The following is a 57,671-nucleotide window of genomic DNA, read 5'->3' on the forward strand; positions in this document are numbered from 1 at the left end:
GTGTTTGGGCCAGCACATTCTCGGCTGGCAAGGCTTCGCCTCCTTTGGCAATATTGCAGACAAAGCCTCCCTTGGGGGCTACCTTGACGAAACTTCCGGTGACACCCCAATCCCCGGAAATTCCCCGCTGTACCGTAACGCGCAAGTCTACTGGTCGTCCTTCATATTCCACCAATGGAATACGTTCCTGTATCAGGTATGGTACACGCCCAAGTCTTCTTTTGGCCCATCCTGGCAATTCCCCTTTTCTTAGTCTAACAGTGATCCAGTCCCGGGAACTCCCCTTGGAGGGATAGGTTAAGGACCAGCCTGAGTCCTCCCGACATTGCAAACGCATGATGCCATGACCTACCGAGCCGCGAATCGGCTTCAGGATCAGGTCAGGGCAGCGGGACATCATCGTAGATAAAGTCTTGGAGGTTAAGGGCATGGCCGCAGGAAGGTAATGGCGCAAATGCGGAGCGCTCCAGAGCAGCCGGTGGATGGTATCCTTGCCATACCGGTTATTCACGTTAAATACGGTGATACCCGCAGCCATCAGCTTACGAATCTTCTGCACTGCTTCGGCTTTGGGATATAGCGCACGATTATGAATAACTTGCGGCAATGGCAACTCCTGTTTGCTGTAATCAATTCCATTATATACATAGGCTATACAGCCTTCATCTGATAAATCGATATCGGCAAGACGCAGGTAGCAGGGCGTCAGCCCGTACTCCCGTGCAGCTTCTTCATATAATGAGAGCGATTCCTGACCGGTTCGGCATGTGGGAATCCCCCGATACATTCCCGTATTGAGCAATATTCCGACGTAAGTCTGACTCAAGAGACTTCCTCCTTCCTTGCTTCTTCCTCCAATCTATGATTGCCCGGGTAAAAAGCGTGGACGACTGTTCCGCGTCAGCCGCCTGTTTTACAGACGATTGTCTTGGCCCTTTCTGCACATTATTCCTCTGCCTGAAGACGGTTGTACGTTTGCCGTTGCAACACCTCCCTCAGCACATACACTGTGGTATATGCTCCGGTATATCACGATTTGGGAGGAAAGCGATGTGGTCAAAACACGCAAGCTGCACAGCCGGACGCCCCGTAAGCCACTCCGGCGAAAGTCTCCGCTTCCGCGTTTGGTCAATCACGATAACCCTGTAGTCTCCATTATCATCCCCGCGATGAATGAACGGGCCACGCTGGGACGGGTGCTGCACGAAGCTGGTAAGGTGCATCCTCGCAGTGAAACGATTGTGGTGGCGAACGGCTCCACGGACGGCACGCCTGAATTGGCGGAGAAATGCGGCGCCCGCCTGATTCGTGTACCGGATCCGCTGGGACATGATGTGGGCAGGCGAGTAGGTGCGGAAGCCGCCGCTGGCCAGGTCCTGTTGTTCATGGATGCGGACATGGTGATACCAGCTAAAGAGCTAAGACCCTTCGTACAAGCGGTATTGTCAGGGATCGATGTAGCCCTGAATGGCTACTCCGGACCGATACGCCGGCGAGAGGTTCACCCGGTCGTATTGGCCAAATATGTACTTAATGGTTTGCTGTTGCGCGCTGATTTGAAGGGGGCCTCGTTGACGGCGGTCCCGCATGCTTTAAGCCGCAAGGCGTTGGAATGGATACGGCCGGAGGCGCTGGAGGTCCCCCCGCTGGCCTTGACCAAGGCCATCCTGCTGGACCTGAAGGTACAGATTGTCCACACGGTAGAAGTTGGTCGTTTGAATCCGGTGCGAGCCAGGCAAGAGGAGCGAGGCAAGCGCGTTGATCCGTTGACCCGGCTTGTAGCCGGTGACCATCTGGAGGCGGTCGAATGGCTGATCAGGCAGCAGGGAGCACGCGGCGGATATAGCGATCTGGGCCGACAGCGCGACCGGGTGAGGTGAGATATATGAGGATAAAGTCAACCACAAATCGTCAAAGGCATAAGAAGCGTTCCAGGAAGCGTCCAGCCCATCTGCGGCCAAGAGCAGCGGGACGTATGTCCAGCAGAATACGGGGAGACTGGAGCAAGCTGCCTGCCCGGAGGAAGACCATGCGTTCAACAGCCGGGAATCAGCGAGCGACCCGCCTGGTGCTGAAAGCCGGGGAAGCTGGCGTCCTTGCAGGAAAAGCTGATCAGGAGAACCGCGGAGGCGAAGAGCTTTCTTTCCAGATGCAACAAGGATTTCGGGAGTGGTATGCCCGGCACGTTCCGGCTGCTCTACCCATAAAGATGCTCTTGCCCGTAGCCTTGGCTTATCGCCGGGGTTATGCTTCGGCTTGCGGCGCAGAGGACTTATGGATTCCCCTGCCTTTGCAGGGTACAGTGTCAGCCATTGTGACTGCCAGTAATGAAGAGAAAACCTTGCCCGCCGTATTGACGGAGCTGCGCAAGCTGCCTTTGCAGGAAATCATTATCGTACTGAATGGCTGTGAAGACAGAAGCTTTGACGTTGTAGGTCAGGACTCGCGAATGACGAGGATTAGCTTCCCGCAGCGACTGGGTCATGATGTAGGGCGCGCTGTCGGGGCATCGGTCTCATCGGGGGATATTCTGTTGTTCACCGATGGCGATATTTGCGTCGCGGCGGAGGAACTGGCCGCTTTTATCCTGTCGGTTGACCAGGGCGAGGACTTGGTGCTCAATGATCTGACCCCCTATCTTCCGGCGTTTGCAGGTCAAGATGAGGTGACGCGCTGCAAAATGTTCCTGAACCATGCACTCGGACGTCCGGATTTGCGGGCCAATTCACTGACAGCAGTGCCGCATGCGATGTCCCGACGGGCCGTACAAACGGTGGGTACCGCCGCACTGCTCGTGCCACCCAAGGCGCAAGCAATCGCGCTTGCCCGCGGCCTTGCCGCAAGCGCGCCAATCTCCGTCGACGTCATCCGCAGCAATCGGGTCCGCACCGGTAACAGCGGAACGGGCAATGCCGTAGCGCAGATGATTATCGGGGACCATGTGGAGGCGCTGGGTGAAGTGATGAAGACGGACGGCATACGTCTAAGCTTTGCTACGCTTCCGCGCAGCGAGCTGGCGAAAGTGAGGAACGCTTGATGAATGAAGCCGGATTGACCAGTATCATTATTCCTACGTATAACGGACTTCATCTGCTCTCTCCTTGCGTTGAGGCCATTCGTCGCCATACCAAGGCTCCTTATGAAATTATCGTGGTGGATAACGGCTCTGATGACGAGACGGTCTCGTATTGTTTGCGAGAGCAGCTTATTTTGGCCGCTTTGCCACGTAACGAAGGCTTTCCCATCGCTGTGAACCGGGGGCTGTCGATCGCTTCGGGCGATCAGTTGCTCTTGCTGAACAATGATGTGACCGTCTCGCCGCACTGGTTATCCAATATGCTGCGAGCGCTAAAGAGCGCGCCCGATATCGGAATGGTAGGCCCGGTCACCAATTATGCCAGCGGGCGGCAGCAGGTGGATGTTCCATGGACGGAAGGCGAGGCTTTCATTCAGGTTGCAGAGCGCTACAATCGCTCCGATGCTTCCCGCTGGCAGGAGGTTCAGCGTTTGATCGGGATGTGTCTGCTTATGAAGCGGGAAGTGCTGGCACAGGTGGGACTGCTGGATGAAGCTTTTTCACCGGGGCATTACGAAGACGATGATTACTGCTACCGGGTACGTCAGGCGGGATATCGCTTGCTCATCTGCGGGGATACTCTTGTGCATCACGCTGGAAGCGCCAGCTTCAAGGCGCAGCATCCTGAGGGGTGGAGTGGATTGATTGAGCGGAACCGGCAGCGTTTTATGGATAAATGGGGCTTAGACCCCTGGCAGTTTATATAGCATTTATTAACTGGGGGGAGAGTTCATGAAAGGTGTGATTTTGGCGGGAGGCACCGGTACGCGTCTATACCCGCTGACCCGATTGATCAATAAACATCTGCTTCCCGTCGGGAGCTATCCGATGGTGTGCTACGGCATAGAACGGCTGCGTCAAGCTGGAATTACCGATATTCTGATCGTTATCGGCAAGCAGTCTGCCGGGCTTTATGCCGATTTTCTTGGCAGCGGCGGCAATTTTGGCGTTAACCTCACCTATCGGATACAGGATTCGCCAGGCGGCATCGCGGAGGCGCTTGAGCTGGCATCCGGCTTCATCCCGTCCGGCGAACGGTTTGTGGTTCTGCTGGGCGATAATCTGTTCCTGGATGATCTGACACCTTTTGTAGAGAAATTCAGACAGCAGCCGCCAGGGAGTGCCCGGGTGCTGCTTAAGCCTGTAGATGATCCACGTCGCTACGGGGTTCCTGTATTTGATGCCGACAATCCAGACTTGATTGCATACATTGAAGAGAAGCCCAAAAAGCCGAAATCGCAGTTTTCAGTGACAGGCATCTATATGTATGATGACGCTGTATTTGAATTCATTCGGGGCATTAGTCGCTCGGATCGCGGGGAATTGGAAATTACGGATGTGAATAATCGTTACGCCAAAGCAGGCAAGTTGGAATATGATGTGCTGCAGCTATGGTGGGGGGATGCCGGTACGCTGGAGTCGTTGCGAGAGGCCGGGGTTTATATGAAGGGCGTACTCCCGTGACTGCTTGAGACTTGACTTGATGAAGAAAGGAGGGCGGCCATGACGATGCGTAGTTCATCGGGTAAAGCCATCCGCAAGGCACGGCGCCAACCAGGAGGGAAAGGGGCGGCGTCGGCATCCCGTCGAACTCTGAACAGCATTCGCAGCAAGGCAGCCAGCAGGAGGGGCGGGGGGAGAATGCTCCCCCGCCGCTTGCGTTCCCGGCGGGCGGCCAATCGCCGAAAGCGGGATTTGCGGCGGAGCATACGTATGTCGTCAGGCACGGCTGCTGCGCCAGCAGTGCCCTTGCCGATACTGCCCCCGGTGGAGGATGCGGCGTTGCTTCCGGCGACAGACGACCGCTCTCCTGCTTCACCCGAGAATACAGAGGCACTGGAGTTGATTCGTGCCGAAGCCTACGCTCATGGATACCGGGAGGGTTTGTTCGAAGGCGGGGAAGCCAAGCTGGGCCGCTTGATTCCCCACCATACTATGTTGCCTGAAATCACCGTGGATGAGGTTATTGCCCTAGGGTTTCGTTCTGTTGCCGAAGCGCTGCACCCGCTGCTCTCCGCACCCGCTGTATTTCAAGCAGCCGTCATCGCGCTTCAGGAGGGACGACCGCTGTCGGTCGTTCGCTTGGGCGACGGCGAGTTGCTCACGCTGGCGCATGGGACAGTGATCCCCACGGAGGAAGCCATTCGTTGGGGAAGCTTCTTGCCTTATGCAGGCGTGCAATTGCCGGATGCTGGAGCACGGGAAGCGTTGGCGCAGGCGGTTCGCCTGGCAGACATCGTAGGTGTACCGCAGTCCCGGCATCCCTCGTATCAAGGCTTGCTGTTCCCCGTACTGCGTCATTATGGTATGGATTACCACGCGATGCAGCTCGCTACCTCAACGGTCAATTACGAGTTGAATGCCGGAGGGTACCTGGCACGGCTGTTGGAAGGACGGCGTGTGCTGCTGATCGGCAATCAATCGCCAGAGCTGGCGGGTTTGTTAAGCCGACAGGGAATAGTCATCACGGGCTGGGTGGCTCCGGTTCAGGGCGTCGCTGATGTCGAGCATGTTCTGGCAAAAGCCCGCGAGCAGCCCGATTTCGAGTTGGCTTTGGTAGCGGCAGGTATAGCGGCGGTAATGATATGCACACGCTTGGCGGCAGAGCAAGGCAAGCTGGCGCTGGACCTGGGCCATTTAGCCGACAAGCTGATCCGTGGAGAGATGCTTCTAACACGATTGTGAGGGAAGGAGATGAAAGGGTGAAGCAGGAGCAAGGCAAATATGCAAGCGGCTATGCAGCAGGGTATGCCCAAGGGATGGAGGAAGGTATTCGTTCCTTTGGCTCCGGTCTGGATGGCACCAGCATCATTATTCCGACATATAATCGTAGGGATCTGCTGCTCCAGTGTCTGGACAGCATTGAGGCGCATACTCATTTGCCCTATGAAATCATTGTCGTCGACAACGGCTCTGAGGATGGGACGGCGGATGCGATCAGACGTCGCCGCAGACCGGTCCGGATGACGGTGCATGAGCAGAACCTGGGATTTGCCCGGGCGATCAACACAGGTTTAATGATGGCCAAGGGCCGATACATTGTTCTGTTGAACAACGACGTACTGGTGACGGAACGCTGGCTCGATCAATTGCTGTATTGCCTGAGTCAGCGTCCGGATGCTGCGGCGGTGGGGCCGGTTACGAATTATATTAGCGGCGATCAGCAAATTGCCGTACCGTATGGGGAAGATATCGCCGCAATGCAGGCTTATGCTGCTGCACATAACGTTACTGATCCGGCTAAATGGCGGGAAACGGAACGATTGATTGGTTTCTGTCTGGCGTTTCCGCGCAGCACCTTTGAGCAAATCGGATACTTCGACGAGGGCTATGCCATCGGCAACTACGAGGATGATGATTGGGTGGCTCGGCTGCGGCTGCAAGGGAAGAAGCAAATCATCGCCGGAGATGCCTTCATTCATCACTATGGAAGCATGACGATGAAGGGGCTTGGGGAGCAGGGATTTGCCGAGATCAATGCGAGGAATCATGATTTTTTTGCCGAGAAATGGGGCGATTTGCAGTCCTTGTATTTGCGTATGCCAGGATGGCGCTCATCAGGTGTGCTTCGGTCTGCTGATTTTTTCCCGAGCAGCGTATGTGTCAAGGGGTGGAATTCTACGGTGTATTGGCTGGAGCATGGTGTGCGCTATCCCCTGGAGGGAAATGGACTGGAAGCGGCAGGCTCCCCGCCGACAAGGCTATCTGTAACGGACCTGCAGCATCTTCCTCGCGGAGACGGGCGTTTGCTGCATGATGTGTTAGCCCATAGAGCAAGTCTGGCAGCACAGCCAGGACGGGAAGGAAGCGTTACTCGCGCCGGAGACGGGCGCTTGTATCAACTTGATCGGGGGCAGCGTCGGGAGGTTGTATCCGATTATGCCTGCCGGGCATGGGGCCTTTCGGTGTCAGGAGAAGTCGCGGGAACGCAGTGGTTGGAGCAGTACCCGGAGGGGCTGCCAGTCCTCCCTCCTCCCAGGTTGTTAAACGATGATTTATAGAGGTAGCACTTTAAGTGCGAGTTCAAAAAGTCGGGATAGCAGGACCAAGACATATGCTTCCGATGTGCGTTTTTCCAAAACGCTTCAGGTTGGATGAAGTCAGGGACGTAAGTAGCGGAGGTACACGTTTTCGCAGAAAACGACTTTTTGAACAACCTCTTATAGAGGGATTTCCCAGGAACGCACCGGTTTGCAGCGGCATATGCTAATGCAGGGTACCAAGCTGGGCAGTCCGTCCATAGAGGAGGAATCAGGGTGGAGCAGAAGATTACGGAGATTATTGTTCATATGGCCCACTCCCACCAGCACATGGCGCGAATGATCGATGCCGAACGACAGGTTGCGGTACGTATGGCGCAGATTGTTCACGCTATTCCGGATGCCGGTCCGGCCTTTGCCGGAATGTCCGGTGTACTGGAGAATTCAGGTCGCGTCAATAAGAGCGTAATCTCTTATTTGAATGCGATTGCCGATCTGGAGGAAGCCATGGCCGAGAACCTGGGTTATGTAATGAAGGAATTGAAAACCCATGACGAAGAGTGATGTCAAGAAGCGGGGTATGATGCCATGAGCAGGGAACAGGCCTATCTGCACATGTTGGATGCAGCCGCCAAAATACAATGGAATATTGCGATGATTTTGGAGGCGAAGGCGGTCGAAGCGGAGAAGGTGCGCAACTGGGTGCTCAATCATGTAGTAGAGGCCAATTATGACGAACATGAGAAGCAGTTGTCCGATCCGCTGGACGTTCATGAGCAGCTTGTGGAAATGGTTGAAGGGTTGACCAAATTGCAAAATGGGCTTTACAGCAATCTGAAAACGGTGCTGGCCACCGAGGAGGAAGATACGGGCGGTGATGGCGACCTGGGAGGCGGATTTGGCGATTTATTTGGCGGGGGATTTGATCTGGAGGATTCGAGCAAATGAGGTTGCCGCTTGAACTTCACGAAGAAGCCAAACTTCGGCTGATTGATTCGATCAGCCGGAGTCAGGTCGCCATGGCTCGCATTCTCGGCAGTATGGCCGAGGTAGCGGAAGGGTCGCCGGAAACCGCCAGGCACCTTGCCGCCAACATCGAGATTTTGACGAAGCATCAGGAAGCGATGGCCCGTACCGTCTGCGGGTTGACTCTCCATCGCATCAATTATGGAACTCCTTCATCGCCGTGGATTACGGACACTTGCTATGCAGCTCACAATATTGCCCGAGGAGAATAGGAGGAACAGGTAATGGCCAAAACAAAATCCCGGCGGACCCGCCGGGTGAAGCCGCGTGTGATGAAGAAAGGACGCCCGGGAAAGAAGCGGAGATTGGCTTTAAAGCGGGGGAGAAAGATCGGCGTCGCCCGCCGCAAGCGCAGCAAGCTGCGCCCGACACTCCGTTCACGCCGCCGAAAAGGTAAGCTGAGACGCCGTCGCAGAGGGCTGGCTCGCCAATTGCCGGTGAAGGAGCCGGTTGTCGAACCTGACCCCAATGAGGGGATAGTTCATGATCAAGCCGCTTACGATCAAGCCTATAACGACGCGTATCAGGAGGGCTTTAACGGAGGTTTTGCCCAGGGCTTTGAGGACGGGCACAAGCTGGCGTACAAGGAGCAAATCTAACCCAAGCTGCTGTAACAAAAATGTAAATCATCAGAACTCAGGGCTGCCAACCGTTTATGGTTTGGTAGCCTTAGCTATGTATGATCGTTTAATATTTATTTTAAGGTGAATTTGGACTCGCTAGTGCATCGTACAAGGAACTGCTGGTAAATGAATGGAGGTGGCATTATGTTAACTTTTTTTAGGCTTAATGGGTTAAGTGCATTGTATGCCCTCATATTGTTCGTTCAAACGGAACTGATGGTAAATGTTTACCGCATTGAAAGAATCACCGGAATCATAAACGTAAATATATATATTAATTTATTGATCGTAATTATTTTTATTGCGGCTTCTTTTTTATGTTACTTTCTTACAAAGCGTCAGTTTGGAAAAAGTAAAATAAAGTATTTCACTACAGTACTTTGGATTCCTTATTTCTTAATTTTCCTTTTGTCTTTTGCATCTCTTTATCCAATTACCAATCCGCAAGAAAAACCCCTCGGAGGGGTTGGACTTGTAATATTAATTACTTCGATTGTATTTCCAATTTATATAGCCATAATTAACTTTGCTACTTCTTTACGAAGTAATGACGGTAACATTAATTCTGGTGTTATCAAATGAAATACAGGTGATGAAAATTAATCACTTTCGTTAAAGTTATTGTAGTTGGTCTATTGTTCTAAATAGCAATAAATCACAACTTAGTTGGTATGATAAACGAGCTAAAGAACTATTTCGATACCTACCGCTATGACACAGAACTTCCTGAAGATTGGGTGGAAATAAGAGTACTGCTTAAGAAGATATGCGATAAATTATCTTTAGGTTCTTCAGATAGCATGACTTTGTATAATATTACAAGCTCTCCTGAGAACTTTATCATCCAATCTGATTATGCGACACTAATGTCATCTTTAAACGAGGAAATATCCGAGGTTATAAATATTATTCATGAATAGAAAGCAGAAAAGGCCAGAGTTGGGCTTTAGCTATATTGTTTCTCTATAATATGAAGATTCATTCTCACTTCTGTACGAATTTAAGAGTTTTTGCGTGTAGATTATGGGCTCAATCTAAAAATTAGCAGTTGATCGTTAGCAAGACTTATGAGGCGAATTGCACGTATCCCAAGAATTCGCTGAGTACCGCTGGTTCCCAGGTTCTATTCGGGTATTCCTCTTCTTATTATAGAGGTTGTTCAAAAAGTCGTCTTCCCCGAACGAAGTTGTTCAAGGAGTGGGTTCGACATCGAATCTTGAATTCAGCCGGGCCTAGCCTATGCTTCCGTAGTATGTTTCCTTCAGAAACATTTGAGTTGCTCACGTACCCATGCTTCCGAAGTCGTTTTCTGCGAAAACGTGTAGCTCCGCTACTCAGTCCCTGGCTTCATCCAACCTTTCGGTCCTGAAAATTCGACTTTTTGAACACGCACTTATAGGGGAAAACTCCCGTTAAATGGCTCAAATCGCCAGAAATCGGGGATTTATATGGATTTCCTCCTGCTAATCATGATGAAATGGTCGATTTTTGGGAAAAAGCCCAAATTAACATGAGGATTTCCCGTTATATATGATATTTGGTGAAATATAGGCGAATTAACATGAGGATTTCCCGTTAGAGGTATATTCGTTTTTGATTTGCTCCCGAATGGATCATGTCAACCTCTGGTTTTGGTTTTGATTCAGATTATGAAACCTAAAGTTTTGTTGAGGTCCTTACTTCACATACCAAATTGCCTAGCTTCCGTGTTAGCGGAGGCTTTTTGCCATGCATGGAAAAGTTGGTTAAATAATGTGCCATTCTTTCATTAATTCGAACTAAGAGGGCATTCGCCAATTTATCAGGCGGGCGGGTAGTCGTCCATGATGCACGTGCCCCCTCAGCATATATTTATTAAGACCCAGGAAAAACGCATAGTTTGAATCCACAAGGATAGGATGAAGAACTTTGATGAAGGATGAGGAAAATCACACCGGTGATGCTTATTCTGCCGGGTACGGCGAGGGGTATCGTTATGGTGGCTGTCAGGCCGTGCTGCAGCGGGTCTCTCCTGCTGTTCGGCCCAGGATGAACTTGCGGGTGCTGTACGTTCCGCAAGGATTTGAAGCTATTGACGAAGGAGTTAAGGAAGCATTAACAGAGTTGACGGAGCAGTGCATTGTAGCTTCTCCGGAAATGATGGTGCAGGAAGCAGAGCGCTATCGCCCTGATCTGGTGCTGGTCATGAATTCGCTGCATGTCTTCCCAGCGGATCATCCCCAGCAGATGGAACGAATACGCAGCATGGGTATTCGCACGGCCGTCTGGTTCGTGGACGATCCCTATTTTACCGACGACACGGTGGCTTTGGCTCTTTGCTACGATGTCATCTTCACCCATGAGATCGAATGCGTGTCCTTGTATCGTTCCATCGGATGTGCCGAGGTGCATCATCTTCCGCTGGCTGTAAGCCCGAGGTTATTTCGTCCTGTGCCGGCGAAGCCAGAGCACCGTTATGATGTCTGCTTTGTCGGAAATGCATTCTGGAACCGCGTCGAGCTGTTTGAACGCTTGAGCTCATTTCTCCAGAATCGTCGTGTCCTGATTGCGGGCTGGCATTGGGAACGCATGCCCCATTTCCAGGAACTATCGCATTGGATACGGCAGGGGTGGCTTCCAGCAGAGGAAACAGTCAGTTATTACAACGCAGCCAAAATTGTATTGAACATCCACCGTCCGACAGAGGCGGGGCAGGACAATCGGAACGGACTGAATTTACCCGGAGGGTCCATCAACCCTCGAACCTATGAAATTGCCGGTTGCGGCGCATTCCAGATTACTGATGCTCGCGATGAACTCTCTTCCCACTATCGTCCCGGATATGATATTGAGACATTCCAGAACGCGGAAGAACTGGAATCGAAAATCAGCTACTATCTGGAGCATGAAGACGAACGGCGAATTATTGCTTGGCGATCTCTCTGGACGACGAGAAGCGCGCACACGTATACCGATCGGATCAGCCGGCTCCTGGAGACGGCGATGAGAAATTAGCTTGGAACTTATAAAAAAGGAGTGACATTATGCTCACAGGGCAAGCGACAGTACATGTCAATCAGGTGTTAACTTCGGCGGAAAGAGGGAGAGCAGATGGACTCGTCGCCGGATTTGATGAGGGATATCTTAGAGGCAGGGCTAATGTTCTCGTGAATCGGGAGCGCCCCGCATTTGCGGTCAGGCAGAAGAAAGTACTGTACATCGGCTCTGGCAAGGGCTTCCCTTACTCTCCGATCGATGAGGCCATCATAACTACGCTACGAGGCTTAACAACCGAACTGATCGTTGGCACCCCCAGCGATTCCATCCCGGAGCTGGCAGCATTGCATAAGCCGGACCTGCTGCTGGCCCTGGACGGTCTGGAATTGCCGACCGACTACATCGATGCTGTACGGGCGATGGGAGTTCCTACAGCCATCTGGTTTACAGATGATCCCTACTATACAGATATGACGATTGCGATCAGCCCGCACTATGATTACGTATTTACGCTGGAACGGAATTGCATCGAGCCTTACCGGGCGGCAGGTTCCCCCAATGTGCATTATTTGCCTTTTGCAGCCTATACAGAGCACTACCGTCCTACACTGATTCAGTCACCGATACGTCGCAATTTAGGGTTTATTGGCTCTGCGTATTGGAATAGAGTTCATTTTCTGCGTCCGGTCATGCCTGCACTGATCGAGCAAGGGCTGTTGATTAACGGAATCTGGTGGGATCGCCTGCCGGAGTTCTCGCAATATGCTGACCGGATTGAGCTTAACAAGTGGATGGGGCCGGTAGAGACGGCGAAGGTCTATAGCGGAACCAAAATTGTACTCAACCTTCACCGTTCTCCTTTTGAGGAAGATGTTAACCACAACGGGGCGGGTATTTTGGCCGCATCACCTAACCCGAGAACATTTGAAATTTCGGCATGTGCAACACTGCAACTGGTGGATGCACGGGATGATCTGGCTTCCTTCTATACTCCGGGTGTGGAGATTGAGACCTTCTCAACAGCAGATGAATTGGTGGATAAGGTGCGATTCTATCTGACCCATGAGAAAGAGAGAAGGGAAATTGCGCTGCGGGCACTTGATCGGACACTTCAGGATCATACCTATGCCAATCGGTTGAATCAAATGCTGACGGTGATTTTTGGATAACGGAATTCCCCCATCAACCCGCACTTAAGGATGAGCGGATTTATGGGGGAGCCGTCTGCTCATATCAATCAAGCGAAGGAGAGGGCGAGGGTGCCGGGGAAGAGAAAACTGCTGTTGTTCTCGCATGTTTGCAATATCAGGAATGTAACAGGGGCTGAGAAGCTGCTGCTCTTCTGCGCAAGGAAGCTGCAGGCCCATTACGATTGCACGATTGTGGTTCCCCGGCAGGGGAGCCTGACCGTACAGGCTAAGCGTTATGGCATACGGACGATCATTTGCGATAACGGGCTGCTCTATGGAATGTGCTCTCCGCATGCCGGATTGTCAGGTCTGGCCTCGGCCGTGGCCTGGAGCGAACCGGTTCGGCATACGGTTGACCTGCTCACCAGGGAATGCCCGGATCTGGTGCTGGTGAATACCAGTGTCAACGTTTCCCCGGCCATCGCTGCCAAGCAACTTGGTATTCCAGTGGCATGGCAGATTACCGAGGTCATTGCCCAGAACGAACATACGGCGGAGGCAGTAAGCATTATTGATCGGTACAGCGACCTGGTCATCGGGATTTCCAAAGCCGTACTGCATCCATTCCAGGGCAGCGCAGCGGAGGGCAAAACCTTGCTGCTGTATCCCTCCTGGAATCCCGAGGATATCCATCCGGAGGCGTGGTATTATCTGCGGCGGCATAAGCGTGGACTATGGAAGGTGAAGCCCGCGGAGCGGCTGGTTGGCTATATCTCCTCGTACCTAATTCCTGAGAAGGGAGCCGATCACTTTCTGCGAGCTGCCCTCCAACTGGCCGATTCATTCAGTGATGCGAAATTCATCATCATCGGTGCCGAAATGCATCATGAATTTTACCGTAGTTTGCAGGATATGGTTTCGGCTTCCCCCTATCGGGATAGATTTATATTCGCCAACTTCCAAGACCGGATTGAGGCTGTATTTGCTGCAATGGATCTGGTTATCGTTCCTCCTATTGCCCAGGAAGGCTTTGGGCTGACAGCGCTGGAAGGGATGGTCTTCGGCAAGCCGGTTGTGGCATACGCCTCCGGAGGGTTGAAGGAGATTCTTGAGGCGACAGGTAATGCCTCTTATCTGGCGGCTACCCGGGATTGGGAGGGACTGGCGTCGCGGGCTGCGCAGTTGTTATCTTCCCCGGGGCTGGCGGAGGAGGTCGGACAGAGCAATCGCGCTCAGTCCGAAGCGATTTTTGGACCTTCGGCTTATGATGACAGATTGTTGGGATTAGTCGAGCAAATGAACGGCTTGCACGGCAGCGTTGTTCCGCTGCCCGAACCGCAGCAGCCTCCGCTGGATGAAGTGGCGCTTCGAGCTATTGAATCAGGGGCAAAGGAATCGGCTGGAAATAATCTCCCTATATTGGGCAAGGGGATTCGGCTGAATAAGAGTCCCAAGCGACGCGGAGCGCTGAAGAGGCAGCGCCGAGGGAAGGGAAGCACGCAGCGGGGCATAACGGCCCGCCGCAAGCGAAGCCGCAGAGGAACGCAGCGGCTTGCGGCTCGGCGGCGCAGGTCTTCCAGTGTGGGATCAAGACGTAGAAACAAGCGTCACAAGTCTGCAAGGAGATGAGAATGTGAAGATCATGACGATACTCGGAACCAGGCCGGAGATTATCCGGTTAAGTCTGATCATACCTTTGCTTGACCAGTGGGCCGACCAGCATGTCCTGGTCCATACGGGACAGAACTTCACGGCCAGCCTGAGCGATGTCTTTTTTCAGGAGTTGGGTCTGAGACAGCCGGACTATGTGTTTCAGGATCACAAAACAACGCTGGGCACCCAGCTCTCGGCTATGTTCGCCCAGATGGAGCAGCTTCTGGAGCGGGAACGGCCGGATCGGGTTCTCCTGCTGGGGGATACCAACAGCGCATTATGCGCAGTCCTGGCGGAGCGCCTGGGTTATCCGGTAATTCATATGGAAGCGGGGAACCGCTGCTTTGATCTGGATGTGCCGGAGGAGAAGAACCGGAAAATCATCGATGCTGTGTCTACGATCAATATGCCATACACACCGCAAAGCAAGCAGCACCTGATTGCCGAAGGTGTACCGGGGCGGCGAATCGTGTTAACGGGCAATCCCATTTATGAAGTGATGCAGCACTATGATTCACAGGTTGAAGCTAGTGATATTTTGACACGTTTGGGACTAAGCGAGGGGACGTACTTTCTGGTTACTGCTCACCGGGCAGAGAATGTGGATCGGCCAGAGTCCCTGCATGCCATTATGGAAGGGCTGAACAAGGTGGCAGAGGCTTCCTCGCTACGGATGATTTGCAGTATTCATCCCCGCACCCGGTCGCGGATTGAACGGGACTTGAAGCTGGAAATGCATCCTCTGGTAGAATTTCATGAGCCCTTTGGATTTTTTGATTTTGTGAAGCTGGAGAAGCATGCCCTCTGTGCGCTGACGGACAGCGGCACGGTGCAGGAGGAGTGCTGTATCATGCATGTCCCCACGGTCACCATCCGCCGGACAACGGAACGCCCGGAGACAGTGGATTGCGGCAGCAACGTCGTCTCCGGCGTAAATGCCGAGGCCATTGCAGCCGCAGCCAAAATGATGGAGGGAATGGAACGCTCATGGCCATATCCTGACGGCTATCTGGAGAAGAAGGTATCGGAAAAGGTGGTCAAATTCGTACTTGGAGGGAAACTGAATGCTTAAAAACCAAGTCATTCTCGTGACTGGGGGAACGGGCTCATGGGGCCATGAACTCATTCGGCAATTGCTGCCCCAGGAACCGAAGGAAATCATCGTATATTCTCGCGGCGAGGCGGCCCAGGTGGCTATGAGCCGGGCGTTCGACGATAAGCGGCTAACCTTCCGCATTGGGGATATTCGTGATAAGGATGCCTTGACGGCAGCTTGTCGTCATGTAGATATTGTCTATCACCTTGCTGCCCTGAAGCATGTACCGGTATGCGAGGAGCAGCCCGGAGAGGCTTTAAAGACCAATGTAGTGGGCACCCAAAATGTGATTGAAGCGGCGATTGAGAACAAGGTGAAGAAGGTCCTTTATATTTCTACGGATAAGGCGGCCAATCCCTCCAACTTCTATGGCATGACCAAGGCCATTGGGGAGAAGCTGATCGTCTATGCCAATTTGATTCAGGAAGAAACGAGATTCGTGTGCGTGCGGGGCGGCAATGTCCTTGGAACCAACGGCAGTGTCATCCACTTGTTCAAGCAGCAGATTCGGGAGAGACGCCGGATTTCAATTACGGATATGGAAATGACACGCTTCTTCTTCACAATGCCAGAGGCCATCCAGCTGCTGTTCAAGGCCTCGCGGGAAAGCGTTGGCGGTGAAATCTTCGTTATGCTGATGCCAACCTGCCGAATCGTTGATCTGGCGCAGGTTATCATTGAGGAGTCCGGCGTGTCCGGGGTATCGATGGTAGAGTCCGGTGTCCGTCCGGGGGAAAGAATTCATGAGCTGTTGCTTAGCGAATACGAGAGCCGGACCACCGTGGTCTATGATGAGGAATATTTGGTCATCCTTCCTTCACTGGAAATCGCCGGTTTGCGGGAGCGTTATGGCAGCCTGCCTGGTGTAGACTTTGGCGAGCTGAGCTCCGAGCATCATCTGATGGATAAGGAAGCGATCCGCGGCCTGTTGGCCAGAGGAGGGTTTCTTTCATGAAAATATTGATCTTCGGGGGGGCCGGTATGGCCGGCCATGTCCTCGTTCGGTATTTCCGCGAGCAAGGAAAACATCAGGTCTTCTACACTTCCCGGAATACTGACGATACCGAGTCATTGATTGTTGATGTGACGGATACCGTTGCCGTCGATTATGCAGTGCAATTGGTTCGTCCCCAAATTATGATCAATGCCGTAGGGGTTCTCAATCAGTTCGCCGAGCAGGATAAAATCGCGGCTTACCATATTAATGGCTTCCTGCCCCATCGGTTGCGCCATTTGGCTGACAAGACCGGAGCCAGACTGATCCATATCAGCACGGACTGCGTGTTCAGCGGGGCGCGTGGACATTACCGCGAGGACGATCCGCCTGATGGGACCTCCATGTATGCAGTGACCAAAATGCTGGGAGAAGTTCATGACCGGGGACATTTGACTATCCGCACGTCCATCATTGGACCGGAAATTCGCGATCATGGCATTGGTCTGTTCCATTGGTTCATGAGTCAGGAAGGGAAAGTGTCCGGTTATCGGCGTGTTCTCTGGAACGGAGTAACCACACTGCAGTTGGCTAAGGCTATAGATCAGTTGATGGACCAGCCGGTATCCGGCTTGATTCATCTCGCTCATCCGGAAATTGTGAGCAAATACGAAATGCTTCAGCAATTCAAGGAGATCTGGGGTAAAGCGAATGTAGAGATTGAGCCGGACGACGGTCCTTCCCAGAACCGGACACTGGTGAATACCCGGACCGATGTCGCCGTTCCTCTCCCTTCCTTCCGCCATATGCTGGAGCAGATGGCAGAGTGGATGAAGCAGCATGGCTGATCCGGCTGCAATTCTGATTACCGGAGCGGCAGGATTTACTGGACAGCATGCCTGTCGTCATTTTGCCTCCCAGGGATACCGGGTCTTCGCCTCGGTTCGAAGCGAAGCCCCGCTCTCCGAGATGTCCGGTGTCAGCTATTATTCATGCGATCTGACTGATAAGCGGCAGGTCAGGGAGATGATAGGCCAGCTCCAACCTCAATATATCCTGCATCTGGGTGGGAAGAATTCAGTACCTGCCTCATGGAACGAACCGCTTCAGTATATTGAGAGCAATTTGATGACTACCTTGCATGTGCTTGATGGCTTGCATACTGCCGGACTAGGGCAAACTCGTGTGCTTGTTGCTGGCTCGCGGCTCAAATTTGGATTAGGCTCAGAGGGCGCCCCCACGCATCCTTACGGGCTGAGTAAGGCGCTGCAAGAGGCAGCGGCGCTGGCTTGGGGAGAACTGTTTGGACTCCACGTGATGGTTGCCGAGCCGGGGAACCTGATTGGCACAGGGCCTTCGACAGGAGTCTGTTCCTTGCTGGCCCGTTACATTGCCGGGGTTGAGCGTGGACAGGAGCTTCCTCCCTTCAAGCTGACAAAAGGGGATGAACGGCGGGACTTTCTGGATGTGCGAGATGCGGTGAACGCCTATGAGATCTTGCTTAGGCAGGGGACCGCTGGCAAGATTTATCCTGTGTGCTCCGGCCAGGAGCACAGCCTGTCGGAACTGGCTGAGGTTTATGCCAAGCTGACGCCAGTGAAGCTAGACCTTCGTGTCTTGCATCCTGCCCGAAAGAGTTCCCTGTCTGTAACTGAACTGAAGCCCGCCGAGGTTCCGCAAGCCCTATGGGATATGGGGTGGGAAGCAATCTATACTTGGGAGCAATCCCTGGGGGACATACTGAATGATTGCCGCAACGAAGGGAGAGCTTCGTCATGAATCCGCGAGTAAGTATCATTATTCCGTTCTATAATTGTCCCTATATCGAGCAAGCAGTACAAAGTGCTCTCGACCAGAGCTATGCCAATCTCGAGGTCATTGTCGTGGATGATGGCTCGACCCAGCATGCAGAAAGACTGGCTCCATACCGAAATCATATTTACTATCTGGGCAAAGCCAATGGCGGAACCGCCTCGGCCCTGAATCATGGCATCCGTCATGCCTCTGGCGAATATATCGCCTGGCTCAGCTCGGATGATAAATTTCATCCTGACAAGATTGCGGTGCAGCTTCAATTTATGCAAGCCCGAGATGCGGCTATTTCTCATACCAACTTCAGCTATATCGACGAGTACAGCAACGTAACCCAATTCGGCGCAGGAATGCCCCCGATGGAATGGCAGGCCTTGCTTCACACATTTCTGGGCGGCAACCCGGTGAACGGCTGTACGGTGATGATGCATCGGAGTCTGGTGCAACGCGTGGGAATCTTTGACGAGCAGTTGCCGTACACCCATGATTATGACTTATGGCATCGGGTGCTGCTTTCCCGTATCCCCTTTCCCTACGTTGAAATTCCGCTTACCTTTTATCGGAGGCATGGGGGCATGGGAACCTTGCGTCACCAAAGTGCTATTTCAGCAGAAATTCAATTCCTCCAGAACCGCTATAGAGCGGCTCTAACCCATCTTATTGCTACCTCCTGAGGCCATAAAGCAGGTCATCTGTACCCGAAAAGCAGAAAATGAGCAGTTACCTTGAGGAAGTTGTCTATACGAAACACGCTCTTCAACCATAACCTGAACTAGATTACAAGAAGGTGGTGAATGAAGAGATGGGTGTTTTTCTTGATGCCAGAAGCTCCGTGAACTCCAATCAGCCCGGGTTCCCGGGTACCCCACTGTCCGATACTCCTGAGCTGTTCGGAATTATCGGTTTGCAGACGCAAAACGTTCCTAATCCAATCATAATTCTGCAAGGAATTATCGGCATATTGGGGGATGTAGGAGACACATTTACGATTGATATCGTTCGCGGAGCGACATTTGCTCCCGCCAATGTCATCTTTAGCCTGGACGGAGTCGTAACCAGCGCTACTTCTACGCAGGTTACCTCATTTGTTGCTGCCGACCTGCTTGCTCCTGCTGCACCGGAAACGGTCTACACATCGTATATTTCCGGAGCGACAACAGCTATTCGCAACGGCCCAGAGGCCTTTACCGGTATTGCCCAGCAAGGTTAACACAAACAGAAAACCTGCCTCGGGTTTGTCCCGGGGCGGTTTTCGTCTAGGTGGAGCCTTGGTGAATCCCGCCTTTAATAGAAAGGGGGGTTGGATGGGATGAACCGATTGAAGCTATTGTTCATCACCCGAGACTTCAGCAAGTATCTGGAACGCAACTTTTATTACATGCAGATGGAGTTGCAAAAGCAAGCCTTGTTAACTGTAGATCATCGAGGCGGAAGTCTCCAAGAAATCGTTAGGCGCATGCCCGTCAAGCCTGACTTTATTCTGTTAAATGATATGTTCCATGCTGCTTATTGTCCCCCGGTTGAAGGACTCGCCCACCTAAATGTTCCCTGGGGCATGATCATGCATGATCTCCATAGCAAAGTGGAGCAGCGCCGGGAATTTCTGCGGCGGTTCCCCTCTTCCCATATATTTACGATTTATCAGCACGCTTTTCGTAGGCGGTACCCTGAATTTAAGGGCCACCTGCGTTGGCTTCCGCATTTTGTTGATCCTGCTGTATTTCGAGACTATAGGCAACGCAAGCAAATCGACATTCTGCTGATGGGAGCCACCAACCGCAAGGTCTATCCGCTGCGGCACACCATCAAGGCGGCATTGACGGGAAGACCGGGCTTTGTTAGCTATGATCATCCCGGGTATACCGATTTTGCCTCTGAAGCACAGGCCAGGGTTGCTACCGGCTTTGCTGCCGAGGTGAACAGAGCGAAAATATTCATGACCTGTGATTCCATTTACCATTACCCTCTACGAAAATATTTTGAGGTGCCAGCGTGCCATACCTTGCTGCTTGCACCTGAGAATCCGGATTTGACAGAGCTGGGCTTTCGGTCCGGCGTTCATTATGTCGCCATAACCTCGCGGGATTATCTGGCCAAGGTAAACTTCTATCTTCATCCAAACAATGAGGCATTAAGGAACAAGCTTACCCACCAAGGCTATGAATTTGTCAGGGAGAAGCATACGACGGCGGTTCGAACCCGCGAGCTTTTACAGATGATTCGTTCCATCATCGACAACAGGCAAAAACCGTAACATACGGGCAGCATGACCGGTTAACAACACGGAAGGGGGAGATGAGATTTGAGCCGTACTATAGCCATCGTCGGTTTGGGTTACGTCGGACTGCCTTTGGCTGAAACCTATATGGATCAAGGCTTTCACGTCATCGGCGTTGATAAGGATGAGAGCAAGCTAAAGCTGCTGAGCGAAGGACGAAGCTATATCGCGGATGTTCCGGAATCGAAGATCAGGCATTATGTTCAAACCCGCCAGCTTGAGGTGAGTCCGAAATACAGCAGCATTGCCACGGCAGAGGCGATCATTATGTGCGTGCCAACACCGCTCAACCCGCAGCATGAACCGGATATGGACTATTTGATAGAGGCCTCCAGAGATATAAGCGGGCATTTGAAGGCCGGGCAATTGGTTGCTCTTGAGAGCTCTACGTATCCTGGAACGACACGGGAAGTGATTTTGCCCCTGTTGGAGCAAAGCGGGCTACGTATAGGGGAGGAACTCTTCGTCGGTTTTTCACCCGAGCGCGTGAATCCCGGAAGTCGACGTTATACTTTACAGGAGATTCCCAAGATCGTAAGCGGTATTACTTCGGCCTGTGCCGATCGTACAGAAGAATTATATCAGGCTGCATTCCACAAGGTTGTACGCGTATCCTCCACGGAAACAGCAGAGATGGCTAAACTGCTGGAGAATACATTTCGTTTCGTCAATATTTCCTTCATGAATGAATTTGCGATGCTGTGCGACAGATTGGGCATCAATGTATGGGAGGTTGTGGAAGCAGCATCCACCAAGCCTTTTGGGTTTACAGCATTTTATCCCGGACCCGGGGTGGGCGGGCATTGCATTCCTGTTGACCCTTTATATTTGCAATGGAAGGCTCGCCAGCTTGAGGCCGATAGTACCTTCATTGAAGCTAGCACACGGATTAACCGTTCCATGCCAGCTTATGTCGTATCCCGTATCAAGCAAACCATGGAGGATTCAATGCTTGAAGGTAAACGAATAATGGTGCTGGGAGTCACCTTCAAGGAGGATGTCGCAGACATTCGCGAATCCAGTTCCATTGAGATGATTCGACTGCTCATGGCTGCCGGAGCACAGGTGGAATATCATGACCCGCTGGTTCCGAATTTGCAGGAGAGCGGGTTGGAGCTAACGTCGGTCCAACTGGACACCGAACGATTGGCAGCTGCGGATTGTGTATTGCTGGCTGTTCATCATAAGGGATTGCCGCTGGACCGGGTGGCCGCACATGCTTCGTTGGTATTCGATACGAGAAATGCATTGCGAGGTCGTCAAGGAAAGGCAAAAATCATTGCGCTCGGGGATGGGACCTCGGGGCACTTCAAATACTCGGATAAATCCTGATCATGATACAGAAGAAAGGAAGGTAGGGTAATGTTCAAAGATAAGACGATATTGATTACCGGAGGAACGGGGTCCTGGGGCAAAACGCTGACGCGTCGGCTACTGCTGGAGCAACCAAAGGAAATTCGTATTTTCTCAAGAAATGAATATGCCCAAGTAATGATGGCACGGGAGTTCAGCGGGCATGGGGAGCTTCGGTTCGTGATCGGTGATATTCGCGACTATACAGCCGTGGAAGCGGCTTGTAAGGGTGTCGATTATGTGTTCCATCTGGCTGCACTCAAGCATGTACCGGTATGTGAATTCCAGCCGGAAGAGGCGCTGAAGACCAATGTCCTCGGGACAGAAAATATCATTCGGGCCAGCATTGCCCAGAAAGTAGCCAAGGTGATCGACGTATCTACGGACAAAGCTGTTGATCCGACGAATACGTACGGGATGACTAAAGCTATCGGTGAGAAGTTGATGATCCGGGCGAATGATCTGAGCGAGGACACCCGCTTTACATGTATTCGCGGGGGCAACGTGCTGGGAACCAACGGTAGTGTTGTTCCGCTGTTCATCAATCAGCTGCGGGAGGGACGGGAGCTCACTTTGACTTTCCGCGAAATGACCCGTTTCTTCCTGACATTGACCCAGGCCATTGACTTGCTGCTCCAGGCGGCTACAACGGCCATCGGTGGTGAGACGTTCGTAATGAAGATGAAGGCATGCCGCATTATCGATATCGCGGAAGTGCTGGCAGAGCACTACGTGGGACACCGTGTGCCGTTTAAGGAAATCGGAATTCGTCCCGGCGAGAAGCTGCATGAGGTGCTGGTCTCGCGGTACGAGTCTCCGTACACCTTGCAGTACAGCGATCAATATTTCGTTATTTTACCTCCGGGATCAAATGACTTGAATGCCCGTTATGCCGGCCTGAACCCGGCTGTGTTCTCCGAATACCACTCCAACGCTTCCTTGCTGAAGAAGGCAGAGATTGCCCAAATGCTTAAGGAGGGAGGCTTCTTAACCTGATTACGGTCAGCTTGTGCATGATTGTCAAGGATGAGGAAGCCCGGCTGCCGGTATGCCTGGAGTCGGTTAGCGACCTCGTTGAGGAGATCATCATCGTGGATACAGGATCTACAGATCGCACTAAAGAGATTACCCGGGCATACACGGAGCAGGTTTATGATTATGCCTGGCAAGATGATTTCTCGGCTGCTAGAAATTATGCATTCTCCTTGGCTAGCCAGGAATTCATCCTTTGGATGGATGCGGACGATGTCATTACTGAAGCCAACCGCGAAAAACTGAAGGATCTCAAGCAAAATCTGGAGCCAGATGTGGATTCCGTCATCATGAATTATGTTCTCCAGACGGATGAGACCTCGGGCGAGCCTTTGGCCATGACAAGACGGAATCGTCTGGTCAGAAGGTGTCGGGGCTATCGCTGGGTCGGTATTATTCATGAGTATCTAGATGTGGCGGCGGGAAAGCGGCTGCTAACGGATATTGCAATTACGCACCGGGGAACGTCTGGACCAGGGCATTCCAGACGCAATCTTCATATCATTGAGCGATGGCTCGCGGCCGGGCATGAGTTGAAGGGTCGGTTGCGATTCCATCTGGCTTGTGAACTGGCGGATGCGCAGCGCCATGAGGAGGCTGTGGGTCATTTCAAGGATTTCCTGGCAGACGGGGAAGCTTTGCGCGATGATCTGGTCATGGCCTGCTCACGACTGGCTGAGTGCTCTCGCAAGCTGGGGCGGGCCGAGGAGGAATTGCAAGCTTTGCTCCGATCGTTATACTACGATGTTCCCAGATCAGAGATTTGTTGCAGCTTGGGAAAGTGGTTTGAAGAACGCCAGCAATGGCGGCAAGCGATATATTGGTACAGCCAGGCATTGCAAACCTCTGAGTTGTCAGCATGGAATGCAATTGTGCAAACGGCCGCCCGAACATGGCTTCCACATAGCCGGTTATGCCTGTGTTACGCCCAACTGGGTCAGCTTCGCCAAGCATATGATCATAATAAAGAGGCCTTGCATTATCTTCCCGGGGATCCGGGTCTGCAAGCCAACCATCAGAAGCTGGGGGAGGCGCTCAAGGCTTTGCCAGAATGAATAAGTGATTCTACGAACAACGAAGCTTCCCCTACACACTCGGTAGGGGAAGCTTCGTTGTATTTGGGCAAATATAAAAATACGGCTTGATTAAGGTATTTATCTAAAGCTTAGCGCTTAAGGAATGGATGAATCAGGAAAAGACATGAGGGTCAGAGATCAGAAGAACCTACGAGCCCGGGATAAGATACGATAACATTTGCCTGAAGGACCCGGCATATTGCTGTGGCGACATCCCCTGATTAATATGCTGCTGACCCTGGTTACGGATACGTTCACGCAAATCCGTATAATCCATCAATTCAATAGCTTCGTTTACTGCCTGATTCAGGCGAGGGTACTGAAAGAACTTTCCTGTTTCGTTATGCTTGATAAAGAACCGGACCCCCTCTGAATCGGTACTCAAGACAGGGCAACGGCATGCCAAAGCCTCGGCGACAGCATACCCGAAGCCTTCGAGCGTAGAGGTAGAGATCATCAGGCCGCCGGAGTCGCCAATTCGTGACAAATAGAAGGGCATCTCCTGGTTGGGAGTATTCGGAAATAATTTGACGTTGGATTGTAGACCCAGCACCTTAATATATTGCCAGAAAGCGTTTTTGATCTCATCTGAAGGCAACTCATAATCCAAGAACAACCAGATTTCTATTTTAGGGCGGCGACGAATCAGGCTTGAACAAATTTCCAGAAATAGCTCCCAATTTTTATTTGGCTCCAGTCTTCCCACCCAACCAATGATCGGCACAGGATATTTTGGCTGAGACTTATAATGGAAATGCTGCGTATCCAGAAGATTGGGGAAAATGTAATTGGGTAACGTCGGATAATATATGGAGGCCAATTCAACCAAATGAGGCGTTGGGGGCATAAGCGAAGCCTGGCAATGGCGCAAAATTTCTCCCGAGCCCTCCTGAAGCATTTGCATCGCTTGTTCCCTGGTGCCCAGGCCCTGTATTTCAAAAATAATCGGTTTGGTGTATCCCAGCCGGCGTAATCTGCCGGGTAATAAATAATCGGAAGTTGTGATGATCGCGTCGTATTGCGGCAGTTGGCGAATAAGCTGGTCATCCCCTGGAGCGATCATAACGGGAATATTGGCTGCCTGTGTATTGCCAAGCCCATATCCGGATTGAAGATACAGCACATGCCCCTCTATTCCATGCGTTCTGAGGGCGACACAGCGCAAGCGATTTAAAGTTTCTACGCCCCCGCTGGCGACAAAAAACGTAAAAAGCACCTTCATGGGCAAGCTCCTCTTGTTCATGGATGAAATAAGCGATTCTGTAGTTATTGTACGCTTGCTTGCTCGGAACGGTGCGGGTAAGTTTACCTGTATGATGAGCGGACAATTTTGCGCATCCTAAGACCTGTCTCATACATTCATTCTATAGATGGAGGTTGACTACATGCGAGGAAGCAAAATCGTTCATTTATCATTGTCGGCAGCATTGGTCGCGGGGGTTGGCGGTATTGCGGGCTGCGGTAACGCGGACAATAACATGCGAACCCAGAGCTTGCGCAATAACCACAATCGGGGCTACAACATCAATTCAATGGACTCCATGGACCGAAATCAGCGTATGAATACGCGAAATACGGGTAATGGGCAGGAACGGATTCAATCGCTTCGCTATAGCCAGGCATTGAGCAACAAAGTGGCTCAGCTTGGCAGCGTGCAGGCGGCACATGTCGTCGTGACTGATCATGACGCTTATGTAGGCGTGACTTTGCATGGCAATCGCCAGAACAATGGCAATGGCATGAATACCGGTCGTAACGAAGGAACAGGCATGGACATGCTGGGGGCCGGTAGCAAAGGCGTGAATATGAATCGGAGTCGAGCTCTGAATTCAACCGATCGAATGCCGGGTGTGGGCATGAATGGCCACAGGGATACATCCATGTATGGCACTACGGGCACAGAGATGATCAACCGGTCGCCAAATGAAAATGGCATCGGACTTGGCATGGGTGACATGGGCTTAGGTATGGGTGTGGATAACATCGGTGAGGATGTCAGAGAACAAATTACAACGGCCATTAAGCAAACAGCGCCGCACATCCGTAATGTCTATGTATCGGGCAATACCGATTTTGTGGATCAAATTGGAAATTACGGAATGCAAAGCCGTGCCGGCAGAACTTTAAACCACTATATTAACGATTTTGAAACGATGATCAACCGCATCTTCCCCGGGGATCAACGATAATCAACAGGGTCGGCAAAAAGCGCGAGAACGGGGTTGAACCCGGCTGCTCGCGCTTTTATTGTAAGCGATAAATGAACGGCTTATTCGTTTGCAGCAAAGAGACGTCCCTTCACCCAGGTTTGGCGCAGCTCCAGATCGCTATCAACCAACAGCAGGTCTGCTTGCTTGCCTGTTTCAAGGGAGCCTGTCAGGTGCTCGATACGAATTAATTTGGCCGGGTTGCCGCTGGCAGCCTGAGAAGCTCGTTCGACTGACAATCCGACCTCCTGCACAAGATGACGGAAGCCCCGGATCATCGTCAGCGTGCTGCCAGCCAAGGTACCTTCGCTATCTCTCAGCGTACATACATTATCCTTAACTACAACGGGCAGATCGCCAAGCATGTAGTCTCCATTGCCAAGGCCCGCGGCGGACATGGCATCCGTGATTAAAATAAGATTATTCTCGTTCTTCACACTTGCGAGCAAACGAATGGCTGCATGGTGAACATGGATGCCGTCGGCAATAATCTCCGTACTGATTCCCGGTGTGCTAAGAATAGCTCCAACGGTGCCGGGCTTGCGGTGGTGCAGCGGTGTCATGGCATTGAACATGTGCACGGAATGATTTAGGCCCACTTCATGAGCCGACATAATCTCTTCGTAAGTTGCATCGGTATGCCCTGCTGCCGCTACAATGCCTTGCTTGCGCAAATAGGCGATCAACTCATGCGCCCCTTCCCGTTCAGGAGCAAAGGTCACCTGCTTGATCAAGCCCGGATACCTGCGATCCCAGGCTTCAACCCATTCCCGGTTTGGAGGGACAACATGCTCGGGATTTTGCGCTCCGGGCCATTTCGGACTGATGAACGGCCCTTCCAGATGCACGCCAACCAATTGAGCATAGGGCATGTCGCCTTCCATATATTGATGCACTGTATCCAGCACGGCGTCGATGGATGCTTTGGGCAGGGTCATCGTTGTGGCTAACATCGAGGTGGTGCCCTGACTGCAATGAAGCCGCGTGATGGCATCTAATCCTTGCTCGCTTGGCTTGGAGAAATCCTCCAGCATCCCGCCGTGTACATGCACGTCGATAAAGCCGGGCAACACGTAGCTGCCGGCAGCGTCAATCATCTTGACATCACTATGGTTCAATCCGCTGATGGATAAACCGGACGTAGAGCCTACATAGGTAATCACTCCATGCTCGACGGCAACAGCGCCATCATCGATGATCCCTTGCGGAGTCACGACTTTGGCATGCACAATCTGAAAAGTTCGTTGTTCCATCACAGATGTCTCCCCGCCCCTGGGTCTACAACGACCACAACATTGGAGTGAGTTTGCAGCAGCGAAGCCGGGCATTGAGTCGTAATCGGCCCGTTCAAGGCTTGGGCAATGATGTCGGCCTTGTCCTCACCTTTGGCCATCAGCAAAATTTGCTTGGCCTTCAGAATGGAGCCGATGCCCATAGTCAGCGCGTGGGTTGGCACTTCGTCAATGGAATTGAAGAAGCGTGCATTGGCAACCCGGGTTTGTTCTTCCAGCTTAACCACGTGTGGAGGGCCTTGAAGCTCTTCTCCAGGCTCGTTGAAGCCGATATGGCCGTTATGTCCAACTCCCAGCAGTTGCAAGTCGATCTGACCGGCTCCATCCAGCAGGCGGGCGTAATCTCGGGCCGCTTGCTCAGGATCAGCAGTATTGCCAAGGGGGACATGCGTATTGTTAAGGTCAATATCGACCTGGTTGAACAGCTTCTCATCCATAAAACGGCGATAGCTTTCCGGATGATCCGTTGGCAGTCCGATATATTCGTCCAGGTTATAGCTGCTGGCTTGTTTGAAGCTGACGGTGCCTGCACGGTAAAGTTCAATCAGTTTCTCGTAGACACCAACCGGGGTACTGCCCGTAGCCAGGCCAAGGATCGCCTTAGGATTGGTTTGCAGAAGGCTGGCGATGATGCCTGCCCCTGTTTCGTTAAATTGCTGCTCACTATTTGTTTTAATGATGTTCAGCATTGCTTTTGTCCTCCTTGGGTTTTGCAATATATTTTTGGATATTTTGATAAGACTGTTCAAGCTTTGGAATGTAATCCTGGAACTCAAGGCTGACCATGCCGGTAAATAAAATGTCGATGACATGGAGCTGAGCGATTCGCGAGGCCATGTCACCGCGCCGCATCCCTTCCTCAAGTGATGAGGAGAACAAGGGGATATCCGCAAGGGTAGCCAGACGATTGTTGCTATATTGGGTGAGCGAAATCGTTAGTGCACCGCTATCCTTGGCACAGCGCAGAGCATCGATGGTCTCGGGGGTTGCCCCCGAATAGGAGACGGCCAAGGCCACATCTCCTTTACCAAGCGAAGAAGCTGAGGTGATCTGCATATGTGAATCGGCGAAGGCAGTACAGTGCTTGCCGATGCGGACCAGCTTCTGGGAGAAGTCCTGGGCAACGATTGAAGAGGTAGCTACCCCGTACAAATCGATGCGACGGGCTTGGCATAATGCTTCCACAGCTCGGGTTAATTGATTCATGTCCAGCAGGCGCGTGGTATCGGTAATGGAAGCCAGATGATTTGCTTCCATAGCCTCCACGATCTTCGGTAGATCGTTGCCTGCGATGATGTCCTGATAATGATTGTCGGCAGGTTTATGGGCCAGCTCTCCGGCCAGCTTCATCTTGAAGTCGGGAAATCCTTTGAAATGGAATGTCTTGCAAAAGCGGGTAATGGTTGAAGGGCTGATGCCGCATGTACCAGCCAGCTCCGTAATTCCTAACCGAAGGACAGAGGCCGGTGCTTGCAAGATGTATTCCCCCAGCTTGCGTTCCTGTGGGGGCAAAGAAGCCAGATGACTGGAAACAGCATGTAAAATAGGTGTGGAAATAATCATTCCTCCCCTTATAGAAGTAGTTCAAAAAGTCGTCTTCCCAGGACGAAGCGGTTCAAGGAGTAGATTCGACATCGAATCTTGAATTCAGTCGGGCCTTCCGTTGCTCACGTACCCAGTACGTACGCTGCGCTACTCAGTCCCTAGCTTCATTCAACCTTCTTGGTCCTGTAAACCCGACTTTTTGAACACATATTAAAAGAAGTAGTTCAAAAAGTCGTCTTCCCAGGACGAAGCGGTTCAAAGAGTAGATTCGACATCGAATCTTGAATTCAGTCGGGCCAAGCATAGGCTTCCGTAGTATGTTTCTTACAGAAACATTTGAGTTGCTCACGTACCCCTGCTTCCGAAGTCGTTTCTCCGAAAACGTGTAGCTCCGCTACTCAGTCCCTAGCTTCATTCAACCTTCTTGGTCCTGAGAACCCGACTTTTTTTGAACACATATTTTCTCTGATGAAAATAATTTTCCTTTTGAAATGGATTATTCATGAAAATTATTTTTATATTACGCCTTCATCATAATGGATATAAGATTGATTTTCAAGGGGGCCCCTCCTATTTTGTCCAGAGAATATCTAACGTTTCCTTGAATTTTTGAACTTTGCATACTAAACTTAAACAAGCTGAATCCTGTGGGAGAGAGGAAGGATTGCATTGACGGTTGATCTTGATGCATATATTGAAAGGATAGAGGTGGCTTGGAGCAATTCATTTCGCAAAATGAAAAGCGAGTTGCTGCACCATCAGGAGCTTGGCCTAACCGGCCCTCAATTCCAGATGTTGGGATTGATTGCTAGAAAGCAGGTTTGCAATGTCAGCTACTTGGCGGATAAGCTCGAGGTCAAACCTAGCGCGATTACGGTAATGATCGACCGGTTGGTTCAGAACGGCTACGTACATCGGCGGCATGATGAGCAAGATCGGCGTGCTGTGTTGTTATCGGTCACTGAACGAGGGGCCGAGGTGCTGGAGGAAGCGAAGAAGAAATCACGCGAAGTGCTGAAGCGTCAATTGTCGGTATTGACCGAGCAAGAGCTGGAAGCGATGATTACCATTATGGAGAAATTTTCAAGTGTGAACAAGCTTTAGCTTGTCAGATGCATACTTAGGGCCGTTCAGGCTTTCCGAGGTTAACTGGCGGTTCTTTGCTTTATATAAAAGTAAGGAGCAAAACATTCGTAAGCGCTATTTCTGCTGCGAGAAGTCGGGAAATGAGGGATAAATAACGAAAAAGTATTTATGGCCCTGGATCAAGGAACGACAAGCTCCCGGGCCATTCTGTTTGACCAGGCGGGGGCCATTATGCATTTGGCACAACGGGAGCTGCCGCAATATTTCCTCACGCCTGGCTCAGTGGAGCAAAATCCCAATGAGATATGGGGTTCGATTCTCTTTAGTCATCGCCACCTGTCTATCCGAGTCTGCTGTGAAGCCTAAGCAATTTGCGGGGATTGGCATCGCCAATCAGCGGGAAATCACCATCGTCTGGGACAAGGATACAGGGCAACTGATTTATCCGGCCATTGTGTGGCAATCGCGACAGGCGGCCCCGGTTGCGAGGCTTCAAAGGCAGCGGAGCATGACCATTTATTTCGAGCCAAGACCGGCTTGTTGCTGGCCCTTTATTTTTCCGGAACGAAGGTGAAATGGATTCTAGACCGGGTCGATGGTTCGCGGGAGCGCGCCCGCATGATGGTTAGCTCCACCAGCTGGTTGCTTGTACAAATGATTACCTTTGGTCCGCATAACGCCAGTATGCCATGGTACCGATCAGACCGCCAGCCCCGGTGACGGCGAGAATCAAGTAACTAATCCAATTCAGTGAAGCCAGTCCACTTCCCGGAGAAGTGAAAGGCAAGGTTTGCAATGTCGGCATAGCCCATGGTATATAAGGTCCTGCTGCACTGCTCCCCAGGCTTAGTGCAAGAATCAAGGTCAGGAAGACGAAGCCGATCGGAGCCAGCCAGCCACGCGACAAGCTTGCCAGCAGGGCTACAACCGTACATAGCAGCACGCTAAATAGAGATGTCAGGGCAAAGGCCCCCAAGGCTTCTCCTATAAGATTCCATGAGAAATGGGGCAACTGGGCGACGGCTCCTAATCCCAGTGCGTAAATGAAGACGGCGATAGTAATCAGAAAGCAAGCTATAATCACGGTAGCGTATTTAGCCAGTACCAGATTAATTCTTGATACCGGTAAAGATAACAAGTCCTTTATCGTCCTGTCCGCATATTCCCGTCCATACAACCAGCTGGTGAGAAAGCCGAACCCAACAGAGCCAAGAATGACAAATTTATAGGTTGCGCCTTGGAGATAGACCTGCCAGTCGGCTTTGCCAACCTCTTGAGAAACAATAAATATAAGGAAGAGCAACGTTAACCAGGGTACTAACGATCGACGTAACTTGTATACCTCAACACCCAGGGTGGACATAAAATGCTTCATTTGCAACCACCTCCGATCACGCCAACCGTTCTGAGAAAATAGGATTCGAGATTTTCTTCTTCAACCTTGAGCAAGGTAGGCGATAAGTCGGCGTGCACTAATAGCTTGGCAATTTGCTCAGGCTGGCGAATGGCTTTTTCGCTCATAATTTCAAGGCCTCCCTGCTCGGATAACCGAACATCATATCCCTCTTGTGTCAGCATCCTCATCGCTTTTTCTTGAGAGGGTGTATCGACATCGACCCATAAATACTTGTTCAGCATTCTGTCCAGGTCCGCGGCACTCGCCTCCTGAATCAGCCGACCTTGATGAATAATACCAAAGCGGGATACCATCTTGGACATCTCTTCCAGAATGTGGCTTGATATAAAAATGGTGACGCCATGATTCAGTGCCAGATCTTGCAGCAGTTGGCGAACCTGATAGATGCCAGCGGGATCAAGTCCGTTCGTCGGCTCGTCCAAAACAAGTATGCTCGGATTATGCATGAGCGCCTTGGCCAGTCCCAGCTTCTGAGCATTGCCTAACGAAAGGTTCTTTGCCTTTGTATGCTCATAGGAGGTCAGCTTAAGCTTGCTCATAACCTCATCGATGCATCGCTTGTCCGGAAGCCTTCTAAGTCGGCGCATCATCTCCAGGTTCTCTCTTACGGTGAAGGAGGGGTAGGCATATGGAGTTTCAACAAGGTAGCCTACATGATCCCATAAGTGGGGGTCGCCATTGACTACCCTTTGCCCATTGAGATACACGCTGCCGGAAGAAGGCAAAACCATACCTAGCAGAAGCCGGATTATCGTGGTTTTGCCCGCGCCATTCAATCCCAAGAAACCGTAAATCTCCCCCTTGTCCACGGACAAGGAAATATCATCGATCACTATCTTGTCGCCATATTGCTTGATTAAACTTTGTGTCAAAATCATTTCAGGCATCCTCAGCACTCCTTACTTGTCATTGATCTGTATCTGTAGCCTCATCTTACAAGTATCGAGTAAACTGAATTTAAATGAGATTTACCGTTTATTTCCTATTGTTCATTTGGCAAAATTACAGTGAATGTTGTACCTTTGTCGATTTGGCTTTTTACACTGATCCTACCTCCATGCAGGTCTACAATTTTTTTGGCAATGGATAAGCCAAGCCCACTGCCTTGATTCGTCCGTTCTCTGGTCGGGTCTGATTTGTAAAATCGCTCAAAGATGCGCTGTATATGCTCTTCCGGTATGCCCTTGCCCGTATCCGAAATCTCCACGGTCAGCCCCTTCTTTCGTGAATGTAGCTCCACACGGATTTGCCCATCCTCAGGGGTGAATTTAATGGCATTATGGATCAGATTGACCCAAACCTGGCTCATTCTTTGTTCATCCAATGTACAGTGTATCTCTTCCAGATCGGCCTCTACGGCAATAGTTTCCCTCTCCACTGGGGTTCGCAAGCCAGGATGAGGTTTCTGAGTTGGTTATCCAGCCTGTATGGTGCTGACTCCAGCATCAAATTTTCTGAATCCAATACAGCTAGCTGCAGCAAGCTTTCACTCAGCCTGGACAATCGCAAGCTTTCAGCTTCAATAATCCCCAGGTAGAGTTGCCTTTCTTCCAAACATATGGTCTGTTCATTTTGCAGAACTATCGCAAACCCGCGGATGGATGCCAAGGGTGATTGAATCTCATGGGAGACGTTAGAGATAAACTCCTGGCGCATATTTTCGAGCTGCTCAAGGTCAGCTGCCATGTTATTAACGCTTTTAACCAAGTCTTTCAGGGAGCCGTTATTTTCAAGCTCATCTCCCAGCCGGGCTTTATAATTTCCATGGGCAATATTCTCTAACACCCGAATGACCGCTGCCAGCAAATTCACCGTTTTGGTAAGATGGCCGTACTTCAAATAATGACCGACAAGCAGCAGCAAGAGAACCCCTAACAGTACCTTCAACACCTGACTCATGAGCGGGAATTGGCTTGGCCCCACTCCTATGGAGAAATACAACATCCCGGTGAAGAATCCGGCCAAGGCGCTGCACCCGATCAAAGCAACCAGGACCATAAGGACGAGGACAATTCCTTGAAGCCAATAATTTTTCCTGAAATTTTCTGTTCCGAATCCGTCTCTTAGCCGCGTATATCTCTTGATCAGGAGCAGTAAGAAGAACCATATGGCCACAACAAGAAGGGAGAAGGAGAACGTCGGCTTCCCTAACATTTTGAAGCCCATAATTGAACTGCTCATCATGTGAAGCATATACGCAATGGTAAAGGAAGCCAAGAAGCTGATCAGCAGGGTAACCCAGACATTAATGCGAAGAAGGTTGTGTCTTCTGGTGTGTCGTTGAGGTATCATTCCGGCGCCTCCAGGCAATAACCTAGTCCACGCGCAGTTTTGATCGCAAAGCCATGCTCTGACGCCGGGAATTTCTGGCGCAGCCGGTTAATGTGCACGTCCAGGGTGCGTTCATTTCCTTCAAACTCATACCCCCAAATTTCTGTAATGAGCTGATCCCGGGACAGAGTTCTATTAGGCTGGCTAGCCAATTTGAATAGCAGTTCAAATTCCTTCAGCGGCAAGAACAAGGTCGAGTTGCCCAAGGTAATTTCATAGTTCTTGCGATCCATGAATAATTCACCAATGCTTACCGTTTGGGAGGATACTATTTGATAACGGCGTAACAAGGCCTTCACCCTCATGACCAATTCCATAGGCTCCACTGGCTTGACCAGGTAGTCATCTGTGCCGGACTGAAATCCTTTTACTTTTTGCTGAATGTCCCCCTTGGCTGTAAGCATTAATAGCGGGAGGCTGTAATGTTTTCGCAGCTCCTGGCACAGCTCCCATCCATCCATATTTGGCATCATAACATCAAGGATGACCAGATCGGCTTTGACCGTTGCCAACAGGCCAAGAGCTTCAAGCCCGTCGTTGGCTTCGTAAGCCGTGCAACCTTCCCGTTCCAGTATCGTCCGAACCAGCCTGCGAAAATGGACATCATCATCTACGATCAGGATTTTATTCATGGGTAGTCTTCACGATCGCTAAGCTTGCGTATGTTTTTTTCATATGCTCACACCTCTTTTTTTGATAAAGTGCAATTTGTACTTTATTTCAAACAAATTATAGCTCTTTTGGATTTAAAGTACAATGTGTATCTTAATTATGCTAAAATAAACGCAGATTCAAGAAGCAGAAACAGGAGGAATAATCCCTATGGCGGCAAAGCGAAGAAGAGGAGAACAACTGGAGACAGCTATTCTGGAAGCTGCTTACAACATTCTGTGCACTTCCGGATATGAGCTGATGACGTTTCAGAATGTGGCCAAGCAAGCAGGAACGAGCAGAACCGTGCTGTATGGCCGTTATAGCGATAAGGTGGGGCTTCTGTATGCCCTGGTTCAATTTCGGTTCACTCAGGCGCATGGTGGGAACATGGTAGATCTGGTGCGGGAGCAAGGCAGCTTGCGCGAAGATTTGCTGAGTGTCGTCAAGCTGTATCAGGAGTTTTTGACTACGGTAGGCGCGGAGTTGATGGGGGCCATTTTGTTTGAATTGAGTGTGAAGAATGTACAACTCCAGCGCTTATCGTTGCTTGGCCGGGACAGCAATATCGAGATGATGCAAAAGATACAGGAATTTGCCAAACGAAGAGGGGAAATCCACCATGAATTTACCAACAGGCAAATGAGCTTGCCCTTTGATTTGTTGCGCTTTGAGAATATGGTTAGAGGAGGAGACGTTACGGAGAACTATTTGATGGAACTGGTGGATGAGGTACTGTTGCCAGTTTATTTGAATACTTAGATAAAGTGGCGATTACTATGCCAGGCAAAACAAAAAACCTTCTCTTTCTCCCGTTAAACGGGATGAAAAAGAAGGCTTGCGGTTCCCCGGAATGAGTTTTGAGGCACCTGTCAGATTTTCAGCTCCCCAAGCTTGATTAGCTCGACTACCGCCTGTGCACGACCTTTGACGTTCAATTTTTGCATCACATTAGAGATATGATTACGAACGGTTTTCTCGCTGATAAACAATTGCCCGGCAATGTCGCGCGTCGTTTTATCCTGTACGAGAAGTTCGAAGACCTCTCGCTCACGATGAGTTAACAGAAATTTGCTGTTACGATCGCTGCTTTTCAAAATGCGTCACCCCTCCTTGCTCGGGTTTTGTGGTTTTAACAAGGTTAAGGGATACAGTCAAGACATAGTATGAAAAGCGAACGAAATTGGTGCGATGACTATATAAAAATAGGCATCAGCAGCTTGGTGGGGGAGCTAGCTCGATCCATTCCGTTGCCCAATCCTGAATTTCGGCAAATACAGGGGCGAGCGCCATGCCCCTGCTCGTCAATGAATATTCTATACGGACAGGCTTCTCAGGATAGACAATTCGCTGAATTACCCCCTCCTCCTCTAACTCCTTCAATCTTTCGGATAACATTTTGCCACTCAAATTGGATAGTGAATTCTCAATTTCAATAAATCGTTTAGGGCCATCCAGCAATTTGTATACAATGAATGTAGTCCAACGTTTGCTAAGCAATTCAACTGCTTTTTCAAACCGGGGACACATGGACGAAGTGTTCATTCTGTTCACCTCACTTAATAGGAATAAAGCTTACCTTTACAAAAATTATATAATTACTTGACGAAATATACAATATAAAATAAACTAAGTTACATAAAGTAACTAAATGATTTGAAGTATGTTATGAAGTATGTTATTGAATTGAATAAATTGGCGTGCTTATGAGCCATGCTTTGGGCAATTTGGATTTAGAGTTGCGGTTTGCCCAGGAGGGACAGCTACTATGAACAAGAATGTGGATGTATGTGTAATTGGTGCAGGGCCTGGCGGGGCGTTATTATCTTATTTATTGGCTAAGTCAGGTATCTCCGTTGCCTTGTTAGAGAAGCAAATGACGCTAGGCAAGGCATTTCGGGGAGAGATTCTGAATAGCGATGGCGTTGCGGTGTTGAACAAGCATGAGGTCATGTCTCGCTTTGAGGACGGGGCCATCTTGCCATTAGAGCATATTGAGTATTGGCTCAATGGCAAGCTTGTTAAGCTGCTGCTGCCCGCTATGTCTGAAGGTAATGTCGGCATTCATGTACCTCAGGCAGATTTGCTGGATGCGCTAATTAAAGGGGCAAGCCAATACCCTGACTTCACATTGCATACTGGAGTGACGGTAAGCCGTTTGGTACAGGATGAGGATGGTTATTACCATGGAATCTTGGCGTTTGATGGAACTGGAGAAGAAATGCTGCTGCATTGCCGGGTGATTGTGGGTGCTGATGGCAGATACTCTACCGTGCGCAGACAAGCGAATATACCTGCCATGATTCGCAATCACGGTTATGATCTGTTGTGGGCGCGCATACCTGCTCCGCCAGGCTGGAAGCCGATCATTCGCTCTGCTATTGTGAACAATCAGCAACTGCATTTGTTCACACAAGCAAGAGGACACATTCAAATTGGCTGGAATATTGAACAAGATTCCTACCCGAAGCTGCGTAAACAATCATTTGAACCTTTTATTACAACGCTAATCCAGGCTTTTCCTGATCTTGAGCACCAGGTAAGGCAATATATCAAGTCATGGAATGATTTTGTGTTGCTTGATATATTCAGCAGCCAAGCGGATACTTGGACCAAGGATGGGCTTGTACTGATCGGGGATGCTGCCCATACCATGACTCCGACAGGGGCATTTGGACTTAATGAGGCCTTGCGTGATGCGGATTGGCTTGCGGATCATTTAACACAGGGCTTGCAGGGGGATCTCCTTGATAAAGACTGGCTCAAGCAGGTAGAGCAAGTGCGCCGTCAGGCGGTAGAGGTATTACAGCAAGAGCAATTAATCATGGAACAAACCTATCAACAGAACTTTTATGTAGGATAAGCAGATAAGAAAGGTGTGTTAAACATGCTACAGAACGATACTCAACATGCACTAAATGTGCTTAAAAATAAAGTTCATACGATTCCTTCGCCCGATGCTACAAGTGTTATAGTTGGCCCGATCAAGCTACCTGTCAATTTGGACGGGGAGACCGTGGAATTCCAATGGTATACCTGGCTGTCTGTTCATGACAAAGCAGAAAGAGAAAGATATGCCTCGTATACTCCAGAAGAAATAATCGCCTTGATGCCGTCACTGCAACTTGCAGAAGGTCAACAATCAAGCGTGCTTGTATATGGAAATTTTGAACAAGATCCATATGCCCTGATTCGGATGCATAGCATTTGCCATACGGGTGATATCTTTGGCAGTAAACGTTGCGACTGTGGATATCAGTTGCGTCAATCCATGAAGCTTATAGTTGAGCACGGAACAGGCGCCATATTCTATCTGGCCAATCACGAAGGCAGAGGCATTGGCTTGCTTAGCAAATCCATGGCCTATATCCTCCAGGAAGAGGGTCTTGATACCGTAGAGGCTAACCTTGTACTAGGCTTTGCTGATGATGCCCGCCAGTACACAGATGCTATCAGCATTTTACAATATTTAAGACAAAAGCCCGTTACTTTAATTACTAATAATCCTCGGAAAATGGAGGCATTACGCGCATCGGGGATGAATATATCGGGTAGAGTGCCCCTTTGGGGAGATATCTCCGAATACAATGTGAAATATCTACAAACCAAAGTGAACCGCTCGGGGCATTATACTCAAAATGAAGGGATACTAAACGAATATGCATGAGTCTGTGAATTCGCATGAGACCTATATGAGATTGGCGCTGGAAAATGCAAAAGCCATGAGCGGACAAACAGCGCCAAATCCAATGGTTGGCGCTGTCATTGTAAATGAGGACAGAATTGTTGGAATCGGCTCGCATTTGAAGCCAGGAGAACCACATGCTGAAGTCCACGCTCTGCGAATGGCCGGAGATGCGGCCAAAGGAGCAACGATTTATGTTACGTTAGAGCCTTGCTCTCATCATGGCCGAACAGGACCTTGTGCTGAAGCTATTGTAGAAGCGGGTATTTCCCGGGTCGTTGTCGCGGCGTTAGACCCTAATCCGCTTGTCGCAGGCAGAGGAATTGCCATTTTGCAACAGGCAGGAATCGAAGTAATTCAAGGTGTATTGGCAGAGGAAGCAACTAAGCTGAATGAAGTATTTAATAAGTATATTGTGACCAAACGTCCTTTTGTTACTCTGAAATCGGCCATGACACTAGATGGGAAAATTGCGACCAGACAAGCAAGCAGCAAATGGATTACTTCAGAGGCGGCCAGAGAGGATGTGCATCGGCTACGTCATGAGTCGGCTGTGATTTTGGTGGGCGTGGGCACCATTGTTCACGACGATCCCCAGCTTACAACACGGCTGCCTGGTGGACGTCACCCGCTTCGTGTGATCCTGGACAGTTCACTGCGAATTCCTGAGCGGGCAAGGGTGATTACAGACGGTGAGGCCCCCACCTGGATTTTTACGGGGCATCGTCCTGATGAAGCTAAGCAAGCAAGGCTGGAGCAGCTTGGAATCAAGGTATTCAGAACAGCGACACCGCAGGTCAATTTGGCTGAGGTGCTGGATGTGCTGGGTGCGCATGAAATGTCCTCTTTGCTGGTCGAAGGCGGAGGACAAGTCAACGCATCTTTTGTAGAACAAGGGCTTGCAGACAAGCTTGTGCTGTACATCGCACCCAAAGTGGTAGGCGGTCAGCAGGCTCCTACGTTTCTGGAGGGACTTGGCGTAGGGATGATGAATGAAGCCAAAGCTTTGCATGATGTCAGCTTTTCGCAGTTGGGTGTTGACTTTAAAATTGAAGGTTATTTTTAAGGGGACCCACTTCCGGGAAGCTGCTTAACCTGAGAGTGTTGTCAACTGCATATCAAAAAATAAGAGGGTGCACTTCAGTCATTCATTATGACTTTAGTGACACCCTCTTTTTACACAGGTGCTATGGACTTCTTATAGCGACTTCAAATAGTGAACAAGGGTCAGCAGACCTTTGTCAAAGTTCTCCAGGTTGAAGTGCTCGTTAGGCGCATGCAAGTTCTCGTCCGGCAGGCCAAAGCCCATCATGACAGCCGGGGCTGACAGTACGCGGGACAACGTTTCGACGATTGGAATGGAACCGCCATCCTTGGTGAACAAAGCACGTGTTCCGTAGACAGCTTCATAAGCATCGGCCGCCTTTTGCAGATATGGATGGTCCGGGCTGCTCGTAAATGCGCGAGCCTTCTCGGTTGCCGTCACCTTAAGCTTGGCTCCAGGTTGCAGATGCTGGTGCAGGTGGCGTTCAATCCGGTCAATGGTCGCTTGCGGGTCCTGATCGCCAACAAGGCGGCATGTAATTTTGGCATGGGCTTCCTTAGGCAGCACCGTTTTGGTGCCTTCGCCCTGAAAACCTCCGTAGATTCCGTTTAGCTCCAGGGTAGGCCGTGCTCCTGTCCGTTCCACAAAGCTGTAGCCAGCTTCTCCGAACAGGGCATCCAGGCCCAGATCGCGTTTGAGCTTCTCTTCATCAAATTGCTGCTTGGCAAACTCCTCATGCACCTGCGGGGTCAATTCCTCTACACCTTCATAGAAGCCTTCTACCGTAACTCGCCCTTGTTCGTCATGTAAAGAGGCCAGCAAGGATACGAGGGCATGCAAAGCATTGGGTACGCCGCCGCCAAAGGTGCCGGAATGCAAGTCGGTATTCGCTGTGTAAACGGCTACCTCCAGTGCGCACAAGCCACGCAGACCGATGCAGATGGCCGGCTTGCCTGGAGCAAGCAGGGCTGTATCGGAGATTAACACAAGGTCTGCGGCCAGCTTCTCTTGATGAGCTTCTAGGAACGCCGGAAGGTTAGGGCTGGTCACCTCTTCTTCGCCTTCGATACAGAATTTGATATTTACCGGCAATTCTTTTTCTTGCTTCAATAAGGCTTCAACAGCCTTGATATGCATAAATACCTGACCTTTATCGTCGGTGGCACCGCGGGCATATAGCTTGCCGTTACGGATGGACGGTTCAAAGGGAGGGGTCTCCCACAGCTCCAGCGGGTCTACCGGCTGGACATCATAGTGCCCATATACCAAAACGGTCGGCTTGCCCGGGGCATGCACATATTCGCCATATACAACCGGATGTCCGGCCGTAGGGTGGACTTCAACATCTTCCACTCCGGCGCGTCGCAGGGCCTCAGCCATCCATTCGGCGGCTTTCAGCACGTCGGTCTTATGCTCGGAAAGAGCAGAGATGCTTGGAATCCGCAGCAATTCGTCAAGTTCCTTCAAATGTTCTTCACGGTGATTTGCAAAATAAGCTTGATACTCCATGGTCGCTAGTTCCTCCCGAACTGGATTTACCAGTATATTCTACACCTTTTTAGCCAAGAACACGAATATTGAAATCTCCAGAAGGCGGACCATCGCCTTTTCCTTAAATTAATCTTAAAAATCCCTCGCATTTTTTTAAAAATATTTAAGGTGTGATGATGTTATTTCTGGTAAAGTCAAGAAAGTAAGATGGGAAAAGAGTCATTCAAGTCGTCCTTGAACAAATGGATGCAGAAAAAGAAGGGAGTCGTCGTTGTAATGGAAGAGAAGGACAAAAAAGAGCAGGAGACCACCGGCAGTCAAGAGGGCACCGGGCTTGAGCAAGAGCAAGGCCAGCCAAAGGCACAACCGGAGCCATCTGTGGAAGAGCGGCCGGAACAGAGCTTGGAGGAATTGCCCCAAGCATTAACGGAGAAAGCAAGCGCCATATCGCCAGAGACAGCAGCAGAAGAGGTGGAACCGGCTAAACCAAGTGAACCAGTGCTTGAAGCGAGTTCATTGCGGGACAACCCTCAAGACGGTGAGACGGTTCCTGTGATGGTCGCCGAAGATGGACAAGCCATTCCAGAAGCTGCCGAAGGGGGCAAATCAAGCAAGCTTTGGCCCATCGTATCTCTCGTACTAGCGGTATTGCTGATCGTTGTATTAATCAAGCCTCCTTTTGCTACGAGCAAAGCAGAAGCGGTTGCCACAGTTAACGGGGTGGAAATTACCAAGGATCGTCTTTATGAGGCGATGATCGCCGGCGGAGGCCATCAAGCTCTCGACACTTTGATCAACCAGGAACTGATTGATCAAGAGGCCGCCAAGCAGAATATTACCGTTTCCGAGACAGATATTGAATCGGAACTGAAGATGTACCTTACGCAATTCGGGTCTGAAGAGAAGCTGAATGAGGCGTTGACTCAATTCGGAATGACCCGGGATCAATTGGACGAGCAAATTGTACAGCAGTTGAAATTAACGAAGCTGCTGGAGCCGCAGATTGAAGTAACTGACGATCAAGTCAAGCAAATTTTTGAGCAAAATAAAGAGTCGTTTAATACGCCTGAACAGGTTCGCGCTTCGATTATTCTGGTAGCTACAGAGGAAGAAGCCAAGGAAATCGTCAAGGAGTTGGATGGGGGAGCGGACTTTGCCGAATTAGCCAAGAACAAATCACTGGACGTCATGACGAAGGGACAAGGCGGGGATACGGATTTCTTCGCTCGCGGAGAACAGGATCCATCGGTTGAGGAAGCCTCGTTCAAGCTTGCCAAGGGTGAGGTCAGCGAGCCGGTAAAAACGAGCGAGGGATACCAAGTCATCAAGGTTACAGACCGCAAGGAAGCTCATACCGCTACACTGGAGGAAAAGCAGGAAGAAATTCGCAAAGCCCTTGTTGCCCAGCAAGTCTCCGGCTTGTCCGGGACCTGGCTGCAGGATATACGCAACGGTGCGGAAATTACCAATGTATTCACGGATACGGATGAATCTGAAGCCGAATCCGGACAATAACTATATGCTACAAACCTGTCAGGTTACGCCGCCGGAGCATGCTCCGGCGGTTTTATCCAGGTGTGGCTCCTTCTCACTTAATTCATACAATGTTTATTGAAGATTATGGAGATGAGGAAGTACAATGTAGGCAATGAGCTAAAGGTTGATTATGTCAGGTATGGACGGGTTGGGAGGAAGGCAAAATGTCGGAGTGGTACGAGCTTAGTTTTGGTGAAGACTATTTGCTGGTGTATAAGCATCGCGACGCACAGGGAGCCAAGCATGAGGTTCAGCGAATGATCCGTTGGCTGGAGCTTCCTCCGGGGGCAAGAGTGCTTGACTTGTGCTGTGGCATGGGGAGACATTCGATGGCCTTGACGGAGGCAGGATACATAGTGACAGGTGTGGATTTATCTGAAGTGCTTCTGCGCGAAGCCAGGCAGGGTGATCCGGAGGGCAAGGTGGATTGGTACCAGGCCGATATGCGCGAGCTGCCACTGACTGGCCCGTTTGATGCGGTGGTCAATTTGTTTACTTCGTTTGGTTACTTCAAGCATGATGCGGAGCAGATCAGGGTGCTGAGGGAAGTGCGCCGACTGCTCAAGCCGGAGGCAAAATTCATTATCGATTACTTGAATCCGGACTATACCTCGGCTCATTTGGTGCCCTATTCCGAGCGAGTGGATGATGGCCGGAGAATTATAGAACAACGGCGAATTGAGGACGGTTATGTGATTAAGAATATCACCATTACCGACAATGGAATACCGGGACAGGGGAATAAGCAGGATCACGGGGCCCGAAAATACATGGAGCGAATCAAGCTGTACTCGCTGGAGGAGTTCAAGCGGATGCTGGATGAGGCAGGATTGGTGCTGGACAAGGTTCATGGAGATTACGACGAGGAAAATTATCATCCACAAAATTCGCGCCGGATGATTCTGATTGGAGGGCGAAAATGACACAGATGAGGGAGGCTCGGCTCAGGGAACAAGAGCTTATCCTGTGCATCCCCGTCCCGATGGCGCCCACGCTGCGCAGTGTGAACAGAATCCTTGCTACAGCAGCAGTCGCAAAGCGGCTTTGAGATATGCGCTGCGCTCTTCGGCACGGAGCCTGGCATCCATCAAATGCGGTTTGCCATGTCGGAGATGTTGGCTCATTTGGTTGAACTGGTCCGACGTGGCCGGGTTATGGAGCACACAATCGGAAGAGGTCGGCATACGATTATACTTTATGAACTAAAACAAGCAGAAGCCACCGGGCCTGTCTACTACAGGCATTGGAGGCTTCTGCTTTTATCGTCTTATGCCAAAGTATCGAATGTCCAGCTCTCTAGCGGTCGTTGTCTGTAGTCTCTTCGCCATGTTCTATCTCCCGCTCCGCTTGCTTGCGGTGAGCGATGCGGCTGCTGGCCGAAGCGGCAATGGCGCCGACAATGTCATCGAGGAACGTGTTGCATGGTCCTAGCTCCTTATCGTTCAATTGCTCCAGAATGCCCGGCTTAAGCTTGTCTATGTATCCATAGTTGGTAAAGCCGATACTGCCATACACATTCACGATGGAAAAGGCCAGAATTTCATCTACGCCGTATAACCCTTCGTCATGGGCAATCATATCCTGCAGCTCGGGGATGAGCAGTCCTTGCTCAGCCATAATGTCCAATTGGATGCCCGTCAGCACGGCATTTTGTACTTCGCGCTTGGTAAGCACCTGCTCGACATTGTGAACACACTCTTCCATCGTCAGGTTGGGATAATATTTATGCTGCAAAAACATGACCAATTCCGCGATTTGCCCGGTTGTTACACCGCGCTTATGCAGCCACTGTCTAGTGGCGTCCGCGACTTTTTTACTATTCAAGCTATAAGGCAATTTGGCATTAGGTTGTTCCTTCCCCATTACATCTACCCCTTGTCTTCGTTTAGTTTAGTCGTGTCCGCATAGATATGAAGCAGTCTGTCCAGTTCTCGGGAAAATATAGTTATTTTTCGAGACAGGGCTCGTATATATAGTAATACAAACTATAGAAAAATGTTAGGGAGGAACGAACAGACAATGAAATGGAACCGACAGATTCGTAATACCGCAGTGGTTAGTGTGCTATCGCTCTCGCTGTTGTTGTCCGGCTGCGGCATATTTGGAGGCAAGTCCTCCGCCCCCATCGATCCTCCGCCTGCGGATATAGAAGCGCAGATGCTGGAAGGGCTGGACCAAGCTGCGCAGCAGACAAGCTATGCCCAGGAGGAGGACTTGTCAACAGTCTATCTGGAGAATGAACATGGCAAGCTGGCTCCTGTAGCCCTGCGCCTGCCAGACGGAGAAGCTTCCTTGAAGCCGAACCGGATGCTGACCATGCTGGTGCGGGGCGGCAAATACGCCGGACTCCTTCCATCCGGATTTGAAGGAGTCCTTCCGGAAGGCAGTGAGGTTAAGGCGGTCACGGTGAAGCAGGATGAGAAACTGGCTATCGTAGAATTTAATCAGGCATTTACCGGATACGAAGCGGCGGATGAGCGCAAAATATTGGAAGCCCTCACCTGGACATTGACCGGGGACCCGGGCGTGGAGAAGGTTCAGCTTTGGGTGGATGGGGAGAAATTAAATGAAATGCCAGTGGGCGGCACACCGCTTGATCGGCCGCTTAGCCGGCAATTCGGAATCAATCTTGAGCTTGGCAAGGAATCAAATCTGTCATTGTCTAGTCCGGTGATCGTGTACTTCTCCGCAGCCACGCCGGATGGTGTCCAGTATTTCGTGCCGGTGACCCGCTTCGTGCCGGCGGGCAGTGATCCGGTGCAAGCTGCCCTGAGCGAGCTCATCAAAGGGCCGGAAAACAAGGATGGCCTGGAGCGGGTGGTTACGGATAATACGAAGCTTGAGCGCGTTGAGATATCGCAGGAAGGAATTATCACCGTATCGCTTATGGATGATATGTTTGAAGCGGGTGAGAAGCTGCCGGCTCAGATGATGCAGTCATTAGTGCTGACTGTCACCGAAAATAAAGACGATAGCAAGGTGCGCATTTGGCTAAACGGCGACAAGGCAGTGTTGGGCATGGATAATCAGACCTATGGCGAGCCGGTTATGCGTCCGGAGGTGATTAACGAAATCCCACTTTAAGAGGTTGTTCAAAAAGTTGCTTGTCATCGCACTTGGCCCTGCGGATCCAGGGCTTTTTTTGCGGAATGAGAAGGTGCTTTTATGACCACACTTTGATAGAATAAGAACAGCAAATGACAGCAAGAAAACGTAGGGGGCAGTATACATGAGAAGTCACGGACGTGAGGCGAATGAACGCCGGTCGATGAATTTGACGATGAACATCAATAAATATGCGGAGGGGTCCGTCTATATCGAGGTAGGAGATACCAAGGTCATGTGTACCGCGACCGTGGAAGAGAAGGTCCCTATGTTTATGAAGGGACAAGGCAAGGGATGGGTAACAGCCGAATATTCCATGTTGCCCCGGGCAACGCAAACCCGTAATCAGCGAGAATCAGCCCGCGGCAAGCAAAGCGGGCGGACGATGGAAATCCAGCGCTTGATCGGTCGGTCCCTGCGTTCTGTGGTCAATCTGCATGCGCTCGGTGAACGCTCGGTGACCATTGACTGCGATGTGTTGCAGGCAGATGGCGGAACGCGGACAACCTCGATCACCGGTGCTTTTATCGCGATGGCACTGGCCATGCACAAAATTTCGCAGAAGCACGCTTTGCCTGTTTTTCCAATTACAGATTATCTGGCTTCCGTCAGTGTGGGCATCGTCGGCGATCACCCACTGCTTGACCTCAACTACGAGGAGGATTCCAAAGCCAAAGTGGATATGAACGTCGTGATGACAGGAACGGGTCAATTTGTGGAGATTCAAGGAACCGGGGAGGAAAATCCCTTCTCCCGCACCGAACTCGATGCCATGCTGGCGTTGGCCGAGAAAGGCATTCAGGAAATGATCGGGCAGCAACGTGAAGCCTTGGGAGCCATTGCGCTGCAAATCGGCAGTGGGCAGCCCGGATCGGCGGTGTAGCATGATCGAAGGACAAATCGTTATTGTTGCCACCGGTAACGCAGGCAAGGTGCGCGAGTTTGCTCATGCCTTGTCAGCGTTGAACAAGCAGGTACATAGTATGGCCGACTACCCGGATATTCCGGAGGTTGTGGAAGATGGGGCAACCTTTGCCGATAATGCCCGCAAGAAGGCGAAAACGGTAGGCGATGCGCTGGGCAAGCCGGTGCTTGCCGATGACTCCGGCCTGTGCGTTGATCAACTGGATGGAGCGCCAGGCGTGTATTCGGCGCGTTATGCCGGAGAAAACGGCAGCGATGCCGACAATAACGAGAAGCTGCTGGCGGAGCTGGAGAAGCACCGGCTGGGCGAGGATACGGAGCAGCCGCTATTAAGCCCGGCCCGCTTCGTTTGCCATCTGGCGCTGTATGATCCAGCCAGCGGGCAGTTTATCGAAGCAACTGGAGAAGCAGAGGGCTGGATTACCTCGGAACCGGCGGGGGGCGGCGGATTTGGTTATGATCCGCTCTTCTATCTCCCGGCCTACGAGAAGACATTCGCCGAGTTGACTCTGGAGGAGAAGCAGGCTGTCAGTCATCGGGGCGTTGCCTTGCGCAAGCTGATGGACAAGCTGCTGTCGTAGTAAACAGCGCAGAGAAGCGTCCTGGAAGGAGCAGCAACTATCGGGCAAACCTGGGGAACAAGCCCTTCAGCATTTCAAAAAAACATCCGTTTAGCCCTTTCCAGGCTGCGGATGTTTTTTTTGGACGGAATCGTTCACCTCTTAAAGCTGCGGCCAAATTTCACTCCAGACGGCTTCAAGAATACCTTGCATATCTTCTTCCTGGCTGTTGATCGCGATCACGGAATCCTTGTCCGGAAGGACGATACAGAATTGCCCAAACATCCCGTCAGCCCGGTAAGCGTTATGTGTACACCTCCAGAATTGGCTGCCATAGCCCACGCCCCAATCTCTTGTTCCCACCGTATTGACCTGCTTGCGGGTAACTGCATCAACCCATGCTGCAGGGATAAGCTGAACCCCTTGCCATTGACCCCGCTGCAAGAGCAGTTGTCCGAATCGGCTCAGCTCCTCACAACTGATCCATAGCCCTGAGCAGCCTAGCGTCACGCCAAGCGGCGATGTGTCCCATTGCACATTCATGATGTCTAGCGGATCAAATAAGCGGGGCTTCAAGTAATCATGTACAGGTTCGCCCACGACAGCCTGAACCATTGCGGAAATCATGAACGTGTCGCCGCTGCTATAGGTGAAAGTCTCTCCAGGCTTGCGATCCAGAGGCAGGGACAGGTAATGCTTGACCCAATCCTTCTCCTGTAGACTGGCGCGTTCTTCGGCCCACAATGGCGGTGAATCATGGCCTGAGGTCATGTGAAGCAAATGCTGCAAGGTCAATTCGCCCGGCGGATAGGGAGAGGACGGAGCCAGTTCTGAATATGCCGGAAAGCAATCGCCCAGCCGGGTATTCAGGGTTAGCTTGCCTTCGGCAATCGCCAGTCCCACTGCCATGCAGGTAAAGGATTTGCTGATGGAATGCTGTAGTCGACGTTCATCCGCATTTTGATCCCAATGTCCTAATAGAAGCCCCCTTTGATGTACACGTATTGATAATACATTGAGCCTTCGGCTATGGATGTTTTCGACAAAACGGGCAATTTGGAATTTCACTATGGAGCCTTCTTTCTTTGTCAAAATAAATAGAAACGTTTCGCAAAATAGAAAATTATCCTGATATGATTATACAGCAAATTCATGGGTTGGACCAATTTCCAAAAAAAGCTGAATACCCTTATATTTTATAGGGTTTTTAACATGCATGCCAGAGATGATAAAAGCGTGAATTCATAAAAAATCCAACAGTTTAAACCGTAAAAAATAGTTGACATAAAGCGCATACAGGAAGATAATAGAATCGAAACGATTCGATAAATCGCTTTCAATCAATGTCGATGCTTGTCGGATTTCCGCCAACATTCATTAAAGCATGACATGAGATATGTGATCAAAAAGCAAAGAACGAAATGAAAGGGGTTGCATATGGCACACCTAACGATTGACATCGGCTCGCCAACCCTGCGGATGACAACTCATGGTTGGCTCTTTTGGGAAGAGCACCTGCAGGCTGCTTTTGAATTTTTGTTTGAAGATAAGACTCAGGAATAGTGAGGAGATGCCAATTGAAACCTGCAATCGTAGGCTCCGGCAAAATGACCAAAGCGCGTTTGCGAAACGGCAATTTATTAACCGAAATATGGAAGCATCGAATGACCTACACCCTGCTGATTCCCGGCCTGATTTGGTTAATCCTGTTTGCTTATTTGCCCACGGGCGGCTTGTCGCTTGCATTTAAGCACTATAAAGCCAATTTGGGAATTTGGGGCAGTCCATGGGCGGGGCTGGAGAATTTCATGTATGTCTTTCGCGATCCGGCGTTTGCCAGTTCGGTGTGGAGGACGCTGTACGTCAATATCATCAAGCTGGTGATTACTTTTCCGTTCCCTATTTTATTGGCGCTTCTGTTAAATGAGCTGCGCATGAGGAAGATGAAGAAGCTGTTTCAAACGATTTTAACTTTTCCTCAGTTCCTATCCTGGATTATCGTCTCAGGTATCGTAATTAATGTTCTTTCTTATGACGGACTGGTGAACAGCGCGCTGCAGCTATTTGGACTCCCGACGATTAATTTTCTGGGCTCAGAGCCTATGTTTTTACCGATGCTTATCCTGACGGATATATGGAAATCAACAGGGTGGGGGGCTATTATTTTTCTGGCCGCCATTTCGGGGATTGATCAGGATCAATATGAATCCGCGCAAATTGATGGTGCTTCACGGATGCAGCAAATATTTAAAATCACCCTGCCGAATATCTTACCAACGGTTACGGTGATGTTCATCCTGAATGTGGGGGGGCTGATGTCCGCCGGCTTTGATCAAATCTTCAATCTGGCTAATGCCGCAACGCAAAATGTATCCCAGGTGCTTGACGTCTACATTTACCGGGTTACCTTCCAGTCCTCTACGGACTTCTCATTTTCAACAGCGGTCAGTCTATTCCGTTCTATTGTAAACATGGTGTTGCTGCTTACCGCAGATCGCGTAGCTAAATGGATGGGCGGAGACGGATTGTTCCGCTAGAAAGGAGAATGTGAGTATGAGTACCCATGCTGTCAAACGGACTAAATACCGCATTGGCAAAATGTCGTTGCTTGACTATATAATTTTGGCTATTCTGACCATTTTAGCTTTGGCTATCCTGATCCCCTTCTTGAATGTTATCGCGATTTCGCTGGCTTCACAGAAGGAATATGCTGAAAATCCCATGATGCTCTGGCCAAAGCAGCCAACACTGGATGCGTATCGAGCCTTGTTTGAGGACGGTCGAATTCTTGTCGGCTTTGGCAATACACTGAAAATTATGGCTGTTGGCTTGCCGCTGAGCCTGTTCCTGACCAGTACGATGGCTTATGGCTTGAGCCGCAATGCCTTTCCGGGAAAAAAGGGGATATTCTTTCTTGTCCTGTTTACGATGATCTTTAATGGCGGGATTGTGCCCTTGTATCTGGTGATGAAGTCGCTTCATCTTACCGGCTCGCTATGGTCAGTCATTCTGGTGGGAAGCTTTAGTGCGTTTAATATGATCTTGATGATGAACTATTTTCAAAGTCTTCCGGAATCTTTAATGGAATCGGCCCGATTGGATGGAGCCGGAGAATGGCGCATCCTGTTCTCCATTATCCTTCCGCTGGCTGCCCCGATTATGGCGACCATTACTCTCTTCTACGGCGTAGCCTTCTGGAATGGCTGGTATGATGCGATGATCTTCCTGCGCAAAGCGGAGATGCTGCCACTACAGAATGTATTGCGCACCATTATTGTAGAATCAACGACCAATGTGTCCAATGCCGCCAGTGTAGATGCCCTGAACAAATCAGGTTTTTCCACAGGGATGAAAATGGCTTCTGTCTTCGTATCGATGGTACCCATCATGTGCTTCTTCCCCATGCTGCAAAAGCATTTTGCTAAAGGGGTATTAACAGGGGCAATCAAGACCTGATGGCCTAATGGCACTTTTGGCAATGAGAAAATCTATCAAAATTAAAGGGGGAAAAAGATGAACACTCATAAAATGCTTAAACTGCTTTTCGCCGCCGCATTATCTGTAGCCCTGCTGACGGTAACCGCTTGTTCCAGCAATTCCGCATCCTCTGGAGGCAATGAAAAGGATGCAGACGGAAATTACAAGGATAAATTGAAAATTTCTGTTGCGCAGACAACCGAAGTGAAGAGTGGTGTGATGAATAATGAATTCCATAAATATTGGATGGATAAATTTAATGTGGAATGGGATTACAATTATGTACAATGGGACTCTTGGCCGGAGAAGCTGCGTCTATGGATTAATTCGGGGGATTTGCCGGATGTAGCGAGCTGGAATTATGTTCACGGCGACTTTATGAACTATGTCGATCAAGGAATGCTGTACAAGTTCCCGGATGATTGGAAGGAGCGCTGGCCAAACATAGCCGCGGCCTACAAGCTGACAGGTCTGGGGGATAAGCTGGAGGAACTGACAGGCGGAACCTATATTTTGCCCAAGCCTGTGTATTATCAGAACAAGCCTGCTGATCCGCTGGTGAATCAGATCGGTGTCGTTGCCCTGCGTAAAGACTGGGCGGAGGCGGTTGGCTTTGCTCTGAAGGATGCGTATAGCACAAGCGAACTGATGGATTATGCGAAACGAGTCAAGGAGCAGGACCCCGGCAAGGTTGGAGATGATCTCGTACCGCTCTCCTATAATGCGGATGACGTGCTGACTAACATCATGATGCCTAACAGTGCACACGCGCGTGTGGAATCGGCCTTTTACCGAGGGGAGGACGGCAAATTTCATTGGGGCCCTGCCGATGAAGAAACGTTGCTAGGCCTGAAGCTGATAAAGCAGGCTTATGAGGATGGATTGCTTAATCCTGAATTCTATACCTGGAAAAACAATGAGGGCAGCGATAATTTCCGAGTCAAGGGAGTGGCCGCGGTGGCTTCACTCGGCGGTCTGGCCTCTTATCGGCAGGACATGGATACGGAGATGAAGAAGAACCTGGGCGTAAATAGCGATGATTTGGTGCATACCGCAATCGTATTAGGCGAGGATGGGAAATATCGCAATCTGGAGCAGCCTAATTTCTGGTCCGCTCTGATTTTATCACCAGATATCAGCCAAGCCAAGTTTGAACGAATTATGGATATTATTGATTACTCGACGACGGAAGAAGGACAACTTCTGCTGAATATGGGCTTTGAAGGCGTAGATTGGAAATATGATGAGAATAAAGAGCTGGTTAGCCTGCTTCCGGAGGGCACTACGCTTGAGGATAAATATCCGGCACGTTTTGAAGGCTTGTATGTGCTGGGAGATGATTTTAGTATTGTAAACCCTGCAATTAAGAAGGAATACCGTGAGCGGGCTTTGCAACTCTTCCAGGAGAAAGCCAAGCTGGGGACGGAGGGCGGCGAGTTGGCCACTTATGATTGGGACGTGCAATTGTACGATTCCAAGGCGAAAAACCAGGCTGCCTTTGAATATCAAAATGAATATGCCAATTTGATTTTGCAAAACGGAGATTTGGAAGATAACTGGAGAAAGTGGGTTGAAAGCAAGCAATCCCTGGTTCAGCCTTTGCTGGATGAATTAAATAGTAAATTTGCTCAGTAATTAGCGAGCGGGAGATGAATGCTTAAGTGGAGAGGAATCCGGCGTGCAGCATGCAAGATGCAGACTGGGTTCCTCTCTTGTCAAGGGCATAGAGAGAAACAGGTGATAGGAGGATGAACGAGCATGACAACGATGTTGAGATCCAAGCTGCAGATTCAGGCGGGTGACCTGTCCTTTATATTTTGGGAGAGCGGCGATCTGTTCCAGGCACGCAGTGGCAAGACGATGATTAACCAGCTATTAAGCACTCCATTGGATGGAGCTTTAAACAATCTCTATTTGCGAATTCATGAAGGGGAGGAATTACGATTTTATCCCTTGCTGGGCATTCGATCACAAAGTCGGGTGAGCGCCGGGGAAGGGTGTATCCTTTGGACGGGCCAGGTAGAGAGCATTGCTTATAAGGTGACGTTGACACTTAGTCCGCTTGGCGCCTGGTTTTGGGATGTGCAAGTGTCTGGTCAGGATGCCTGCGTGGATGTCATATACGGACAGGATGTAGGTAATGCTGATGCAGGCGCTGTTCGCAGCAATGAGGCCTACCTGTCTCAATATATCGACCATACTGTGTTTGAGGATAAGGACCATGGCTATGTGGTGTGCTCACGCCAAAATCAGCCGCAAGAGGGGGCGTTTCCCTATATTCAGCAAGGCTCGTTAACGGGTGCGGTGGGCTTTTCCACTGATGGGTTCCAATTCTTTGGCCTCTCCTACAAAGAAACGAATGTCCCAGAGTGTCTTGGCAAGCCAAAGCTTGCAAACGAGGTTTACCAATATGAATTTGCTTACACGGCGCTACAATCAGAAAAGCTAATCCTGGCCGGGACAGCCCGGTTTGTATTTTACGGTTTATTTAAGCCTGATCACGTGAATGCAGTTACGGAAAGGGAATATAAGGAGGAAGTGCTGCGGGCCTGGGCACAGGTTGAGGAAGGGATGGATATATCAAGTCAGGCTCTGCGCGAATTGCCGCAGGTCCGTCTGACACCGGCAATTGGCGAGCCGTTGTCTGTGTTGCCGTTTACGTCCAAGGAGCTGGAGGACCGGTTCCCTCGAGCTCAAAGACGGGAAGAGGAGCTGGAGGATGGCCAACTGCTATCATTTTTTACAGATACCTATGAGCATGTGGTACTGAAGGAGAAGGAACTGCGGACCGAGCGCCCGCATGGACATATTTTAATGAGCGGCAATAGCGTGAAGCTGGGTGCCCGGGTCATGACAACCACTTCTTATATGTACGGCATTTTTAATTCCCATGTGGTGGTAGGCAATACGAACTTTAACAAAATGATGAGCAATGCGAGAAATGCCCTGAATGTTCCGAAAACGGCGGGGCAGCGTATCTATATCGAAGTCGATGGAGTATATCGCTTGCTTACCATACCCTCGCTATTCGAGATGGGCTTCAACTATGTTCGCTGGTACTACAAATGGGCTGAGGATATGCTGGTCATTACCAATTTTACAGCCGCAGATGCACCGGAGCTTACTCTTCAGGTGCGTTCCGAGCGCGGCAAAGCCTATCGCTTTCTCGTGACCAGTCAGGTGACGATGAATGTGAATGAGTATGCGGATGAGCAACCTGTGCATATGACGCCATCGGCGGATGGATTGACCTTTCATGGAGGGCAGGACGCCGTTCGGGGGCAGGCTTATCCGGACTTGAAATATACGATGCGCCTTCGTGGTGCTAACAGTGAGGTAGGCGATGAAACAGAGCTGGCTGCTGGTGTGCAAGCCGGAGATGCTTCGCTGGTTGTGCTCAAGCTGGAGGCTGGTAACGAATGGAGTTTGACGATACAGGGACTGCTGGATGGACAGGAGCTACCTGAGATCAAGCGCAGCTTGGAGGAGGAAGCGTTAAAATACAGGGCATTTTTCAGTCAGTTGATGAATGGCTTTCATCTCACCTCCCAAGATGGTGCCGAGGGCGAGTCGTTGTTCAAGGTCAATGCGCTGGCCTGGTGGTATACCCACAATATGCTGGTGCATTACCTGGTTCCACATGGCCTGGAGCAGTATGGAGGGGCGGCCTGGGGGACTCGGGATGTGTGCCAGGGGCCGGTAGAATATTTTCTGGCGATGCAAAAATATGAACAGGTCAGCGATATTCTAAAGATGGTGTATGCTCACCAGTACGAGGACGATGGCAACTGGCCGCAGTGGTTTATGTTTGATCAATATTTTGCGATTCAGCAGGAGGAGAGCCACGGCGACATTATCGTTTGGCCGCTCAAGGTGCTGGGTGATTATTTGCGAGTGACAGGAGATTACGGGATTCTGGAGGAGAAGGTTCCTTATACCGATAAGCAAACCTTCCATTTTACGGAGAAAAAGGCAACCATTCTGGAGCATATGAACAAGGAGATTGATTATATTCGCAGTCATTTCCTGCATAACACCTACCTCTCATCCTACGGGGATGGCGATTGGGACGATACGCTTCAGCCAGCCAATGCCCAACTCAAGCAGTACATGGTTAGCAGTTGGACGGTTGCCTTGACGTATCAGGCGATAAATCAATTGTCAAGCCTGTTGAAATCGGTTCAGCCGCCATTGGCTGCGATACTGCACGAGATGGCACAGAGAATTCGGTCCGACTATGAAAAATACATGCTGGGAACGGGTGTGATTCCTGGATTTCTCTATATGGAACATCCCGAGGAGACGAAGCTAATGCTGCATCCAACCGATCAGGAGACGGGAATCCATTATCGTCTGCTGCCGATGACCCGCAGTATGATTGCGGAATTGCTGGACGCTCAAAGTGCGGAGGCGCACTACAAGCTGATCAAGGAGCGGTTGTCTTTCCCGGATGGGGTTCGACTGATGGATCGTCCGGCGCAATATGACGGAGGGATCAGCACGCATTTCAAGCGGGCGGAGCAGGCAGCCAATTTCGGGCGTGAGGTGGGCTTGCAATATGTGCATGCGCATATCCGATTTGTCGAGGCGATGGCGAAGCTTGGGCATGCGGACGAGGTATGGAATGGTCTGAACGCGATTAATCCGGTGGGCATTCGTAAGGTTGTGCCCAATGCCGAGCTGCGGCAAAGCAACGCTTATTTCAGCAGTTCTGACGGCTTATTTAATACTCGTTATGATGCGCAAATGCAATTTGAGAAGTTGCGCAGCGGAGCGGTACAAGTGAAGGGCGGATGGCGCATTTATTCCAGTGGACCGGGGATTTATATGAACCAGCTGATTTCCAGCGCGTTAGGTATCCGCCTAGAGCAGCAGGACTTGATTATTGATCCGGTGCTGCCGGCGACGTTGCACGGTCTGCACTTTAATTTTCGTTACAACGGTCATAACGTGACCTTTATCTATACTTGGAACGAGGAAGAAGGACGGTCTGTCAAGCTGAACGGACAGCGGCTAGAAGCAATGCCGATAACTAATCCGTACCGTCAGGGCGGATGGCGTATCAATAAGGCGGAATTCGAGCAGGCCATGCAGCAAGGGCAGAATAAAGTTGAGATTTCTATGTAGAAAGGTTACAGTCGATCTAACGAATCTACGCACGGAAATCGTTGGGTATGGAGGAGCGAAGAAAATTGGTTAGTATTAAGGACATCGCTAGGAAGGCCGGGGTTTCCATGTCAACCGTATCCTATGCGCTGAATGGCAGCAGTAAGGTGACAGAGGAGACTCGGGCGAAAATCATAGCTGTTGCCAAGGAAATGAACTATGTGCCCAATGCGGCTGCCAGATCATTGAAGAAGCGTGAGACACGCATTATCGGCGTCTTTCTTACTGATTTCAAAGGCGATGTGTATGGTGATCTGCTCGATGGAATGAAGGAAGTATGCAACACTCATGGATACGACCTGATCGTGTGCAGCGGCAAGCAGGCTCACCGTATGATTCCAGAGCGGATGATCGACGGGGCGGTCATTCTTGATCATGCCTTTACCCATGCCGAGCTGCTGGAATATGCTGAGCGAAATCATAAAATTGTTGTGCTGGATCGCGAATTGGAGCATCCGAATATCAACCAGGTGCTGTTGGATAATAAGGCTGGAGCTGCACTGGCTATGGAATATCTGATCGAGCAGGGACATGAGAAAATTTATGTGGTTACAGGACCGGAGGATTCTTTCGACTCCAATCAGCGGATGAAGGCGGTCAAAATGGTGGCAGATCGTATGGCGGATGTGGAGTGTGTAGAGATTGTCGGCAATTTTAAAAAAAGCGGGGGGGAACGTGCGGCGGAGCGGGTTATTCATGAGTATACTGCTCCGGTCGCCGTCTTTTGTCTCAATGATGAAATGGCGATCGGGTTCTGCAACAGATTGGCAGACACAGATTACCTGATCGGGGAGCATGTGCATCTGATCGGCTTCGACAATATTGAGCTGACGAAGTATATGCAGCCCCGACTGGCGACCATTGATTATTCCAAGCGGAAATGGGGGGCGTTGGCGGGCGAGCAATTGATAAAAATTTTGAAGGGCGAGGTTGTGGAACATGAGCGTATCTATGTCACCCTGGTCAAGGGAGCATCTGTTGGCAAAGCGCCCGGGTACAGCGGTAGATCATAATAATTTGTTTCTCACAAGTAAAAGAGTGAAGGGCGCAGATGATGCGTCTTTCACTCTTTTGGCTTGAACTTGAGCCAATGAATGACCGATTAGGAGATTGAAACACGATATTTGCCCAGCCACAGATTGACCTGTGACAGGTAGGCGAACAACTGCGGCCCTGACATGAGCTGGCCGAACCAGGGCAGATTGGAGGAAGATTCCTTGGAGGCAGCAATTTCGCGGATTTTTTCCGCATTAATCAGCGGCAGAATCGGAGAGGTCGGGTCGTCCAGAATCGCCAGCATTTGATCACGAACGGCGGCAAGATAGTTGGGGTTATGTGTTTTGGGGTAAGGGCTCTTCTTGCGGTAGAGCACATCCTCTGGCAGGACACCCTCCAGCGCTTTGCGTAGAATACCTTTCTCGCGATTGCCGGTCATCTTGATGGACCACGGAATATTCCAGACATATTGCACGAGCCGGTGATCACAATAAGGTACCCGGACCTCCAAGCCTGCAGCCATGCTCATCCGGTCCTTGCGATCCAGCAGCGTTGGCATGAAACGCGTGATGTTCAGGTAAGACATGACACGCATGCGTGCTTCCTCCGGGGTCTCCCCTTCCAGAGCCGGCGTCTCCCCTACTGCTTCCTGATAGCGGTCCTGGATATATTGCTCCGGCTTGATCCATGCCCGAAGCTCCGGAGATAGCAGGTCAGCTCGCAGGCCGGTCGCTATCGACCACGGGAAGGTGCCCGAATTCAGCAGTTCCTCACGATGGAACCAGGGATAGCCGCCGAATACCTCATCAGCCGCTTCTCCGGAGATAGCTACCGTTGCATTCTTCTTGATTTCCCGGCAGAAGAGCAGCAGGGAGGCATCGACGTCGGCCATGCCCGGCAGGTCGCGAGCAATTGTAGAATCCGGCAGCGCGGATACTAGCTCGGGCGTGTCGAAGCTAATGGCATGATGGGAGGTGTTCAGTTCCTCCACCATGCGCTTAATCCAGGGACCATCGGCGCCAGGTTGATAGCTGTGCGCATGGAAATGCTTGTCGTTATCCACGTAATCGACGGAATAGGAGTGGACCTGGCCTTGCCCGGTACGCTTATAG

The 57,671-nt window shown here is 50.6% G+C and carries 57 protein-coding genes and 2 pseudogenes (2 of these 59 only partly in view); 43 read left to right on the forward strand and 16 right to left on the reverse strand.

Going from position 1 to position 57,671, the window contains the following annotated elements; translation table 11 throughout:
- On the reverse strand, positions 1-826 hold the 5' portion of the coding sequence (locus C557_RS0112690) for a YheC/YheD family endospore coat-associated protein (protein ID WP_018752249.1). It extends 311 nt beyond the left edge of the window; the window shows 826 of its 1,137 coding nt (coding positions 1-826); the start codon lies at positions 824-826; its stop codon lies off the left edge, out of view.
- A gap of 226 nt (positions 827-1,052) precedes the next feature.
- On the opposite strand from C557_RS0112690, the gene C557_RS0112695 reads away from it, so the two are divergent.
- The 24 genes from C557_RS0112695 (at position 1,053) to C557_RS0112810 (ending at position 24,024) form a co-directional block, all read left to right on the forward strand.
- Positions 1,053-1,880 carry a glycosyltransferase family 2 protein gene (locus tag C557_RS0112695; RefSeq protein WP_018752250.1) on the forward strand — a complete coding sequence of 276 codons (828 nt, stop codon included), beginning with the start codon at positions 1,053-1,055 and terminating at the stop codon, positions 1,878-1,880.
- Positions 1,881-1,975: 95 nt separating this feature from the next.
- Positions 1,976-3,037 (forward strand): glycosyltransferase family 2 protein, encoded by a 1,062-nt coding sequence (locus C557_RS23515; RefSeq protein WP_240472962.1) that lies wholly within the window; start codon positions 1,976-1,978, stop codon positions 3,035-3,037.
- Positions 3,037-3,783, forward strand: coding sequence for a glycosyltransferase family 2 protein (locus tag C557_RS0112705; protein ID WP_018752252.1), 747 nt, complete (start codon positions 3,037-3,039; stop codon positions 3,781-3,783). The genes C557_RS23515 and C557_RS0112705 overlap by 1 nt, the downstream gene beginning before the upstream one ends.
- Before the next feature lie 25 nt (positions 3,784-3,808).
- Complete coding sequence (locus tag C557_RS0112710; RefSeq protein ID WP_018752253.1) at positions 3,809-4,540, forward strand: sugar phosphate nucleotidyltransferase; 732 nt, start codon at positions 3,809-3,811, stop codon at positions 4,538-4,540.
- Between the two features lie 39 nt (positions 4,541-4,579).
- On the forward strand, positions 4,580-5,761 hold the full coding sequence (locus C557_RS23520; protein ID WP_018752254.1) for a GT-D fold domain-containing protein: 1,182 nt from the start codon (positions 4,580-4,582) through the stop codon (positions 5,759-5,761).
- Positions 5,762-5,778: 17 nt separating this feature from the next.
- Complete coding sequence (locus tag C557_RS0112720) at positions 5,779-7,077, forward strand: glycosyltransferase family 2 protein (RefSeq protein WP_018752255.1); 1,299 nt, start codon at positions 5,779-5,781, stop codon at positions 7,075-7,077.
- Positions 7,078-7,332: 255 nt separating this feature from the next.
- Positions 7,333-7,620 (forward strand): hypothetical protein, encoded by a 288-nt coding sequence (locus tag C557_RS0112725; RefSeq protein ID WP_018752256.1) that lies wholly within the window; start codon positions 7,333-7,335, stop codon positions 7,618-7,620.
- Positions 7,621-7,644: 24 nt separating this feature from the next.
- Entirely contained in the window at positions 7,645-8,004 is a 360-nt protein-coding gene (locus C557_RS0112730) for an alpha-helical endospore appendage domain-containing protein (protein ID WP_018752257.1), read from the forward strand.
- The gene (locus C557_RS0112735) at positions 8,001-8,294 is read left to right on the forward strand and encodes a hypothetical protein (RefSeq protein ID WP_018752258.1); all 294 of its coding nucleotides are present in this window, start codon (positions 8,001-8,003) and stop codon (positions 8,292-8,294) included. Before C557_RS0112730 ends, C557_RS0112735 begins: the two co-directional genes overlap by 4 nt.
- Positions 8,295-8,306: 12 nt before the next feature.
- Complete coding sequence (locus tag C557_RS25465) at positions 8,307-8,681, forward strand: hypothetical protein (RefSeq protein WP_018752259.1); 375 nt, start codon at positions 8,307-8,309, stop codon at positions 8,679-8,681.
- A gap of 168 nt (positions 8,682-8,849) precedes the next feature.
- Complete coding sequence (locus tag C557_RS0112745) at positions 8,850-9,287, forward strand: hypothetical protein (protein WP_018752260.1); 438 nt, start codon at positions 8,850-8,852, stop codon at positions 9,285-9,287.
- A 1,329-nt stretch (positions 9,288-10,616) separates the two neighbouring features.
- Positions 10,617-11,699, forward strand: a complete 1,083-nt coding sequence (locus tag C557_RS0112750) for a CgeB family protein (protein ID WP_018752261.1) — start codon at positions 10,617-10,619, stop codon at positions 11,697-11,699.
- 29 nt (positions 11,700-11,728) lie between these two features.
- The gene (locus tag C557_RS0112755; RefSeq protein WP_018752262.1) at positions 11,729-12,850 is read left to right on the forward strand and encodes a CgeB family protein; all 1,122 of its coding nucleotides are present in this window, start codon (positions 11,729-11,731) and stop codon (positions 12,848-12,850) included.
- Positions 12,851-12,892: 42 nt separating this feature from the next.
- The gene (locus C557_RS23530) at positions 12,893-14,440 is read left to right on the forward strand and encodes a glycosyltransferase family 4 protein (RefSeq protein WP_018752263.1); all 1,548 of its coding nucleotides are present in this window, start codon (positions 12,893-12,895) and stop codon (positions 14,438-14,440) included.
- 4 nt (positions 14,441-14,444) lie between these two features.
- Positions 14,445-15,536 (forward strand): non-hydrolyzing UDP-N-acetylglucosamine 2-epimerase, encoded by a 1,092-nt coding sequence (wecB, locus tag C557_RS0112765; RefSeq protein ID WP_018752264.1) that lies wholly within the window; start codon positions 14,445-14,447, stop codon positions 15,534-15,536.
- Complete coding sequence (locus C557_RS0112770; RefSeq protein ID WP_018752265.1) at positions 15,529-16,515, forward strand: polysaccharide biosynthesis protein; 987 nt, start codon at positions 15,529-15,531, stop codon at positions 16,513-16,515. Before wecB ends, C557_RS0112770 begins: the two co-directional genes overlap by 8 nt.
- Positions 16,512-17,342, forward strand: a complete 831-nt coding sequence (locus tag C557_RS0112775) for a dTDP-4-dehydrorhamnose reductase family protein (protein WP_018752266.1) — start codon at positions 16,512-16,514, stop codon at positions 17,340-17,342. Before C557_RS0112770 ends, C557_RS0112775 begins: the two co-directional genes overlap by 4 nt.
- Positions 17,335-18,273 (forward strand): NAD-dependent epimerase/dehydratase family protein, encoded by a 939-nt coding sequence (locus tag C557_RS0112780; RefSeq protein WP_018752267.1) that lies wholly within the window; start codon positions 17,335-17,337, stop codon positions 18,271-18,273. The genes C557_RS0112775 and C557_RS0112780 overlap by 8 nt, the downstream gene beginning before the upstream one ends.
- On the forward strand, positions 18,270-18,980 hold the full coding sequence (locus C557_RS0112785; RefSeq protein ID WP_018752268.1) for a glycosyltransferase: 711 nt from the start codon (positions 18,270-18,272) through the stop codon (positions 18,978-18,980). The genes C557_RS0112780 and C557_RS0112785 overlap by 4 nt, the downstream gene beginning before the upstream one ends.
- 128 nt (positions 18,981-19,108) lie before the next feature.
- On the forward strand, positions 19,109-19,516 hold the full coding sequence (locus C557_RS0112790) for a hypothetical protein (RefSeq protein WP_018752269.1): 408 nt from the start codon (positions 19,109-19,111) through the stop codon (positions 19,514-19,516).
- A gap of 99 nt (positions 19,517-19,615) precedes the next feature.
- Positions 19,616-20,560 carry a glycosyltransferase gene (locus C557_RS0112795; RefSeq protein ID WP_018752270.1) on the forward strand — a complete coding sequence of 315 codons (945 nt, stop codon included), beginning with the start codon at positions 19,616-19,618 and terminating at the stop codon, positions 20,558-20,560.
- Positions 20,561-20,608: 48 nt separating this feature from the next.
- The gene (locus tag C557_RS0112800; protein ID WP_018752271.1) at positions 20,609-21,916 is read left to right on the forward strand and encodes a nucleotide sugar dehydrogenase; all 1,308 of its coding nucleotides are present in this window, start codon (positions 20,609-20,611) and stop codon (positions 21,914-21,916) included.
- A 30-nt stretch (positions 21,917-21,946) separates the two neighbouring features.
- On the forward strand, positions 21,947-22,933 hold the full coding sequence (locus C557_RS0112805; protein ID WP_018752272.1) for a polysaccharide biosynthesis protein: 987 nt from the start codon (positions 21,947-21,949) through the stop codon (positions 22,931-22,933).
- A 17-nt stretch (positions 22,934-22,950) separates the two neighbouring features.
- Positions 22,951-24,024 (forward strand): glycosyltransferase family 2 protein, encoded by a 1,074-nt coding sequence (locus tag C557_RS0112810; protein ID WP_018752273.1) that lies wholly within the window; start codon positions 22,951-22,953, stop codon positions 24,022-24,024.
- A gap of 169 nt (positions 24,025-24,193) precedes the next feature.
- Here the strand turns inward: C557_RS0112810 and C557_RS0112815 are convergent, their stop codons facing one another.
- A complete protein-coding gene (locus tag C557_RS0112815; RefSeq protein ID WP_018752274.1) occupies positions 24,194-25,267 on the reverse strand; it encodes a glycosyltransferase family 4 protein in 1,074 nt (357 codons plus the stop codon).
- Positions 25,268-25,430: 163 nt separating this feature from the next.
- On the opposite strand from C557_RS0112815, the gene C557_RS0112820 reads away from it, so the two are divergent.
- Positions 25,431-26,234 (forward strand): YhcN/YlaJ family sporulation lipoprotein, encoded by an 804-nt coding sequence (locus tag C557_RS0112820; protein ID WP_018752275.1) that lies wholly within the window; start codon positions 25,431-25,433, stop codon positions 26,232-26,234.
- An 80-nt stretch (positions 26,235-26,314) separates the two neighbouring features.
- Here C557_RS0112820 and nagA read toward each other — a convergent pair whose 3' ends face one another.
- From nagA to C557_RS0112835, 3 genes are read right to left on the reverse strand one after another with little or no spacing between them, the layout of a single operon-like run.
- Positions 26,315-27,505: an N-acetylglucosamine-6-phosphate deacetylase gene (nagA, locus tag C557_RS0112825; RefSeq protein WP_018752276.1), complete on the reverse strand. Its 1,191-nt coding sequence runs from the start codon at positions 27,503-27,505 to the stop codon at positions 26,315-26,317.
- Positions 27,505-28,233 (reverse strand): glucosamine-6-phosphate deaminase, encoded by a 729-nt coding sequence (nagB, locus tag C557_RS0112830; RefSeq protein WP_018752277.1) that lies wholly within the window; start codon positions 28,231-28,233, stop codon positions 27,505-27,507. Before nagB ends, nagA begins: the two co-directional genes overlap by 1 nt.
- Complete coding sequence (locus C557_RS0112835) at positions 28,217-29,107, reverse strand: MurR/RpiR family transcriptional regulator (protein ID WP_018752278.1); 891 nt, start codon at positions 29,105-29,107, stop codon at positions 28,217-28,219. Before C557_RS0112835 ends, nagB begins: the two co-directional genes overlap by 17 nt.
- A gap of 651 nt (positions 29,108-29,758) precedes the next feature.
- Here C557_RS0112835 and C557_RS0112840 point away from each other — a divergent pair.
- Positions 29,759-30,193 (forward strand): MarR family winged helix-turn-helix transcriptional regulator, encoded by a 435-nt coding sequence (locus C557_RS0112840; protein WP_018752279.1) that lies wholly within the window; start codon positions 29,759-29,761, stop codon positions 30,191-30,193.
- Between the two features lie 150 nt (positions 30,194-30,343).
- A pseudogene (locus C557_RS24480) lies at positions 30,344-30,790 on the forward strand (FGGY family carbohydrate kinase); the annotation flags it as partial.
- Positions 30,791-30,833: 43 nt separating this feature from the next.
- On the opposite strand, the gene C557_RS0112850 reads toward C557_RS24480, so the two are convergent.
- The 5 genes from C557_RS0112850 to C557_RS0112865 all read right to left on the reverse strand — a co-directional run bounded on the left by C557_RS0112850 (position 30,834) and on the right by C557_RS0112865 (position 34,555).
- A complete protein-coding gene (locus C557_RS0112850) occupies positions 30,834-31,550 on the reverse strand; it encodes an ABC transporter permease (protein WP_018752280.1) in 717 nt (238 codons plus the stop codon).
- The gene (locus tag C557_RS0112855) at positions 31,547-32,479 is read right to left on the reverse strand and encodes an ABC transporter ATP-binding protein (RefSeq protein WP_018752281.1); all 933 of its coding nucleotides are present in this window, start codon (positions 32,477-32,479) and stop codon (positions 31,547-31,549) included. Before C557_RS0112855 ends, C557_RS0112850 begins: the two co-directional genes overlap by 4 nt.
- 95 nt (positions 32,480-32,574) lie before the next feature.
- The gene (locus C557_RS24200; protein WP_018752282.1) at positions 32,575-32,901 is read right to left on the reverse strand and encodes a sensor histidine kinase; all 327 of its coding nucleotides are present in this window, start codon (positions 32,899-32,901) and stop codon (positions 32,575-32,577) included.
- A 44-nt stretch (positions 32,902-32,945) separates the two neighbouring features.
- Entirely contained in the window at positions 32,946-33,884 is a 939-nt protein-coding gene (locus C557_RS24205) for a histidine kinase dimerization/phospho-acceptor domain-containing protein (RefSeq protein ID WP_018752283.1), read from the reverse strand.
- Positions 33,881-34,555 carry a response regulator transcription factor gene (locus tag C557_RS0112865; protein WP_018752284.1) on the reverse strand — a complete coding sequence of 225 codons (675 nt, stop codon included), beginning with the start codon at positions 34,553-34,555 and terminating at the stop codon, positions 33,881-33,883. Before C557_RS0112865 ends, C557_RS24205 begins: the two co-directional genes overlap by 4 nt.
- Positions 34,556-34,745: 190 nt before the next feature.
- On the opposite strand from C557_RS0112865, the gene C557_RS0112870 reads away from it, so the two are divergent.
- Complete coding sequence (locus tag C557_RS0112870; RefSeq protein ID WP_018752285.1) at positions 34,746-35,336, forward strand: TetR/AcrR family transcriptional regulator; 591 nt, start codon at positions 34,746-34,748, stop codon at positions 35,334-35,336.
- Positions 35,337-35,446: 110 nt separating this feature from the next.
- On the opposite strand, the gene C557_RS0112875 is transcribed toward C557_RS0112870, so the two are convergent.
- Both C557_RS0112875 and C557_RS0112880 read right to left on the reverse strand, forming a co-directional pair.
- Entirely contained in the window at positions 35,447-35,671 is a 225-nt protein-coding gene (locus C557_RS0112875) for a helix-turn-helix domain-containing protein (protein WP_009225122.1), read from the reverse strand.
- A gap of 115 nt (positions 35,672-35,786) precedes the next feature.
- Positions 35,787-36,119 carry a winged helix-turn-helix transcriptional regulator gene (locus C557_RS0112880; protein ID WP_018752286.1) on the reverse strand — a complete coding sequence of 111 codons (333 nt, stop codon included), beginning with the start codon at positions 36,117-36,119 and terminating at the stop codon, positions 35,787-35,789.
- Positions 36,120-36,342: 223 nt separating this feature from the next.
- On the opposite strand from C557_RS0112880, the gene C557_RS0112885 reads away from it, so the two are divergent.
- From C557_RS0112885 to ribD, 3 genes are read left to right on the forward strand one after another with little or no spacing between them, the layout of a single operon-like run.
- On the forward strand, positions 36,343-37,437 hold the full coding sequence (locus C557_RS0112885; RefSeq protein WP_018752287.1) for an FAD-dependent monooxygenase: 1,095 nt from the start codon (positions 36,343-36,345) through the stop codon (positions 37,435-37,437).
- A gap of 24 nt (positions 37,438-37,461) precedes the next feature.
- Positions 37,462-38,241: a GTP cyclohydrolase II gene (locus C557_RS0112890; RefSeq protein ID WP_018752288.1), complete on the forward strand. Its 780-nt coding sequence runs from the start codon at positions 37,462-37,464 to the stop codon at positions 38,239-38,241.
- Positions 38,234-39,325 carry a bifunctional diaminohydroxyphosphoribosylaminopyrimidine deaminase/5-amino-6-(5-phosphoribosylamino)uracil reductase RibD gene (gene ribD / locus C557_RS0112895; RefSeq protein ID WP_018752289.1) on the forward strand — a complete coding sequence of 364 codons (1,092 nt, stop codon included), beginning with the start codon at positions 38,234-38,236 and terminating at the stop codon, positions 39,323-39,325. Before C557_RS0112890 ends, ribD begins: the two co-directional genes overlap by 8 nt.
- Before the next feature lie 132 nt (positions 39,326-39,457).
- On the opposite strand, the gene C557_RS0112900 is transcribed toward ribD, so the two are convergent.
- A complete protein-coding gene (locus C557_RS0112900; protein WP_018752290.1) occupies positions 39,458-40,813 on the reverse strand; it encodes a dipeptidase in 1,356 nt (451 codons plus the stop codon).
- A 258-nt stretch (positions 40,814-41,071) separates the two neighbouring features.
- Between C557_RS0112900 and C557_RS0112905 the strand changes: the two genes are divergently transcribed.
- The 4 genes and pseudogenes from C557_RS0112905 to C557_RS25470 all read left to right on the forward strand — a co-directional run.
- The gene (locus C557_RS0112905) at positions 41,072-42,310 is read left to right on the forward strand and encodes a foldase protein PrsA (protein ID WP_040676992.1); all 1,239 of its coding nucleotides are present in this window, start codon (positions 41,072-41,074) and stop codon (positions 42,308-42,310) included.
- 185 nt (positions 42,311-42,495) lie between these two features.
- Positions 42,496-43,254, forward strand: coding sequence for a class I SAM-dependent methyltransferase (locus C557_RS0112910; protein WP_018752292.1), 759 nt, complete (start codon positions 42,496-42,498; stop codon positions 43,252-43,254).
- The gene (locus tag C557_RS25575; RefSeq protein ID WP_018752293.1) at positions 43,251-43,379 is read left to right on the forward strand and encodes a hypothetical protein; all 129 of its coding nucleotides are present in this window, start codon (positions 43,251-43,253) and stop codon (positions 43,377-43,379) included. The genes C557_RS0112910 and C557_RS25575 overlap by 4 nt, the downstream gene beginning before the upstream one ends.
- Positions 43,378-43,482 (forward strand): annotated as a pseudogene (locus C557_RS25470) (MBL fold metallo-hydrolase); the annotation flags it as partial. The gene C557_RS25575 and the pseudogene C557_RS25470, both read left to right, overlap by 2 nt.
- 145 nt (positions 43,483-43,627) lie before the next feature.
- Here C557_RS25470 and C557_RS0112920 read toward each other — a convergent pair.
- Entirely contained in the window at positions 43,628-44,194 is a 567-nt protein-coding gene (locus C557_RS0112920; protein ID WP_018752294.1) for a phosphatidylglycerophosphatase A family protein, read from the reverse strand.
- A 156-nt stretch (positions 44,195-44,350) separates the two neighbouring features.
- On the opposite strand from C557_RS0112920, the gene C557_RS0112925 reads away from it, so the two are divergent.
- From C557_RS0112925 to C557_RS0112935, 3 genes are all read left to right on the forward strand, one after another.
- A complete protein-coding gene (locus C557_RS0112925) occupies positions 44,351-45,415 on the forward strand; it encodes a GerMN domain-containing protein (protein ID WP_018752295.1) in 1,065 nt (354 codons plus the stop codon).
- Between the two features lie 145 nt (positions 45,416-45,560).
- Positions 45,561-46,319: a ribonuclease PH gene (gene rph, locus C557_RS0112930; protein ID WP_018752296.1), complete on the forward strand. Its 759-nt coding sequence runs from the start codon at positions 45,561-45,563 to the stop codon at positions 46,317-46,319.
- Between the two features lies 1 nt (position 46,320).
- Positions 46,321-46,941: an XTP/dITP diphosphatase gene (locus tag C557_RS0112935; protein WP_018752297.1), complete on the forward strand. Its 621-nt coding sequence runs from the start codon at positions 46,321-46,323 to the stop codon at positions 46,939-46,941.
- A gap of 141 nt (positions 46,942-47,082) precedes the next feature.
- Here C557_RS0112935 and C557_RS0112940 read toward each other — a convergent pair whose 3' ends face one another.
- The gene (locus C557_RS0112940) at positions 47,083-47,988 is read right to left on the reverse strand and encodes a serine hydrolase domain-containing protein (protein WP_018752298.1); all 906 of its coding nucleotides are present in this window, start codon (positions 47,986-47,988) and stop codon (positions 47,083-47,085) included.
- A gap of 509 nt (positions 47,989-48,497) precedes the next feature.
- Between C557_RS0112940 and C557_RS0112950 the strand changes: the two genes are divergently transcribed.
- From C557_RS0112950 to C557_RS0112970, 5 genes are all read left to right on the forward strand, one after another.
- Entirely contained in the window at positions 48,498-49,457 is a 960-nt protein-coding gene (locus tag C557_RS0112950) for an ABC transporter permease (RefSeq protein WP_018752300.1), read from the forward strand.
- Positions 49,458-49,473: 16 nt separating this feature from the next.
- Positions 49,474-50,376 (forward strand): carbohydrate ABC transporter permease, encoded by a 903-nt coding sequence (locus tag C557_RS0112955; RefSeq protein ID WP_018752301.1) that lies wholly within the window; start codon positions 49,474-49,476, stop codon positions 50,374-50,376.
- Positions 50,377-50,433: 57 nt separating this feature from the next.
- Complete coding sequence (locus tag C557_RS0112960; protein ID WP_018752302.1) at positions 50,434-52,032, forward strand: type 2 periplasmic-binding domain-containing protein; 1,599 nt, start codon at positions 50,434-50,436, stop codon at positions 52,030-52,032.
- 123 nt (positions 52,033-52,155) lie between these two features.
- Positions 52,156-55,524, forward strand: coding sequence for a GH36-type glycosyl hydrolase domain-containing protein (locus C557_RS0112965; RefSeq protein WP_018752303.1), 3,369 nt, complete (start codon positions 52,156-52,158; stop codon positions 55,522-55,524).
- Between the two features lie 65 nt (positions 55,525-55,589).
- Entirely contained in the window at positions 55,590-56,576 is a 987-nt protein-coding gene (locus C557_RS0112970; RefSeq protein WP_026263461.1) for a LacI family DNA-binding transcriptional regulator, read from the forward strand.
- 89 nt (positions 56,577-56,665) lie between these two features.
- Here C557_RS0112970 and asnB read toward each other — a convergent pair whose 3' ends face one another.
- Positions 56,666-57,671, reverse strand: the 3' portion of a protein-coding gene (asnB, locus tag C557_RS0112975) for an asparagine synthase (glutamine-hydrolyzing) (RefSeq protein ID WP_018752305.1). It continues 839 nt past the right edge of the window; only the last 1,006 of its 1,845 coding nucleotides appear in the window; the start codon falls outside the window, past its right edge — the gene reads right to left on this strand; it ends in the stop codon at positions 56,666-56,668.

The organism is Paenibacillus sanguinis 2301083 = DSM 16941, from assembly GCF_000374825.1.
GTDB lineage: Bacteria > Bacillota > Bacilli > Paenibacillales > Paenibacillaceae > Fontibacillus > Fontibacillus sanguinis.

Excerpts from the sequence above, each read along its gene's own strand:
- C557_RS23515 (WP_240472962.1), top strand. The coding sequence starts at position 1,976 with ATGTCCAGCAGAATACGGGGAGACTGGAGCAAGCTGCCTGCCCGGAGG.
- C557_RS0112705 (WP_018752252.1), top strand. The coding sequence starts at position 3,037 with ATGAATGAAGCCGGATTGACCAGTATCATTATTCCTACGTATAACGGA.
- C557_RS0112710 (WP_018752253.1), top strand. The coding sequence starts at position 3,809 with ATGAAAGGTGTGATTTTGGCGGGAGGCACCGGTACGCGTCTATACCCG.
- C557_RS23520 (WP_018752254.1), top strand. The coding sequence starts at position 4,580 with ATGACGATGCGTAGTTCATCGGGTAAAGCCATCCGCAAGGCACGGCGC.
- C557_RS0112730 (WP_018752257.1), top strand. The coding sequence starts at position 7,645 with ATGAGCAGGGAACAGGCCTATCTGCACATGTTGGATGCAGCCGCCAAA.
- C557_RS0112735 (WP_018752258.1), top strand. The coding sequence starts at position 8,001 with ATGAGGTTGCCGCTTGAACTTCACGAAGAAGCCAAACTTCGGCTGATT.
- C557_RS25465 (WP_018752259.1), top strand. The coding sequence starts at position 8,307 with ATGGCCAAAACAAAATCCCGGCGGACCCGCCGGGTGAAGCCGCGTGTG.
- C557_RS0112745 (WP_018752260.1), top strand. The coding sequence starts at position 8,850 with ATGTTAACTTTTTTTAGGCTTAATGGGTTAAGTGCATTGTATGCCCTC.
- C557_RS0112750 (WP_018752261.1), top strand. The coding sequence starts at position 10,617 with ATGAAGGATGAGGAAAATCACACCGGTGATGCTTATTCTGCCGGGTAC.
- C557_RS0112755 (WP_018752262.1), top strand. The coding sequence starts at position 11,729 with ATGCTCACAGGGCAAGCGACAGTACATGTCAATCAGGTGTTAACTTCG.
- C557_RS23530 (WP_018752263.1), top strand. The coding sequence starts at position 12,893 with ATGGGGGAGCCGTCTGCTCATATCAATCAAGCGAAGGAGAGGGCGAGG.
- C557_RS0112770 (WP_018752265.1), top strand. The coding sequence starts at position 15,529 with ATGCTTAAAAACCAAGTCATTCTCGTGACTGGGGGAACGGGCTCATGG.
- C557_RS0112775 (WP_018752266.1), top strand. The coding sequence starts at position 16,512 with ATGAAAATATTGATCTTCGGGGGGGCCGGTATGGCCGGCCATGTCCTC.
- C557_RS0112780 (WP_018752267.1), top strand. The coding sequence starts at position 17,335 with ATGGCTGATCCGGCTGCAATTCTGATTACCGGAGCGGCAGGATTTACT.
- C557_RS0112785 (WP_018752268.1), top strand. The coding sequence starts at position 18,270 with ATGAATCCGCGAGTAAGTATCATTATTCCGTTCTATAATTGTCCCTAT.
- C557_RS0112790 (WP_018752269.1), top strand. The coding sequence starts at position 19,109 with ATGGGTGTTTTTCTTGATGCCAGAAGCTCCGTGAACTCCAATCAGCCC.
- C557_RS0112795 (WP_018752270.1), top strand. The coding sequence starts at position 19,616 with ATGAACCGATTGAAGCTATTGTTCATCACCCGAGACTTCAGCAAGTAT.
- C557_RS0112805 (WP_018752272.1), top strand. The coding sequence starts at position 21,947 with ATGTTCAAAGATAAGACGATATTGATTACCGGAGGAACGGGGTCCTGG.
- C557_RS0112810 (WP_018752273.1), top strand. The coding sequence starts at position 22,951 with ATGATTGTCAAGGATGAGGAAGCCCGGCTGCCGGTATGCCTGGAGTCG.
- C557_RS0112815 (WP_018752274.1), bottom strand. The coding sequence starts at position 25,267 with ATGAAGGTGCTTTTTACGTTTTTTGTCGCCAGCGGGGGCGTAGAAACT.
- C557_RS0112820 (WP_018752275.1), top strand. The coding sequence starts at position 25,431 with ATGCGAGGAAGCAAAATCGTTCATTTATCATTGTCGGCAGCATTGGTC.
- nagA (WP_018752276.1), bottom strand. The coding sequence starts at position 27,505 with ATGGAACAACGAACTTTTCAGATTGTGCATGCCAAAGTCGTGACTCCG.
- nagB (WP_018752277.1), bottom strand. The coding sequence starts at position 28,233 with ATGCTGAACATCATTAAAACAAATAGTGAGCAGCAATTTAACGAAACA.
- C557_RS0112835 (WP_018752278.1), bottom strand. The coding sequence starts at position 29,107 with ATGATTATTTCCACACCTATTTTACATGCTGTTTCCAGTCATCTGGCT.
- C557_RS0112850 (WP_018752280.1), bottom strand. The coding sequence starts at position 31,550 with ATGAAGCATTTTATGTCCACCCTGGGTGTTGAGGTATACAAGTTACGT.
- C557_RS0112855 (WP_018752281.1), bottom strand. The coding sequence starts at position 32,479 with ATGCCTGAAATGATTTTGACACAAAGTTTAATCAAGCAATATGGCGAC.
- C557_RS24200 (WP_018752282.1), bottom strand. The coding sequence starts at position 32,901 with ATGAGCCAGGTTTGGGTCAATCTGATCCATAATGCCATTAAATTCACC.
- C557_RS24205 (WP_018752283.1), bottom strand. The coding sequence starts at position 33,884 with ATGATACCTCAACGACACACCAGAAGACACAACCTTCTTCGCATTAAT.
- C557_RS0112865 (WP_018752284.1), bottom strand. The coding sequence starts at position 34,555 with ATGAATAAAATCCTGATCGTAGATGATGATGTCCATTTTCGCAGGCTG.
- C557_RS0112870 (WP_018752285.1), top strand. The coding sequence starts at position 34,746 with ATGGCGGCAAAGCGAAGAAGAGGAGAACAACTGGAGACAGCTATTCTG.
- C557_RS0112880 (WP_018752286.1), bottom strand. The coding sequence starts at position 36,119 with ATGAACACTTCGTCCATGTGTCCCCGGTTTGAAAAAGCAGTTGAATTG.
- C557_RS0112885 (WP_018752287.1), top strand. The coding sequence starts at position 36,343 with ATGAACAAGAATGTGGATGTATGTGTAATTGGTGCAGGGCCTGGCGGG.
- C557_RS0112890 (WP_018752288.1), top strand. The coding sequence starts at position 37,462 with ATGCTACAGAACGATACTCAACATGCACTAAATGTGCTTAAAAATAAA.
- ribD (WP_018752289.1), top strand. The coding sequence starts at position 38,234 with ATGCATGAGTCTGTGAATTCGCATGAGACCTATATGAGATTGGCGCTG.
- C557_RS0112900 (WP_018752290.1), bottom strand. The coding sequence starts at position 40,813 with ATGGAGTATCAAGCTTATTTTGCAAATCACCGTGAAGAACATTTGAAG.
- C557_RS0112905 (WP_040676992.1), top strand. The coding sequence starts at position 41,072 with ATGGAAGAGAAGGACAAAAAAGAGCAGGAGACCACCGGCAGTCAAGAG.
- C557_RS0112910 (WP_018752292.1), top strand. The coding sequence starts at position 42,496 with ATGTCGGAGTGGTACGAGCTTAGTTTTGGTGAAGACTATTTGCTGGTG.
- C557_RS25575 (WP_018752293.1), top strand. The coding sequence starts at position 43,251 with ATGACACAGATGAGGGAGGCTCGGCTCAGGGAACAAGAGCTTATCCTG.
- C557_RS0112920 (WP_018752294.1), bottom strand. The coding sequence starts at position 44,194 with ATGGGGAAGGAACAACCTAATGCCAAATTGCCTTATAGCTTGAATAGT.
- C557_RS0112925 (WP_018752295.1), top strand. The coding sequence starts at position 44,351 with ATGAAATGGAACCGACAGATTCGTAATACCGCAGTGGTTAGTGTGCTA.
- rph (WP_018752296.1), top strand. The coding sequence starts at position 45,561 with ATGAGAAGTCACGGACGTGAGGCGAATGAACGCCGGTCGATGAATTTG.
- C557_RS0112935 (WP_018752297.1), top strand. The coding sequence starts at position 46,321 with ATGATCGAAGGACAAATCGTTATTGTTGCCACCGGTAACGCAGGCAAG.
- C557_RS0112955 (WP_018752301.1), top strand. The coding sequence starts at position 49,474 with ATGAGTACCCATGCTGTCAAACGGACTAAATACCGCATTGGCAAAATG.
- C557_RS0112960 (WP_018752302.1), top strand. The coding sequence starts at position 50,434 with ATGAACACTCATAAAATGCTTAAACTGCTTTTCGCCGCCGCATTATCT.
- C557_RS0112965 (WP_018752303.1), top strand. The coding sequence starts at position 52,156 with ATGACAACGATGTTGAGATCCAAGCTGCAGATTCAGGCGGGTGACCTG.